Below are 55,809 nucleotides of genomic sequence, written 5' to 3'. Positions count from 1 at the left end.
ATGGCGATGGAGCGGGTCTGCATCGACGCCGAGCCGCCCGGCCACACGCCCGAGATCCTCGGCAAGCTGCTTCACGAGGTCGGCCGTCCGGCCTGATCTTCACGACTGTCTGGAGCCGCGCCCCGACGCGCGGTAGGCTCTGCGAATTCGCCTGAGCGTCTGCGAAGGGCGAGCATCGGTGGGCTCGTCCACGCCCGCTGCCGACGTCCGTGGACGAGACCTTTCACCGTCTCGGGTCCTGCCTGGCTTGAACCGCTAGGCAGGACCATCTCTTCTCCGGGCGCTCGCTCATCGGCGCGTTGCCCGGCCACTGCTTCGGTGCTGCCGGTCCGGTCTCACCGCCCGAGTGCGGGCCGTGGCGATCCGTCCGGCGGTTGATCTGCTCCGAGCGGGACGTGGAGATGGGCACGTCGCACTCGAGACGGCCGGCCATCGGCCGGCGCTGTCCCCGTCGAGCCGGCTCATCCCGCGCCGGTTCGGGGTTTCTGGCTGTCATCCGACTCGATCTCGGCCGGAAAGAGATTCAGGCTTTCGGGTACGTCGGCTCAGGCGAGCAGGTTGTCGAAGTCGCCGTCGCGAACGCCGCCGAGGAAAGCCTCGATCTCGGCCGGGGTGTAGATGAGAGCCGGACCCTCGGGGTCGCGGGAGTTGCGCATGGCCACCTCGCCGTTGGGGAGGACGGCGCACTCGACGCAGTTGCCGCTGGGGTTGCTGCGCCGGCTCTTCTGCCAGGTGACACCTTCCAACTGGCCGGCGGGGATGCCGTTGACCGCGTACGTCATGTTGAAGCTCCCTAGTTTCTCCTCCGGGCGAGGATCGTCCGGAGTCAGTTGCTCTCTCGTGAGCAATCATTGCCTCACACCTTGTGCAAATGCACGTGCATTTGGCCTTGCGTACTCACGTGATTGTGAGCATGATAACGCACGTACACATCTTGCGGGTGTCACTTAGGGTGACATCTTTGAGTGACGGGTCGGTCGCGGAAACGGCGTCGGCGGTCTCGGCGAAGGCTCCTTGGCGGGGGCGTCCTAGCGAGAGGTAACGAGATGGCCGTTCCCAATATCGGTCCCGATCACTTCGACCAGGGCGATGCCGACTCGTCGGACCAGCGCCGGGGCAACCCGGCGCCGCTCTACCGGGATGAGTCGATAACAGACGACGTGAGTGCCGCGACGGCACGAGCGGCGGTGGTATCGCACCGTTTCGGGGGCGTGAGGCATGTGCTGTCCCGGCCCGGCAACCCGCGGCCGGCCGATGAGGAGGGAGACTCCGGTGCCCGTGATTGATCACGGTGATGTCTACCGGGCTTCTCGCCTCTTTGTTGACGCGGCGTCAGCAGTGATCACTGTGGGTGAAAGTCAATATCGCGGTCGCGGAACGCTCATCGCGACGGCTAGCGGGCGCATGGTCACACCGCGTTGCCTCAACGTGAGCGCCGACCACCGGCTCCACGGTCTTCTTCGTATAGCAGAAGTGCCCAACGCTGGAGTTTTCTAAACCTCAGTTGATGAAAACTTTCCCCGGCTCCGGCCGGGTCGTCCGGTTCCCCCGTGCCGGGCGGCCCGGCCGGTTGACTTCCGGCACCGTCGTCGATGGTGCGGCGCTCGCAACCAGGCAAGCCATCGCTCTGCATGGCGCGTCGAGGTGTCTTCGGCGAGGCAATCGAGACCGTGGCGCCCGTACGAGGCGGGGTGGGCCGCGGCGCCCGTCTGAGAGGCGGGGTGGGCCGCGGCGCCCGTCTGCGAGGCGATCGAGACCGTGACGCCGTCTGCGAGGCGGGGTGGGCCGTGGTGTCGTCTGCGAGGCGGGGTGGGCCGCGGTGTCGTCTGCGAGGCGGAGTGGGCCGCGGTGTCGTCCGCGAGGCGGAGTGGGCCGCGGTGTCGTCCGCGCGGCAGGGAAACTGGGCATGTGCCCGATAAGGGTCAGGCTTGCGGCGAAGGGTCAGGGCTTGCGGGCGACGCCGGCCCAGTAGTAGGCGGCCTGGGGGTTGTCGACCTGCTCGTCGGGGCGCCAGTTCGACACCGGCACCAGGCCGGGGTCGAGCAGCTCCCAGTCGCCGAAGAAGCGCCGTACGTCGGCCTCGGGCCGGGCCACCAGGGTCATGCCGGCGCCGGTGGCCGCGGCGACTGCCTCGTTCACCTGGTCGGGGGCGAAGTCGGCCGTCGGGTGCGTGATGGCCAGGAGGCTGCCGGAGGGCATCGCGTCGCGGAGAGCGTCGACGGTGGACCAAGGGTCGTCCTCGTCGGCGATCAGCATCAGGACGGCGATCAGCGTGAGGCCGACCGGCTTGTCGAGATCCAGGGTGTCGCCCAGGACCTTGTCGGTGAGGATCGACTCGGGGGCGCGCAGGTCGGCCGAGATGTACTCGCTGCGGCCCTGCTCTGTGCTGATCATGAGGGCTCGCGCGTGGACCAGCACGATCGGGTCGTTGTCCACATAGACCACCCGGGACTCCGGGGCGATCCGCTGGGCGATCTCGTGCAGGTTGGGCCGGGTCGGGATGCCCGTGCCGACGTCGAGGAACTGGCGGATGCCCTCCTCGGCGACCAGGTCGCGGGCGACACGGTGGACGAACTTGCGGTTTTCGGCGGCCATGTAGCGCATGCCGGGGATCGCCTTGATCATGGCTTCGCCGACCGCGCGGTCGACTGCGAAGTTGTCCTTGCCGCCGAGCCAGTAGTCGTAGATGCGAGCCGAGTGCGGCACGTTGATGTTCACGCCCGCGGGCGCGACCTCCGGCACCGAGGGATCCACGTCCGCCTCCTCGTCCGACCCGCACCGGGCCGACCTTCGTCAGTGCGGTAAAGAGTAGCGGGCGAGAACGATCACCGTAAAATTCGGACGTTGATATTCAGATGCGCTGGTCACGCCGCTGAGGCGCGATCACGGTAGGGGCGGGCGCGGTCGGGGCTGGGGATGCCGCAGACCACCCGGTCGCGTCCGCCGTGCTTGGCGGCGTACAGGTTGCGGTCGGCTGTGGACAGCAGGCCGGGCTGGGTCAGTTTCTCCGATTCGCTCACACAGGCGACGCCGATGCTGATCGTGACCGGTAGGCCGTGCGTGATGCCGGCCCAGTTGTGGGCGCCGACGGCGCGGCGGATGCGGTCGAGCTCACGGCCGGCGCGGGGCGTCGGGCAGCCGGGCAGCACCATGAGGAACTCCTCGCCACCCATCCGGGCGACGAACCCGTCGGGCGAGACGGCCGCGAGCTCGGCCTCGAGCAGTTTCGCCACCTGGACCAGAACCTGGTCGCCGACGTCGTGGGAGAGCTGGTCGTTGATCCGCTTGAAGTGGTCGAGGTCGACCAGGGCGACGGTCAGGTCGGGGTCGGTGCCGATCAGGCGGGGCAGCTGCTCGTCGATGAAGCGACGGTTGCGCAGCCCGGTCAGCGGGTCGCGGCGGGCCTGCTCGCGGAAGCGTTCGGCCTCCTGGCGGGCCTCGGCCGTCTCGAACATCGCCTGCCGGGTGCGGGCCTGAGCCTCGCGCTGGCGGGAGCGGAGGGCGATGTAGGCCGCGAAGAACGCCTTGTGCGCCTCGTACGCCTCGGCGAACTCGCCGCGGGCGGCGTGCAGCTCGGCCTGCTCCTGGTACACCTGGACCATGAAGTGGCCCAGCTCGCGGTCGGCGCAGAGCCGGCGGGACTCGTCGAGGCTGCGCTGCGCTCGTTCGTACGCGCCGAGGCCGCGCTGGGCCCGGGCCAGGTTGAGCAGGTACTCGGGCATCGCGTCGGCGTCGTCGCGCCGGATGAGGCTGTATTTCTCGATGCACTGCAGCATGGTCTGCTCGGCCTCGGCGTAGCGGCCGTTGCCCAGCTCGATGGCGCCGATCGTGTCGAGCACGGTGGCGTCGAGCTCGAAGCTGTGCGTGTCGGCCAGCGCGCGCAGCCGCTGCGCGACCTGCTCGGCATGCTCGTAGTTGCCGGCGGCGTGCTCCGAGTAGGCGTAGTTGTTGAGCACGTACAGCCGGAGAAAGGGCCGGTCGAGGTCGGTCGTCAGCCGCTCGGCCTGGTCGAAACGCTCGCGGGCGGTCTCGAACGAGCCGGCGAAGGCCAGCGCGTCGGCCAGCTTGGCCCGGTGCCAGATCTGCATGTGCGCGGTGGCCGTGTCGTCGAGCAACTCGACGCTGAGCAGGGCGTGCTCGAGACTCTGGGCCGCGTCGCCGAGGTGGCGGTGGATGGCCGACCAGATCAGATGGGTACGGGCGGTGAGCCGCCGGGCGTCGTGGTCGATCGCCCACTGGTGGATCTGCCAGATGCGCTGAGCGGCCTCGGCGACGTCACCGGAGCGCATGCGCATGTTGGCCTGGCTGAGCTGGGCCCGGGCGACGAGCATGTCATCACCGAGCAGGCGGGCCTGACGCTCGTAGCGTTCGGCCAGCTCGAGCATGGGGATGGCGTCCCAGTGGATCTCGTCTTCCAACTCGAGGAGGGCGGCGTCCAGCCGCTCAGCGTCGAGCACTTCCCGGTCCGGATCCACGTGGCCAGCCCCCTTTCTGCTTCTGGGCCACTGATCGACAGCGCCGCCCGGGTGTTGAGGAAAACCGCCATGATCAGCGCTCCGCTTTCGAAGGTTAGCTCTGCGTGAGGCCACCGTTCCATGTTCACTCAGGTGAGCAATCTCGCCCCACCAGCACCGGAAGCGGCGCCCGCCGGGGCGGACGCCGCGTCTCAGGGTCGGTCGATCGGGGTGAGCAGCCGCTCGTCGCGGCCTGGAGTGGATCAGCGGGTGGCCGCGGGAACCTTCGTTTCGGAGCCCGAGCCCGAGCCCGAGCCCGAGCCCGAGCCCGAGCCGGAGGCGGCCGCGGAGGCGGAGGCGGCCGCGGAGGCGGAGGGGGCCGAGGAAGCGGAGGGGGCCGAGGAGGCGGAGTCCGAGGGGGTTGCGGACGGCTCGGCGGGCGACGCCAGGTCGACGGTCGAGCGCAGCGGCGTCGGGCGCAGCAGCGCGGCGGCGATCACCCCGATCACGGCGATGGCCGCGCTGATCAGGAAGATGTGCCCGGTGGCGTCGCCGTAGGCGGCCCGCACGATGTGCTGGATCGAGTCGGGCAGCGCGGCCAGGTTGAGCGTGCTGCTGCCGCCGGTGCTGCCGGCCGGGACCCCGGCGCTGGCCAGGTCGTGGGTGATCTGGTCGTTGACCCGGCGGGCGAGGACCGCGCCGAGGACCGAGACGCCGATCGTGCCGCCGAGCGAGCGGAAGAACGCCACCGTCGAGCTGGCCGCGCCGATGTCCTTCAGCGAGACGGTGTTCTGCACCGAGAGCACCAGGTTCTGCATCGACATGCCGACGCCCACACCGACGAGGGCCATCGCGATGCCGACGTACCAGAGGGGGGTCTCGTGATCGAGCATCGAGAGCCCGGCGAAACCGGCCACCAGCACGATCGTGCCGGCCAGGATGTACGGCTTGATCCGCCCGCTCTTGGTGATCATGCGACCGGTGACGGTCGAGGAGACCAGGATGCCGGCCATCATCGGGATCGTCAGCAGGCCCGCCTCGGTGGGGCTGTAGCCCCGGCCGATCTGGAAATACTGCCCGAGGAAGACGGCGCCACCGAACATCGCCATGCCGACCGCGAGGCTGGCGACGATGGCCAGGGCGGTGTTGCGCTGCTTGACGATGTCGAGCGGCACGACCGGCTCGGCGACCCGGGTCTCGACCAGGATGGCCAGGGCGAGCAGGACCAGTCCGGCGCCGACCATCAGGGCGCTCGGCCAGGAGATCCAGCCGAACGAGCTGTCGACGAACGAGACCCAGACGAGCAGGGTGCTCACTCCGGCCGCGATCAGCCCGGCTCCGAGGTAGTCGATCTTCACGTCGGCCCGGCGGATGACCTCGAGGTTGAGCGTCTTCTGGAGGACGACGAGGGCGATCACGGCGATCGGCGCGCCGATGAAGAAGCACCAGCGCCAGCCGAGCGTGGAGTCGACGATGAGGCCGCCGAGCAGCGGGCCGCCGACCGTGGCCAGGGCCATGACGCCACCGAGGTAGCCGTTGTAGCGACCGCGTTCGCGGGGCGGGATCATCGCGGCGATGGCCACCTGGACCAGCGCCTGCACGCCGCCCATGCCGAGGCCCTGGAACCCGCGGGCGGCGATCAGCTGACCGGCGGTCTGCGAGAAGCCGGCCACGATCGAGCCGAGTACGAACACCACGATCGCGATCTGGACCAGCAGCTTCTTGCTGTAGAGGTCGGCCAGCTTGCCCCAGATCGGGGTCGAGGCGGTCGCGGTCAGCAGGGTCGCGGTGACCACCCAGGTGTACTGCGTCTGGCTGCCGTCGAGAGCGCCAATGATCTTGGGCAGCGCGGTGGAGACGATGGTCGAGCTGGCCATCGCGACGAAGAGCACCAGCAGGAGGCCGGAGAGCGCCTCCATGATCTGGCGGTGGGACATGGCGCCCGGGCGGACGCCGGTGGTGGTCGAGGCGCTCATCGCGCAGCCTCCATCGTGGTGATGCGAGAAGTGGTTGCCTCATGCAACTATCGGCGAACGCTTCTCATTGCGCAAGTTTGCACTTTGAGAAGGGAATCACACGCCGGTACGCTCAACCCATGAGCACCACCGCCGAGCCCGGACTCCGTGAGCGCAAAAAGGCCGCCACCCGGCAGTCCCTGCACGCCGCGGCCATGCGCCTGGCAATCGAGCACGGCCCGGACCGCGTCACCGTCGAGGCCATCGCCGACGAGGCCGGGGTGTCCCGGCGGACGTTCTCGAACTACTTCGGCAGCAAGGAAGAAGCCCTGCTGTACGGGGACTACCAGCGCATCCACCTGCTGATCGAGCAGGTGCGGGCGCGCCCGCCGGGCGAGGCGCCGTGGGCGGCGCTCACCGCGGCCGCCGAGCAGTTCTATCTCAAGCTCGGCGATCTCGACCCGCACTGGGTCGCCCAGAGCCGCCTCGTGCGCACCCAGCCGGGGCTGGTGGCCGCCCAGGTCCAGACGTTCGCCGCGCTCGAGCGCGAGCTCTCGGCCGAGATCGCCGCGCGGTCCGGTGACGACCCGGGCGGCATACGGGTGAAGATGACCTCCGCCGCGTTCCTGGCCTCGCTGCGGGTGGCGCTGCACATCTGGCTCGACAAGCCGCCCGGCACCAACCTGTGGGAGCTGGTGTCCGAGGCGCTGGCCGAGGCCGGCCGGGGTTTCCGGTGATCAGCGCGCTCCGAGGCCGTCCAGCACCAGGCTGAGCTGGCGGCGCCAGGCGTGCGGGTCGGCCGAGCTGCGCAGGACGCCGGCGTTCGCGCGCATCAGCAGGCTGATGTCCCGACGGGTGAAGTCGGGGCGCAACCGGCCGGCCGCCTGCGCCCGCTCGATCACCTCGGTGGCGCCGCGCTGGGCGGTCGCGAGCAACTCGGCGAGCCGGTCGTCGTCGTCGAAGCCGCTGGTCACCAGCAACTCGGAGAGGCCCCGATCGGACGCCTGGATCTCGAAGAGCCGGGTCAGGTACGTCACGAAGGCGGCCCACGGGTTGGGCTCGGCCAGGGCGTTCTCGGCCAGTTCGACGTACCCGGTCATCTGCCCCGCGAAGACCTCGGCGATCAGGTCCCGGCGGGTCGGGAAGCGCCGGTACAGCGTGGCGTTGCCGACCCCGGCCCGGCGTGCGATCTCATCGAGGGAGGCGTCGAGACCGTGCTCGCCGAACACCTCACGGGCGGCGGCGAGAAGCGCGACCCGGTTACGCTGCGCGTCGGCGCGCAGTCGATCTGCCATGGGTGACAGGGTACGACGCGAGCGGGGACGGATCCCCGGTTGGTGCTACGGTCGCCATGATCGACCGATCCCCGGAGGCGAACCATGCAGACGACCACCGTGCAGATCCCGACGACGGACGGGGCGGCGGACGCCTACCTCGTGCGGCCCGACGGTGACGGGCCGTTCCCCGGCGTGCTGATGTTCATGGACGCCTTCGGGCTGCGGCCCCGGATCGCCGAGATGGCCGAGCGGATCGCCGAGCGGGGCTACGCCGTGCTCGCGCCCAACATCCTCTACCGCGGCGGGCCGTCTCCCCTGGTCACGTCCGAGGAGTTGCAGGACGAGGAGAAGCGGGGCGCCGCGTTCGGCCGGCTGATGCCGCTGATCCAGGGGCTGACCGCCGACCGCGTCGCCGCCGACACCGGCAGCTACCTCGACTTCTTCACGGCGCAGGACGGCGTGGCCGACCGGCCGGTGGTGATCGTGGGCTACTGCATGGGCGGCACCAACGCGTTGCGGGCGATCGAGGCGCACCCGGACCGGATCAAGGCGGTCGCCACCTTCCACGCCGGGCGGCTCGCCACCGACCAGCCGGACAGCCCGCACCTCGCGGTCGGCGCGATCACCGGTGAGGCGTACTTCGCGCACGCCGACAACGACTCGTCGATGACCGCCGACCAGATTCGGACGCTCGAGACCGCGCTCGACGACGCCGGCGTGAAATACACGTCCGAGGTCTACTCCGGAGCGCCGCACGGGTTCACCATGTCCGACACGGCCATGTACGACCGCGAGGCCGAGCAGCGGCACTGGGTCAACCTCTTCGCCCTGCTCGACCGCACCGCCGGCTGAGACGCGTTCGCCTCAGTTGGCGTAGAGCCCGGGGAAGAACCGGTCGGTGGCGGTCACGTCGTAGACCTGACGCACCTCGGTGATCCGGCCGTCGGCCACGGTCAGGAACTCCACCATCCGCACCGTGCCGAACGGCGCCTCGAGGTCGTAGATCAGCGCGGCGCCGTCGTCGGCCCGGGTCTCGCCCACGACCGTGACCGCGTCGGCGAAGACGGCGATCCGGTGCAGCACCTGCACCAGCTCCTCGTCGTCGACCGGGGCGTCCAGATTCCACTCGATCTCGGCGTCCGGTGCGAGCAGCTGCCGCACCGCGATCCGGTCGTCGCTGGTCCACGACTTGTTCCAGAAACCGGCGACGTCCATGGCGCTCTCCTTCATCGGGCGACTCCCGCCGTGGGCTTGGCGGGCATCGGGTCGGGGAACTGTCCGTGCCCCAGCAGGGCCGCCGTGGCCTGCGCGACGCGGTAGGCGGCCAGGCCGTCGCCGTACGGGTTCCCGCCGAGCGCCATCGCGTCGCGGCGCACCCGGTGCTCCAGCAGCCCGGCCACCTCACTGGTGATCGCGGCCGGGTCGGGCTCGACCAGCCGGGTGCTGCCGGCGTGCAGGGCTTCGGCGTGCCGGGCGGCGGAGCCGATCATCAGTACGGGGCAGTAGGCCGCGAGCGACTCCTCGACCAGGTCCTCGTCATCGGTGACCACCAGGTAGGCCTGGGCGAGCAGGGTGGCGAACTCGAGACCGGGCGCGAAGTCGGCGGCCCGGACGACCTCGAGATCGGGATAGCGGCCACCGAGATAGCGCAGCGCCGGGCCGATCGCCTCGGCCCGCTCGGCCGGCAGGCCCAGCACGATCGTGCGGCGGCCTCGCGAGGGGGCGGCCAGGACCTTGGCCGCGAGCAACTGGGCGGCGTCCTGGGCGGTGCCCCCGGTCAGCAGCGTGTCGCCGGCGACCACGCGCTCGTCCAGCAGGTTCATCGCGGCGAGCGGGGTGGCGGCCAGGTGCACGGTGGTGACCTGGGCGAGCAGACGTCGCTGGGCCTCCAGGACCGAGGCCGACCCGAGATCGCCCGAACGGCGCCCGGCGTCGATCGTCATCACCGGCACGCGTCGCCAGAACGCCGCGAGCGCCGGGGCGACTCCGTCCCGCACGACCACGGCTCCCGGCGTACGGATGGCCCAGAGCTCGTCGAAGCGGCGCATCGTCGCGGTGTGGTCGTCACCGGAGGGCACCGTGATCCGGGGAGTGATCCCGAACGCCGCGAGGGCCTGGCCGACCGCGTCGGGATCGTCGCCGGTGGCCACCGGGACGGGAACCAGGCGGCCCTGCTCGCGCATGGCGAGCGCGACGGGGGCCAGCCGCACGGCCTCGGCCACCGTTCCGGCGACCAGGTGTACTTCGGGCAGCGACATCGACGACTCCGGGGCGTACGCAGGAGGGTCGCGAAACCGGTCGAGGTTACGCGCCGTAGTGGGGACGCCTTGGAAGCTAATTCAGTTACGCAGCGTGATTCAAGAGCGGGAGCGTGGATCTGGCCGAAAGGCCCATTCCAGACGCCTCAATCGGGCTTTTAGGGCGCAAAGTCTCCGCTGATCGTGCGGAGGTGAACATCACGCAGCGTTCAACTGCGGGGCTGATCAAGCAGCGACGGGTCGTCGCGCAGCAGCGCGGCCAGACGACGGGCCGCGATCTCGGTCTCCTCCGGCCGCTCCACCTGCAGCGGGATCGGGTGGGGCAGCGGCGCCGGCATGCCGCGCTGCTCGGGCACCGGTCCGCGCGCCGAAGCGCCGCGCTCGGCCGCGGACGGCTCGGCCGGCGGACGGTGATGGTCGGGGCGGATGCGACGGGTCGGACCGGCCGAGTCGTCCTGGGGTGGCACCGCCGGGCGCGGCTGCGGCGGCATCGTCTCGGCCGACGACTGCGGCGGGACCGGGGGTGGTGGCGTGGCGGCGAACGGGTGCGGCGGATAGGCCGGCGGCTGTCCGCTCGTGGCCATGCCCAGGTCGCGCAGGCGGGCGCCCAGGTCACGCGAGGACTCGCCGGGATCGGACCGGGGGTAGCCGGAATCGCCGGCCCGGGCCTGGGCCTGGGCGTCCGACCCGCCGTAGCGCCGCTCGGCCGTGTCGGAATCGCCGTAGCGCGGCTGGGTCGTGTCGGGGTCGCCGTAGCGCGGCTGGGTGTCGGAGCTGCCGTAGCGCGGCTGGGTCGACTCCGAGTCGTCGTAGCGCGGCTGAGTTGGGTCGGAGTTGCCGTAGCGCCGCGTTGTGTCGGAGTCGGCGTAGCTCAGCCGGGTTGTCTCGGAGTCGGCGTAGCGCCGCTCGGCCGTGTCCGCATCGGCGTAGTGGGCCGGCTCGGCCGGTGGCGGGGAGTTGTAGCCGAACGAGGCCGGGCCGAACCTGTCCTGATCGTCGTGGCTGAGCCGGCGGGTGTCTCCACCCATCTGGTCGGCGGACGGCGCGGGCGCCGCCGAGTAGGGCACCGCCGAGTGAGGCACCGCTGAGTGAGGCACCGATGAGTGAGGCACCGCCGAGTGGGGCACAGCCGAATAGGGCCGGTCGGCCGGCTCGTCGGCATCGAGGTCGGAATCGGCGTGCCGCGGACCGCTGGGCTCGGGGGCCAGAGCCGCCGCGTTCTCGGCGTTGACCTGCACCTGACCCTCGGCCAGATAGAAGTGCAGCAGGAGCGGGTCGCCCGCGCCCTCGACGCCCACGCTCACCCCCAGCTCGGGATGACGGGCGACGACCGCCGCGACCGCCTCGACCAGTTCGGTCACGGCCGCCGGGGTGGTGCCGGGTGCCTCACCGGTCGCTCGTCGGCGCAGCTCGTCACGGCGCGCGAGCTTGTCGAGAGCGTCATCCAATCCGCCTCGCACGTGACCGTCCTTCCGTAGCGGGTCTCGCCGTTCACCACTCTGCCCGCTCGGAGGCTGATTTGGGAACCTCGATCTCAGCGACCCGCCGCACATCAGCCGCCGGTTGTGCTACGACTTCTGCCGGATTGCCTTGTCGAGAGCTTGATCCAGGACGACCAGAAGCGCGTCCCGGACCGACCCGCGAAAACGGGCATCGAAGGACAGCACGGGCACGTCCTCGCGGACCGCCAGGGCCCAGCGCACCTCGTCGAGGCTGTAGCTCATCTGCCCGTTGAACGTGTTGACGCCGACCACGAACGGCAGCCCGGCCCGCTCGAAGTAGTCCACCGCGGGATAGCAGTCGTCGATCCGGTTGGTGTCGACCACGACCAGGGCGCCCAGCGCACCCTTGATCAGGTCGTCCCACATGAAGGCGAAACGCGACTGCCCGGGCGTGCCGAAGATGTACAGCTTCAGCGTCTGGTCGATCGTGAGCACGCCGAAGTCCATCGCGATGGTCGTCGTCGTCTTGGACGTGGCCTGCCCGGGATCGTCGATGCCGACGGAGGCCGAGGTCATCTCGGCCTCGGTGGTCAGCGGCGAGATCTCCGAGATGGCGCCGACGGTGGTGGTCTTGCCGACGCCGAAGCCACCGGCCACGATGATCTTGACTGGGACCGGTGCCTTCTTCGGACGGCCGCCGGTGCCCACCGCGGCGGTGCCGACGACGCGGTCAGGTGATTGCTCGAAGTCCACGGATCACTCGCATGATGGTTTCGGGGTCAGGGGTCTCGTTGTTCAGCACATGGACGTCCAGTTGGCCGGCGGCCCGTAGATCGCCGACGAGGATGCGCGTGACGCCGAGATGCAGGCGCAGCCGGGCCGAGATCTCGGCCACGGACACGGGTTCCAGGCACAGGCCCACGATGGCCCGCATCTCGGGGGAGAGGCGGACCGGGCCGGCGCCGGGGTGGACGGTCACCTGGGTTTCCATCCCGATGTCGGGATCGGTGCCGTCGGTGCGCCCGGACGTGATGACGAACGGGCGCAGAGCAGCGGTCTGCTCGGTGGCCGGCGGTTCCTCGTCCGTGTGCGCGGGACGGTAGCCGCCGGCCGCAAGCGGGCCGGACTGCAGGAACGGGCGGACACTCGGCCGAGCCGGGTGTGCCGGGTCGTCGGGGTCCGGATAGGTCATTGCTGAACGGCGTTCTTCAACTCGGCGATCAGGCGCGGGCTCAGCGCGCCGCCGGCGCGCGTCGCGAACAGCGTCATCTCGTACGCCAGCGTGCCCAGGTTGGCCGAGCGGTCCGCGATGACACCGAGCACTGATCCCGCGCTGATCGCGGTGACCAGGAGGTATCCGTCGGCCATGTCGATGATGACGCGGTTGAGCGAGCCGAGCCGATACCAGCTCGCCGCGCCGCCGGCCAGGCTGGTCAGGCCCGAGACCACGGCGGCCAGGCGCTCCGCGTTGGGCCGGTCCTTGATCGCCGACATCGCCATGAGCAGACCGTCGGACGACACCGCGATGGCCTCGATCACCCCGGCGGTGCCCGAGGTGAAGGAGTCGAGCAGCCAGTTGAACGTCTTGGCCTCGGCGCTCAGCTGGGACTGGGCGTAATCGCGGCCGTTGCCGGTGTCGGTGCTGTAGGGGGAAGTCATCGCGGTTGTCCCTCGGGTTGTGGCTTCGTTTCGTTCAGCGCGAGTGCGACGCCGTACTCGAACTGTTCCATAAGGGCTCGGGCTTCATCCGGGTCCAGGGGCAGGCTCGGCGAGGCCGGCGGGGGGTAGTTGGGCTCGTCCAGCGGCAGGGTGGCGCCGGGCACCCGGCGAGCGAGCGGCGCGTGCCCGGCTGACGGAGGCGAGGACATCTGGGTCTCGGCGACATCCCACTGCGCCCGGCTGACCCCGGCCTCGAAGTCGTCGAAGGCGGCCCGGGCGGCGACCGCGTCGTCCTGGGACGGGGGCCGGGCCGGCAGCGTCCGGCCACCCTCGGCCGGCAGCTGACTGCCCGGCACCCGGCGACGCAGTGGACCGGTGTTGCCCACGCTGGGCTGCGGGGTCTCGGCCGGTCGCGTCTCGGGCGCGGACGGCTGCTGGTAGGCCTGGGGGGCGTACCGGTAGTCCTCTTCGCTCGAACGCTGCTGCGGGATGGCCGGCCGGGCCGGCGGCGGTTCGACCGCCGGCTGCGACCATTCGACCGGGGCCGGCGCCGGGGTCTCGTCGACCGGCTGGGACCAGGTGGTCTGCGGCGGGGACGGCTGCTGGCGCCACGCGCCCGGGCCGGCCGCCGGAAGCTCCGGCATCGCCGCCGGAACCCGGCCGGCGACCGGGGCGTTCAGGTCGTAGTCGGGGGCGGCCACCGGCTGCTGGAAGGCCACCGGCTCCTGGTAATTCGTCGGCTGCTGGTAACCGGTGGGCTGCTGGTAACTGGTGGGCTGCTGGAGGCCCGTCGGCTGCTGGAAACCCGTCGGCTGCTGGAAACCTGTCGGCTGCTGCCAGGCCGGGCCGGGCGAATAGACCGGCTCCGCGTCGTAGACCGGCTGGTCGGCGTACGTCTCGGCCGGGCCGGCGGTCACCTGGGCGGTGGCCTTGATCGGCGCGAAGGCGTTCCACGACTGCCCGGTCTCGAGGGTCTGGGTGGCCCGGGTGAGCACGTTGGCGTCGAACGGCTGCTGGCTGCCGGGGACCGAGGCCCGGGCCGCCGAGCCGGCGATGACCTGCGCGAACTCGGAGGTGTGATAGCTGGTCTGGGCCGGCGTGACCATCGAGGGGAACGGCGGGACGTCCGGCGCCGTGGTGCTGAGAACCCGGGCGATCAGGTGCGACGGGTTGAGGTCGACCCACGCGGTGATGCCGCCGCCGGGCGTCTCGGTCAGGGTGACCTCGATGCCGTGCCGGCGGGCGAGCCGCCCGACCACGAACAGGCCGAGCACCTCACTGGGGGCCAGGTCGAGTCGCTCGCGGCGGGTGAGCCGGGCGTTCTCCTCGGCCAGGCGCTCGGGCGGCATGCCCAGGCCCTGGTCGACGATCGCCAGCCGGGCGCCGCCCCGCAACTCGTTGGCGGTGATCACGACCCGGGTGTGCGGCGGCGAGAACGCGGTCGCGTTCTCCATCAGCTCGGCGAGCAGCAGCGTGAGGTCGGCCAGCACGGCCGGCACGACCACGATCTCCTCCGGGACGTCCACGTCCACCCGGGTGTAGTCCTCGATCTCACCGAGGGCGAGACGGACGACGTCCTGCAGCGGCAGCGGGGCCATGTGCTCGTCCGCGCCGGCCGCGCCGGAGATGACGACGAGGCTGGACGCGTTCCGGCGCAGACGGCTGGACATGTGGTCGAGGCGGTAGAGCTCCGACAGACGGTCGCTGTCGGTCTCGCGGCGCTCCAGGTTGTCGATCAGGGCCAGCTGACGGCCGACCAGGTTCTGCGTACGCCGGCCGACGTGGGCGAACATCTGGGCCACGTTGCGCCGGCCCAGCACCTGCCGTTCCACCAGCCGCACGGCGGTGGTCTGGACCCGGTCGAACGCGCGGGCCAGGTCGCCGATCTCGTCCTGGGCCTCGACGTCGACCGGGTCGAGGCGGATCGGGCGGACCGACTCGGCGTCGTCGTCGGCCACCCTCTCGAGCTCGGCCTCGGCGGCGCGGGCGATCCGGTCGGCCGAGGTGGTGAGGCGGCGCAGCGGCCGGGCTACCGCGCGGGCCATGAACAGGCTCAGCGCGATCACGATGAGCAGCAGCAGCAGCGAGCCGCCACCGATCAGGAAGGCATCCCGGATGGCGGTGTCGCGGTTGTTGGTCACGATCGCGTCCACGTCGGCGGCGACGCGCTTCTCGACGAAGCCGCCCAGGACGAGCACGGACTGCAGCGAGGGGAACAGGGTCTGGATCTGCAGCTGACCGATGGCCGTGGCCGGGTCGGTGGCGGCCAGCTGGAGGAACTGGCTGCCGACGCGGGACGAGAACGCGTCCTGTGCGCCGAGGTAAAGCTTGTACTGGCTGTCGCTGAAGAACGCCTCCGCGTTGGCGATCACCTGCTGGAGCTGGATCAGCGACTGCGAGAACAGGCCGATGAACCCCGGCTGCTTGGTGACCACGGCCGCGGTCAGATAACCGGAGGCCTGGCTGATCAGGTCGTCACTGCGCAGCGCCTGCTCGAGCGCGAAGAGCTGCCGTCCGACACCGGTCTTGAGGTCGGCGCTCGACGAGAGCGCGAGCCCGTTGATGATCGGCGTGATCCGGGCCGTGAACTCGGTGACCAGGTTGTTCGGCAGGATCGCCCGGTTCAGCACGTTCTGCCGGGTGTTGTCGAGCCGGGCCGCGTTGCGCAGGGCCCGGGCGAGCTCGCGGGAGACGTCGTTGTCGTCGTCCACGCGGGCCACGGCATCGCGGGCGGCGGCGCTCTGCACCACCAGGTCGGCCTGGTCGACCAGGCCGAAGAGGAAGCCGACGGACAGCAGGCGCTCCTCCTGGAGCTCCTGCACGGCGGTGCCGACCCGGCCGGCCAGCGCCACGGTGTTCGACGTGTTCTGGGCGTCCGTCGCGGCCTGGACGCGGTTGACGATGATCGGCACGCTCAGCGCCACGACGCCGAGCAGCGGCACGAGCACCAGCAGGGCGAGCTTGCCCAGGATGCGGAACTTACCGAACAGCACCGGACCGCTCCCGCCGTGTCGGGTCGAGGTCGCCGTAGCCGGGCGCCTGGTCGTACGGGTTGCCGTACGGGCCGACCGGGCCGGGGCCCGCTCGGTGGGGAGCGACGTCGCGGGTGGACTCGCCGACCCCGCTCGGCCGCTCCGGCGCCGGCTCGGCCTCGCGGCGGCGGGTGAACGCCGGCCAGGTCAGCGCGCCCAGCACCAGCAGCAGGGCGAGAGCGCCCATGACGACGGCCTCGATGCGGCGGTAGTCGAGCGAGTCGAGCCGGTCGTCGAGCAGCCGGTCCATCTCGCGCAAGGTGATGCCCGCGAGGTTGCTCAGCGCGGTCTGCAGGGTGGTCTGCGCGGTGGACATGGTCGCGGCGTTCGGGGTGCCGGCCGGGTTGGCGCCGCGGTTCATCGCCTCGACCCCGCGGCGGAACGAGTCGAGCGCGCTGACCAGGCTGCCGCTGAGCGTGTCGCTCTCGGTGTTGTCGACCGCGGCCTGCAGGTTCTCGGTGAGCTGCTTGACCGAGTTCTGCACAGTGAGGACCTCGTACGCGAACTGCGCCTGCACCTGGGCCCGGCTGGCGGCCGGCAGGCCCTGCAGCAGGTTGGCGTAGTCGCCCATCCGGTTCACCCCCATCACCGTGGAGGGCATGTCGACGGCCACGGCCTGCTGGAGGTTCGAGATGTCGCCGTCGGGGTCGCGGTTGAGGTCGGCGTTGCGCCGGACGGCGGCGTACAGCGCCAGGGTGAGGTCGCTGGCCTGCACGTGGGCGTTGAGGATGTTGACCGCGCCGGTCACCTTGGGCAGCTTGCTGATCTTGTCTTTCAGATCGGCCCAGCGTTCCTTGGTGCGCAGCTCGTCGCCCAGCTCGGCGTCGACGGCCGAGACCCGGGTCACCGCCGAGGCCAGGGACTCGGGCGGCTCGCTGACCCCCTGGATGCTCGTCGACTGCGACTCGGCGAGGGCACTCACCAGCGGGGTGAGGGCGGTGATGTATTCGACGCCCTTCTTCTCCAGCTGAGTGCTGTCCCGCTTGTCGGAGTTGTCCGTCCAGACTCTCCCGAACAGGACCGCTGTAGGCACGAGAACTAGGACCGTCAGAATCACCGCGAGTGCGGAGCCTAAACGGGTTCGCCGGCTGTTCATTGCTTTAGTCCTCCGCCATGCACGCATACTGAGCCGCTAAAGTGGCTACGTTCCGTAGCCGTCGGGCGCACGGATCCGGGCCAATCTATCCGAGAAAACCTCAAGGAACCCCTTTCCAAGGGCCAGTTCTGTCTCGGCTGATCGGGGGATACAAGGCGCCGTCGTCGTCGTTGTAACGAGCGTTCAGTTCCGATACCTGGGTCAGAAGCCCCAGCCCAGACTGGTTTCGGAAGACGTGAGAGTTATCGCGGCGATGGTAACGGCAGAGCGGCCGGACGAAAAGCCACAAGATCCATAAACATTGACGATAAGACCGGTATCGATGAAGCGATCAGTAGTCAGCCGATTGCTCACAGCAATGACATGGCTGAAAGTGCTGGACCGGTCACCGCATTTCGGTCCCGCTTCTGCCCGGGTGCGCCATTCCCGCGGCTTTTCCCCGGCGCGAACCGGGGAAAAGCCCGAAACGGATCAGATGCGGGCAAGTGCCTTACGAAGGGGGTCGAGACCCAGCGAACCCAGGTTCAGGGCGTCGCGGTGGAACGTTTTCAAATCGAAATCAGCGCCCTTGCGCCGGCGGGTCTCCTCGCGGGCCTGGAGCCAGATGCGCTCACCGATCTTGTACGACGGGGCCTGACCCGGCCACCCGAGGTAGCGCTTCCACTCGAAGCGCAGCGTCTTCTCCTCCATGCGGGTGTGCGCCCGCAGGAACTCCCAGCCCAGTTCCGGCGTCCAGCGCTCGCCCGGGTGGAAGCCGAACGGGTTGTCGCGCGGGATCTCCAGCTCCAGGTGCATGCCGATGTCCACGATCACCCGGGTCGCCCGCAGCGCCTGGCCGTCGAGCATGCCCAGCCGTTCGCCCGGGTCGGCGAGATAGCCGAGCTCCTCCATCAGTCGCTCGGCGTACAGGGCCCAGCCCTCGCCGTGACCGGAGCACCAGCAGAGCAGGCGCTGCCAGCGGTTGAGCGTGTCGGCCCGCAGCAGCGTCTGGCTGATCTGCAGGTGATGGCCGGGAACGCCCTCGTGATAGACGGTGGTGACCTCGCGCCAGGTGGAGAACTCCGTGACCCCCTCGGGCACGGCCCACCACATGCGGCCGGGCCGGCTGAAGTCCTCGCTCGGGCCGGTGTAGTAGATGCTGCCGTCGCTGGTCGGGGTCAGGCAGCACTCGATCGTGCGGGCCGGCGGCTCGATGTCGAAGTGGGTGCCGTTCAGCTCGGTGATCGCCTTGTCGGCGAGCGCCTGCATCCAGTCGCGGAAAGCCTCCTTGCCCGCGATGTTGCGGGCCGGGTCGGCGTCGAGCTTGGCGACCGCCTCGTCGATCGACGCGCCCGAGCCGGCGATCACGGCCGACGTCGCCCGCATCTCCTGCTCGAGGCGGAACAGCTCGGCGAAGCCCCACTCGTACGTCTCCTGCAGGTCGACCTTGGCCCCCAGGAAGTACTGCGAGGCCAGCTCGTACCGCTCGAGGCCGGCGGCCTCCTTGTCGCGACCGCGGGGCGCCAGATCGCGGCGCAGGAACTCGGCGAAGTCGGCGGTGGCAGCGGTGGCCGCCTCGGCGCCGCGGACCAGTTCGGCGGCGAGGGCGCCGTTCGCCTCGAGCCGGCCGGCCAGCCCGCGATAGAAGTCGTCCCGATCGGGGTCCGTCCACGCGTCGCACTGCTCGGCGACGGCCAGCATCTGCGCGCGGGCGCTGATCCGGCCGGCCTCGGCCTCCTCGAGGAGGGTGCGCCGGTATTGCTCGAGCGCGTGCGGCAGGTCGTTGAGCCGGGCCGAGATGTTGGCGACAGCCTCCTCGCCCTCGGTCGGCATCACGTCGAAGACACCGCGCAGGACGTGCAGCCCGCTGCTGATGACGCTGATCTCGCTGCGGCTGACCCCGGCCTCGTCGCGAGCCAGCTCGAGGCCGACGCGTTCCATCATCGCGTCCTTGGCCACCGCCTCGGACTCGTGCTCCGGGTCGATCAGGTCCAGGTCGTTGAGCGTCCGGCGGGCCAGCTCGGTCTGAGCGTCGAAGCCGTCGGGCGAGAGGTCGTCGGTCTTGCCGTCGTGCCCGGCGATCCCCACATAGGTGGCGCCGAGCGGGCTCAGCTCGGCCCACTCCGTGACATAGCGGTCAGCGAGGTCATCAATTCGTCCCACGGCCCGACCCTACGGCCTTTCCCGAGTGCCCGGCGGCCCACTCCAGCAGCCGCTCCATCGACCACGTGTTGACCACCCGTTCCGGGGGCACGCCGCAGAGGGCTGCTCGCTCACAGCCGTACCGGAGCCAATCGAGCTGGCCCGGGGCGTGCGCGTCGGTGTCGATGCTGAACAGGCAGCCGGCCTCGACCGCGACGGTCAGCATCCGCTTCGGCGGATCGAGCCGGTCGGGCCGGGAGTTGATCTCGATGGCCTTGCCGTGCTCGAGGCAGGCCGCGATCACCTTGTCGAGATCGAAGGTGCTCGGCGGCCGGGTGTGGCCCTTGCGGTGGCCCCGATCGCCCGCGCCCTCGGCGGCCACCTTGCGGCCGGTCAGGTGACCCAGGATGTCCAGATGCGGGTTGGCGATCGCGTTCACCATCCGCCGGGTCATCCGCGGGGACTCGTCACGCAGTTTGCTGTGCACCGAGCCGACCACCACGTCGAGCCGGGCCAGCAGCGCGTCCTCCTGGTCGAGCGAGCCGTCGTCGAGGATGTCGACCTCGATGCCGGTGAGGATGCGGAAGCCCTCGGGCAGCGCGTCGTTCAGCTTGGCCACGTAGTCGAGCTGGCGGCGCAGCCGGGCCGGGGGCAGCCCGCGGGCGACGGTGAGCCGCGGCGAGTGATCGGTGAGAACGAGATATTCGTGGCCCAGCTCGACGGCGGCCAGCGCCATCTCCTCGATCGGTGAGCCGCCGTCCGACCAGTCCGAGTGGGCGTGGCAGTCGCCGCGCAGCGCCTCGCGCAGCTTGCGGGCCGCGCCGTTCAGGTCGGTGCCCTCGGTGCTCTCCAGCCGGCGCAGATAGACCGGCTCCTCACCGGCCAGCGACTCGGCGATGCAACGCGCGGTCACCTCGCCGACACCGGACAGCTCGCCCAGCGTGCCGGCGGCGGCGCGCTCGGCCAGCTCGGTCACCGGCAGCGCGGCGACCGTCGTGGCGGCCGAGCGGAACGATCGGACCCGATAGGTCGACTCGTTCGCGCGCTCCAGCAGGAAGGCGATGCGCCGCAGGTCGGCCACCGGATCACGAGACGGCATGCCGCCAGCTTAGAGACCCTCCACAGCTAGCATCGCGGGCATGCGGACGATCGACTGGGTGGACGGCGCCATTGAGATCATCGATCAGACGGTGCTGCCCGGGGAGCTGAAGATTCTCCGTCTGCACACGGTGGGCGAGCTGGTCGCGGCGATCCAGTCGCTGGCCGTACGCGGGGCTCCGGCCCTGGGGGTGGCGGGCGCCTTCGGGGTGGCGCTGGCCGCCCGGGTGCACGCCGACGATCCGCCGGCGCTGGCGGCCGCCGTGCACCGGGTGGAGAACGCCCGGCCCACCGCGGTCAACCTGGCCCGGGGCGCCCGGCGGGCCGCCGCCCTGCTTCCCCACGGGCCCCGGGCGGTGCTGGAGGAGGCCTGCCGGGTGCGCGACGAGGAGATCGCCGCCTCCGCCGCCATGGCCGCGCGCGGCGCCGATCTGATGGTCCAGCTGTGCGGGGCCCGGCCACGGCTGCTCACCCACTGCAACACCGGCGGGCTCGCGGCGGTGACCGTCGGCACCGCGCTGGGCGTCGTCCACGAGCTGCACCAGCGCGGCCAGCTGGCCGGGGTGATCGCGAGCGAGACCCGGCCGTTGCTGCAGGGTGCCCGGCTCACCTCGTGGGAGCTGTCGCAGTGGGGCATCGAGCACCGGGTGGCCGTCGACTCGGCCGGGCCCTTCCTGATGGCCCGGGGCGAGGTCGACGCGGTCATCCTGGGCGCCGACCGGATCTGCGCCAACGGCGACGTCATCAACAAGATCGGCACGTACGCGCACGCGCTCGGCGCCCGCCGGGCCGGGATCCCGTTCGTCGTGGTGGCGCCCGAGTCGACGATCGACCTCGACACACCCCACGGCGGCGCGGTGCCGATCGAGGACCGCGGCCCGGCCGAGATCACGCCGTGGGCCGCGGCCGTCAACCCGGCCTTCGACGTGACCCCGCACGACCTGGTGACCGCCATCGTGACCGACCAGCGGGTCCTCACCGCGTCACCGGCCGCCATGGCCTGAGCCGGGTTCGGCTACCGCGGCGCCGGTCGCCGCTTGAGCCGGGTTCGGCTACCGCGGCGCCGGTCGCCGCTTGAGCCGAGTTCGATTACCGCGGCGCCGGTCGCCAGGGCTTGAGCCAGTCGGTCTCCGGCCAGCCCTCGGCCGCGGCCATCAGCGGGTACGCCGTGGCGCCGTCCACCGTCTCGCGGACGATGTCGGCGTGGCCGCTGTGCCGCGCGGTCTCCTGGATCAGGTGCAGCAGGATCCAGCGCAGCGTCCAATGGGTCATGTCCTTGCTGTTCCACGGCACCGAGTGGTCGATCTCGACGCGGTGCCCGAGGTCGTTCAGCTCGGTGACCGTCTTGTCGGTCTGCTCGGCGATGCTGTCGTAGCGGGCCAGCACGTCGTCGATGGACTCGCCCTCGGCCAGGCGGAAGTTGTTCGCATACCTCTCGTAGTCGAGCACCTCCTGCTCGCCGCGCACCTGACCCATCCAGCCGGCCTCGGTCGAGGCGCAGTGCTTGATGAGCCCGCCGACGCTCAGCGAGCCGGCCGAAGGGGTCGCACGAAGTTGCTCGTCGGTGAGGCCGTACGCGGTCAGCCGCAGGACGTAGCGCATCTGGGCGAGATAGGCGAGAAGGCCCTGCTGTTCGTTGTCGATGGCGCCGACCTGACCGGGCATTGCGGGCTCCTTGGGTACGCGGTTTCGCTGGCTGCCACCACGCTACGAACGATTGCGGTCAGTTTCCGGCCGCATTGCCGAAACCGTGGTCCGGTCCTCGGCGACGGCGGTGACCCAGCCGCCCGCACGGCCCAGGTCGAGCAGCACGTCGGTCCCGGCCGGCAACTCCGCGGGCACCTGATCGGCGACCGGCCAGGCCCGGCGCAGCTCGACAGCCGGGCGCAGGGCCGTCGTCAGGGCCGCCACCGGGTCGGGAGCGTCCAGCAGCGCGCGCATCCGGTGCAGATCGGCGAGCAGGTGGTCGAGCTCGTCCTTGACCGCGGCGGCGTTGCCCCCGCACATGGCGGCGATCAGCTCGGCGCGGGTCGCGGCCACCCGGGTGCCGTCGCGGAACGAGCCCGCGGCCAACGTGGCCGCCGGTGGATTGTCGCGCAGCTGGCCGGCCAGGGCGGCGGCGAACAGGTGGGGCACGTGGCTCACCTGGGCGACCACGCGGTCGTGCTCGGCTGCGGTGAGCGGGACGACCCGGGCGCCCAGCCGCGTGAGCAGAGCGGCCAGGGTGAGCCAGTCGGGAAGGGCGGTCACCCCGGGCTCCAGGCAGAGGACCCACGCGCAGCCGTCGAACAGGGTGGCGTCGGACGCGGCGAAACCGGAGGTCTCCTTGCCGGCCATCGGATGCCCGCCGACGAAACGGGGTGGGGCCAGATCGCGTACGGGGCCCTTGACGGAGGTCACGTCGGTGATCAGGCCGCGGTAGGCGGTCAGGTGATCGAGGACGGCCGGGAGGGCGGGGAGCGGCACGGCGAGGACGGTGAGGTCGGTGCCGGCGATGGCGTCCGGGACGGAGGCGGCGATCGGGAAGCCCGCGGTGGCGGCCTGCTCGCGGGTGGCCGGGTCGGCGTCGTAGCCGGTCACCCGGTGGCCGGCCGCGGCCAGGGCGCGCAGCAGGGATCCGCCGATGAGCCCGAGTCCGACGACCGCGATATCCATACCGGGAACTTTTCCACATGCCCTGTGGACAACGCGCCTCCGCCGCTCCGCCGCTCCGCCACTCCGCCGCTCGCGTGCCTGGGCGTCTGGGCGACCTTCAAGATCAGCCGTTCGGTCAGCCGCGGCACGACGGGGCGACTGCCAGGTTTGTCCGTTTCGCACAAGGTTGAGTCAGCAAGCCGCGCCTACGGTGATCACGTGACATGCCGGGCGCAAGCTCGGTCTGCTGGCAGGAGCGGTTCACGCGGATTCTTTACTCTCGGCAGCACGGGACCGCACCCATCGGGCGAGGGTGCGGTCCCGTGTGTATACCTAGGGCGCGTTTCAGGCCTTGCAGTTGTGCGAGCGCTTCCAGGCGGCGACCTCGTTGACCGGGCTCTTGGCGCCCTTCTTGCGCCACGAGGCGAGGTACGAGTACGGCCAGACCACGCCGCGGCGGACCTTCCAGTCGCCGACCTTGGCGCACGGCGGCGAGATGCCGAAGTGCAGGTGACAGACGTTGTTGGCGTTGCCCGTCCGGCCGACCTTGCCGAGCTGCTGGCCCGCGGTGACACGGGCGCCCTTCTTGACGCCGGACTGCACCTTGCTCAGATGCGAGCCGTAGTAGCGCACACCGTCGTCGCCGAGCAGCGACACCGACATGCCGCCGTTGTTCGGGCCGTCGGGCGAACCCTTCACGTACTTGTCCGTGAGGCTGACCTCGAGGACCACGCCGCTGGTCGTGGCCACCACCGGCTGCCCGCAGTCGGCGAAGATGTCGGTCGCCTTGTATTTCGAGTGGGTGGTGTGCCAGTCGACGTTCGACGACTTGACCGGGAAGACGTACTTCACCGCCTTGGCCGCCGGCGCCGTGGTGGTGCGCGACGGCGCCGGTCGGGTCGCCGGGGGACGGGTGCTGGCCAGGCCGCCGGCCGGCGACGCGGCCGGTGAGCTGGTCTTGACCGGAGCCTGGGCCGCCGCCCGGGTCGTCGCCGGGGTGGTGGCCGCCGGGCTGGTCGTCGTGGTGGCCGCGGGGTCGACGAACTGCGGGGTCGCGGTGGCGTTGCCGCCACCGGCGTTCCCGCCGCAGCCGGACAGGCAGACCACCAGGACGGTCAGACCGGAGAGGGTACGGAGCAAAGGCACCGGGCCATCGTGGCAGAAGTCGACCGGTCCCGCCGACCCGTGCTGGCTAGCGCCTGCTTCGTGGTGGGGGTCGAGTCGCGGTGCGGTCCAGGTGTCGTCTGGGTGTGCGCCGGAATTGCCCGGATACCGGTGTTGTATCTGGGTGATTGCGGCGTGCGGCCAGACGGCGGCTGGGCCACGCCGGGGCCCGGCTCCCACCACGAAACGGGCGCTAGGCTGGCACGTGGGCGAACGCTCGGTAGAGGCGGAGGTGGGCCGTGGCGGACCGGCAGGACATCTGGCAGACGACCGCGCCGTCGCCCTATCCGGGGCCGCACGGCGAGCAGCCGGTGGCCCCGATGCGGGCGCCCTCGGGGCTCTTCCCGGGCTCGTCGCGGCCGACGTACCGCGAGCCGCACCCGGCCGGCGCCGGTCCGCTGCTCGCCGGCCTGGGCGCCGGCGCGGTCTGGCTGACGCTCTTCGGCGCGCTCGGCCGTGACCTGGCCGGTTATGCCTGGTGGACGATAGGGGCCGCGGTCAGCGCGTGGGCGGTGGCGCTGGTCCTGACCGTGATCGGCGACCGCGGGACGGCCGTCGGCGTGGCGCTGGCCAGTGGTCTCGGTTTGTCCGTCGCCATGGCGTTCGTGGCCGGTCGGTGGATCACGACACAGGACTGGCCGCTGTGGTGATTGTCCGGTCCTGACCGGCTTGTCGGCGACCCGATGTGCCGTCTTCGTCGCGGTGAGCATTCCTGCTGATGTAAAGAACACCGGGGCTTGACTTAAAGACTTGAAAAGGTTCAACCTCGGCTCATGCCCCCCGCATCCCCACGGCTCGATCCCGATCGTCGCCGACGCCGGCTCGAGTTGCTCGCCGCGCTCGCCAGCGCGAAATCGGCCCGGGAGACCAGGCAGCCCCAGCGGCTGCGGCGGGCGCGCCTGCGCGAGCTCATCGCCATGCGTCGTCGCCTGGTCAACTGACTTCCGCCGCTCTCAAGGCGTGGCGCGCCGCACCCGCCGTTCTTGCCGCTACCGTCACTCGCGAGGACATACGTCGCGTGGGGGGAAAGTTGTCGACATTCGCTGCCGCCGTGGGCCGGGGCAAGAACGGGTGGACGGCGTCCGAGGTGGACCTGAACGGACTGGCCGACATCGACGAGGTTGTCGACGCGATGCGGGACGTCGAGCCGGACGCCGACGTCACACTGCTCTTCGTCGAGAGCGATGACCAGTATCTGGCCATTCTGCGTCTGGACGAGGGCGAGGACCTGCGGGTCTTCGGCTCCGACTCGGCGTTCGCGGACGAGTCGCGGATCGGCGCGATGCTGCTGGGCGAGATCGAGGCCCCGGCGCTCGAAATCGACGAGCTGACCGCGGCGGCCGACGACGATGACGAGACCGATCGGCCCGCGGCCGATCCCGATGCCGACCCGGTGGGCGACGCCGACGTGCTCAACGACCTCGGCCTCAACGCCAACCGGCTGCTCGGCCTGTGCGGGCGGGAAGGCATGCTGCCGGCCGACGTGACCGCCGAGATCTGCCAGCGCATCGGCTGCGGCGACGAGGTGGAGGAGTTGCGCGAGGCGTGAGCCTGGTCGCTTCGCCGCGCCACGAAGCCTGGATGCGACGGGCCCTCGACGTGGCTGCCGCCACCGGGGACGACGTACCGGTGGGCGCCGTGCTGCTCGACGCCGGGGGCCGGGAGCTGGCCGCGGCGGGCAACGAGCGCGAAGCCACCGGCGACCCGACCGCTCACGCCGAGATCCTGGTGCTGAGACGGGCCGCCGAACAGGCCGGCACCGGGCGCCTCGACGGCAGCACGCTGGTGGTGACGCTCGAGCCGTGCACGATGTGCGCGGGAGCGCTGGTGCTGGCCCGGGTGTCGGTGCTGGTCTTCGGGGCCTGGGAGCCCAAGACCGGTGCGGTCGGGTCGCTCTGGGACGTGGTGCGGGATCGGCGGCTCAACCACCGGCCCGAGGTCTACTCCGGCGTCCTCGCGGACGAGTGCGCCGAGCTGCTCCGCGGCTTCTTCCGCTGACTTCGGTCGCGGCCTCCCGTACGGAAGGAGGCCGCGACAACGACACGCGGCGCCGGCCGAAGCCGCCCGGCGAACTGCTGAGGACATGCCAGCGTCGGACGCGCCCAGTTCAGGGTGAGTCCGGCTCAGGAAGCGTCCGGGTCAGGACGCGTCCTGCTCAGGACGCGCCGGCGATCGCGGTTTCCAGGCCGATCCGCACCATGTCGCCGAAGCCCTGTTCGCGCTGGACCGCATCCATCTTGGCGCCGGTCTTGATGTGATCGCTGACGGTCAGGATGGTCAGGGCGCGGGCTCCGTAGCGGGCGGCGATCGTGTAGATCGCGGCCGACTCCATCTCGACCGCCAGCACGCCGTAGTCGGCCAGGGAGTCGTACAGGTCGGGGCGGTCGGTGTAGAAGGCGTCGGCGGCGAGGATGGGGCCCACGCGCAGCGCCGTGCCCTGCCGCTCGGCCACCTCGACCGCGGTCCGCAGCAGGCTGAAGTCGGCCACCGGGGCATAGTCGATCAGCCCGTCGAAGCGGGACCGGTTCATGTTCGAGTCGGTCGCCGAGCCGATCGCGGCGATCACGTCGCCCAGCTGGAGGTCGGGCGCCAGTGCCCCGCACGAGCCGATCCGGATGATCGACTTCACGCCGTACTCGTTGATCAGCTCGTGGGTGTAGATGGACGCCGACGGCATGCCCATGCCGGAGCCCTGCACGGACACCGGGACGCCCTGGTAGGTGCCGGTGAAACCGAGCATCCCGCGCACCTGGGTGTAGCACTTGGCGTCCTGCAGGAAGGTCTCGGCGATCCACTTCGCCCGCATCGGGTCGCCCGGGAGCAGGACCCGCTCGGCGATGTCGCCCGGCTGTCCGCCGATGTGCACGCTCATCGTCCTGTGTCTCCTCGCTGGTTCATACCGCTCATACCGCGATCCTGCCAGGTCCGCCCTGGTCGGCCCGGCTGGGAGCGGCAAAGGGGAACCCGGCTGCCGACCCCGCCGGGCGTCCGGTAACCTACTTCGCGGTGGTGTGTCCGAGCGGCCTAAGGAGCACGCCTCGAAAGCGTGTGAGGGTGCAAGCCCTCCAAGGGTTCAAATCCCTTCACCACCGCCACCATGCAGGGCGAACGCCCGGCGACTCTGAGTGAGTCGCCGGGCTGTTTCGTATCTGGTCTCAGTTTTGGTCTCAGTTCGCCTGAATCGGCACCCCGGCTGCCCCGTCGTCCGGGTCGTCAACGTCCCTCGCGGATGGCTGCCACAGCAGCCCGCCAACCTTCTCGGCCACGTCTCGACGCACCTGCTCCGTGATGTGCTGGTAACGCTTCGCCATCGCGGAGTTGGACCACCCCATGATCCCCATCACAGCGCGCTCGGCAATCTCTAGGATCAGCAGCACAGTTGCCGCGGTGTGCCGGGCGTCGTGCAGCCGGGCGTCACGTAGGCCGGCCGTCGCGAGTAGCCGTTTCCACTCGTCGTAGTCTGTCCGGGGATTTAGCGGGTTCCCGGTCGGGCCAGCGAATACCCAACCGCCATCAGACCACAATTGCGCGGCCCTCCGCCGATCGACCTGTTGCGCTATCTGGTGTTGCCGCAGGAGAGATACGAGCTGATCCGGCAGGCCGATTCGACGGCGGCCAGCTCTTGATTTGGTGTCGGCCGTCGCCGCGCGAATAGGTTTCCGGTCAGGACAATGGCCCCCGTATTTACGTCCGCAAGGCTTGGTGCAACCGTGTTCCCAGCGTGGGCGGAGTCGAGACCGTCGGACGAAAAGCGTTCCCACGGCCAGATCCACGTCTTCCCATTGCAACCCGAGCGCTTCGCCCTGCCGTAGGCCGAGTGCAAGCGCGATCGCCCATCGGGCGCCGTTGCGTTCCAGCTCGGCCGCCGCTAAGAGCAACCGCTGCACTTCCTCGACCGAGTACGGCTCGACTTCCGTGTCGTCCAGTCGCGGGGCCTTGGCGAGCCGTGCGGGATTTCGGCTGAGATGCCCCCGGCGCATCGCTTCGTTGAGCGCCGTGCGCAGCGTCCGAAGTGTTTGGTGTGCCGTCGCTGGCTTGCTACCGCTCTCCTGCATCTTGCGGGTTAGCTTCTCGACATGCTCGGGCGTGAGCTTTTCGAGCCGGTGAGCACCGAGTCCGGGAATCAGGTGCACGGTCACGGCGACTCGATAACCGGATGCCGTGTTCTCGCGGACGTTGGGCGTCGCAATGTTCTCCAACCAGTGCGTGAGCCATGTCGCAACCGTCCAGGTCTCGCCGGCCTTGCGCAGGGTCCCTCCGTCCCGTTCACGCTCAATAGCACGGACCTTTGCTTTTACAATCTTTTCGGATTTTCCCGTGACATGTCTGCGATCGGGCTTTCCATCATCTCGGGTGCCGACGGTCACGCGACCGTGCCAACGACCGTCGGCACCCTCGTAGATGGACGATTCGCCGTTGCCGCGGCGTTTCGTCATTCGTGTCTCCCTAATCAAGCGGCGGGCAATTGTGTTTTCTGTTCGCGTAGCCGGTTGATGTATTCAGTAAGGCATTCGGCCGGAATGCGCCGCAGTCGGCCAATGGCGACAGATTCGATTTCGCCGCTGGTGATGAGCGCGTACATGAGGGTCCGGCCGATTCCTAGTCGCTTCGCTGCTTGCTCGATGGTCAATACGAGAGGGGCGGGGTCGGTTGCCATGACGGTCTCCCCGTGGGTGGGTGCGGCAGGGTGATGAGGCGCCACATGAGGTCCGTTCCGGCCATGCGGCAGCTCGGCCGAGGGTTCGAGCCGGATGGGAGTGGAGAGCCTTACGCCGGGCCGCTGAGGGCGCCGTAGAGCCAAGATCCGGGGTGGGTAAGAGTGGTTGGATGCCCGGATGCGGCAGCGTGGCTCTGAGCGGGTCGCGTTCCTCGCTCGGCGGCGAGCCGGTACGGCTCAGTTTTGAGGGGGTAAGCCGTACCAGCCGTACCAGCCGTACCAGTGCAGGTCAGAGGCGGTACGGATCTTGGGGTGGTACGGCTCAAGCCGTACCAGTGGCATCTTCGTCGGGTGGCGGGGGCATCTCGTCGAGGGTGGCTTGGTACGGCTTGAGCCGTACCACGTTGTCAAGCCGTACCGCCTCTGAGCTGGGTTGGTACGGCTGGTACGGCTGGTACGGCTCCCCCTCGGGCACTTGATCGGCGGTTTCGGGGGCGTAGCGGTGCCAGGCGTCGCGGAAGTCGGCGCGGCGGTAGCCCTTGACCTGCCCGGTCGGTGGCGGGAAGCGGATCGTCTCGGGCCGTATGTCGTACTCACGCAGCAACGCGCCGAGCTTGGCACCGGAAAGGCCGGCGCCGCCGTACTCGGCCCACGGCGCTTCCGGGTCGGCCTTGAGCCGTTCCATCAGGGCCGCGGTGGGGATTGCGTCGAACGGGCCGAACGCCGTCCGGCAGTCGATCAGTAGCCGGAGCCGGTCGGAGAACTCGGTGTCGCCCTCGCGGGCGGCGGTGAGGGCTTGCGCGGCTCGCCGGCCGCGGTCGGGCCAGTTCCCGCCGGCGAGGTCGGCGACGGCGATCAGCGGTTCCCAGGTGTCGGCGGCTCGGTCTTCCAGCGGCATCTTCGGCTCGGCCTGTTCCAGCTCCACGAGGTTGGCCCGGAGCCAGGTGGTCAGGTCGGCGGCGAGCTTGCGCAGGGCCGGGCCGTCGCGGCGCTGCCGGTAGGGTGCCACCTTCTCCGTGGTGGTGCGGCGGCGCATTTTGACGACTACGGCGCGGTCTTCGATGGTGTCGGGCATCTGCCCGATCCCGGCTAGGGCGGCCATGGCGAACGTGGCGATTTTCTCGACCTTGTTGGTGGCGTTGTTCCAGCGGATCGTGGGCCGGTTGCGCTGGTGACCGGCGTTCAGCAGACCGCGGAGGTCTTCGTTGGTCTCGCCCGCTTTGGCGCCGAAAATCGTGTCGGCCTCATCGAGCAGGATGGTGGGCGGTTCGCCCTCGCCGATCGAGCGGTACACCGCGGCGGTGGAGGCGTTGACGGTGATTAGCGGGTTGTAGCAGGTGCCCTCGACCACGTCGAGTAGCCGGGACTTCCCGCACCGCTTCTCTGGTGCGCGGATGACCAGCCGGGCGGCGTGCGCCCATGCCGGCTGGGCGTGGGTGGCGGCGATCCACAGCACGACGGCGTCGATGGCTTCGGGCGCGGGCAGGATGACGTATCGGGTGATGATGGCGTGGAGTCGATCGAGGATGGCCGCGCCTTCGTTGGCGCGGTCGGCAGGGTCGGTCATGCGGCGAGCCCTTCTGTGGCAACGGATTCGGCGCGGAATCCGCCGGTGATGGCGGCATGGGTGTCGCGGTCGCTTTGCCCGGCGGCCCGGCCCGCGGCGTAGAGCGCGGTATGGGCGTCGGTGGCGGTGAGTGCTCCGGCGGCGACCATCCGGGCCACGCCGCGGGCGGCGCCGTAGAGCGTGTTGCGGCGGCGGCCTTCGGGTGCCCGGGTGACGGCGTCCAGGTGCGCGGCGAGCAGGGCGGGCGGTGATGAGATGCCCCGCCCGTTGCTCGTCTCGGTTGGGCCGGCTGCCGGCGGCGCGGGCGCCTCGGTCGGGCGGCAGGCGGCGAGCAGCGGCGGGGGCATCTCAATCACTGGCCGGTCACCGACCCACCGGTACGGCTGGCGAGTGCTCGGGTGGATCGAGGGCGGGGCGACGACGTAGCCGCCGTCGGCCTTGAGGTCGATGCCCGGGTGGCCGTGCAGTTTTGCGGCGAGGGTGCCGCCGGGGTGGCGGTAGTACAGGTGCCAGCCGCCGGAGCCGGTGCGCACGCAGCGCGTTGGCGGCATCAGCTCGGGCAGCACCGTCCCGCCGTTGCGCGGGTCGATGTCGACCACTGCCAGACCGGAGGCGGTGCCGGTGCGGATGGCGAGCAGGCCGGCGGGTACGGCGCGGTGCATGGCGGTGATCCGGTCGGGGTCGCGGGTCGCGGCGTAGAACCCGTGGCAGGTCAGGCACTCGCACGTTTCGGGGTCGTGGCTCGGGTCGGCGTCGGCTTTGGGGCAGGCCGGGCAGTTGGCGACGGGGCGTTTCGTGCGGCCGAGCAGGAACACGGGGTAGCCCTCGGCGGCCAGCGCGAGCGCGGCGGCCAGCAGTGGGCCGGTGTCGGGCATGCGCACAGGTCCTTTCAGGGGATGAGGCGGCGGAACGCCGTCCGCTATGGCTTGCAGGCGCCCGGAGGGCGTGCGCCGGGCGGTCAGCGCGGGAACCTCGGTCGGGTATAGCCGGGTGAGCGGCGCCCGTCGGCCGAGACGCTTGAGTAGTTCCGTGTTGTCGCCGGCGGTCATCGGGCAGGCGAACAGGTCATGGATGCGCACCATGGCGAGGCCGTAGGCGGCGTTCAGCGCGGTTCCGGTCATCAGGCACCGCCAGCACTGCCACCGGTCCACCGTGGTGGCTGTGGCGGGTTCGCAGCCGGGGTGCCGGTCGTGCCCGCCGGCCGCCGCCGCGGGATGCAGCGGGACCCCGCAGCCGGCCGCGCATGCGATGGGCAGGGCGGCGGAGCCGCTCATCAGGCTGCCTTGAGCTCGGCCGTGCTGCGGGCGGGCAGGTGGCGGCGTAGCTGCTGGCCGAGGTGCTCGGTGTAGGCCGGTGGGATGGACTCGCGTAGCCCGTCACGGTTCATCCAGGGCAAGCCGAGGTCCCGGCGTACGTACGGCACGTTCGAGAAGTTGCCGACGGCGTGGTACCAGTCGCCGTCGGCCAGCGGGCGGCCCATCTTCACTGTCGGCCCGTCGCGGTAGTCGTGCGGCGGTGCTGTGAGTGCCACGTTGGATTCGAACTGGCGGTGGCGGTAGGTGTGCAGGCCGAACATGGCGCCGCAGAGTTCAATTGGGTCGATCAGCGGGTCGTCATCGTCGCCGTCGGGTGGCACGTTCTCGATCACGTATGGCAGGCCGGTGGCCTGCATCAGGGCGCGGGTGGGGGCGATCAGGGCAGGGTGTTCGCGGCCCCGGATCTTCTGGCAGCGGGTCTTGCGCTGGCAGGGCGGCGAGCCCGTGACCACGGTGTACTCATAGATCTCGCCGGTACGGATGAGCTGGCGCAGGTAGGCCAGGGCGTCGGCCTGGATGAACCGGTACGGGTAACGCGGCTGCGGGTCCTTGTCGACGCCGGTGACGTCGAACCCGGCTGCGGTGTAGCCGGCGGAGGCGCCGCCCTGGCAGCAGTACAGGTCCAGCAGCCGCGGCCGGCTCACCGCAGCCACCACACGGCCGTGCTGAGTACCCCGGCCAGAGCCACGACGGCGGCGGCGATCGCGGTGCGCGGCAGCCCGGCGCGGATCTCCCACCGGTACCGGCGGGCCAGCCACACCGCGGCGGTGAGGGTCAGCGCGATGACGGCGAGGCCGGTGAGTCGAGGCAGCCACCAGCCGGCCGAGCGGATGGCGAACCACACCGCCACAGCCAACGACGCGATGATCAACAGGGTGGGCAGGACGATGCGGAAGAACCATCGGATGATCTCGAAGGCGGCGAACCAGCGCCACAGCCGGCGGCCGATCTCGTAGGCGGCGCCGCGGCGTACGTCACGGATAAACGACATAAGGGACTCCTTACTGTGTGTAGAACTTCACGGACTTCACGGATTTCACGAGGTTTGCGCGCGCGGGCGCGTGCAGGCGCGCGCGTAGATGCGCTTTCAGGCGGGTGCGTGAAGTGCGTGAAGTGCGTGAAGGCGCACCCGCGGTGTGACGCTGCGTATAGCGCGGCAGGGGTGCCGCGGGGCCGCGCGGGACGCGTCAGTGCGCCCCGCGCGGCAGCGCGGTCATCAGGCAGCGCCCGCGTAGGCGGGCACCGGCTCGGGCAGGATGATCTCGTACACGCCCTTGTCATCGGAGCGGCGCAGCAGCGGCTCGGGTCCGCTGCAGAACTCCTTGAGAATCTTCGAGATGGTGGGCGGCTTGAGCCCTTCCTCGCCGACACGGCCGACGATCGGGGCGAAGTTGGACGGTCGGACCGCCCGCACCCCGTTGGCGTGGGCGTGCAGGATCGCGGTCCGGAACATGTCGCGGATCTCGGTCGGGGTGTACTGCCGGCCGTCCTCGGGGTCGAGGTCGAGCGGCACCCGCCGGCGGGCCGGGACGGTGATCGGCTCGTGCGGGTCCTCATCGGGTGGGCAGTCCGGATCGATCGGCGGCGGCACCAGATCGGGGTCGTTGTCGATGTCCGGGTCGTCGCGGTCGTCGGCCGGCTCCGAGGTGCCCCCCGGCTCGGTCGGTGCCGCGGCGGGCACCATGGGCCGGTCGGTGGTGTGTTCGCCGCGGGCAGCGAGCACTTCGAGCAGCTCGCCGATCACCGCGTCACGGTTCGGCCTGAACGTCCGGCCGGGCAGGGACCAGTCGTCGGGGTCGGTGCCGGGCAGCTCGGCGTACAGGGCGCCGGGCTTGCGGTTCTTCCAGCCCGGATCGGCGCCGGCCTCGATGGTCTCTTCCGACAGCACCCGGCCGCCCTCGGCGACGTCCCTGACGCCCATGCAGATCACCCCGCCGACCGTGGTCCGGACCGAGGTCGGCAGCCGGTCACCGGTCGCCCGCTGAATGCCGAGCAGCAGGAACATGCCGACCGAGCGGATCGACTCGGCCAGCTCGACAAGGGTGTCTTCGGCCTCGATGAACTTCGACGCCTCATCGACGATGACGACCTTGAACGGTGGGCACTTGCCGCATCCGGCGGTCCACTGCTCGTGGCCGTGACCGCCGATGACGCCGGCCCGCTTGCCGACCTCGGGGATCAGGCCGTCGAGGTAGCGCTCGCCTTCCTCGGCGTTGTGGATGAACGTGTGCATGGCGTCGCGGAACTCCGCGGGCAGCTGCAAGCCCTTGCGGCCATCGATGTAGGTCACCTCGGCGTCGACGCGCGACCGGGCTTCGGCGGCGAGGGTGAGCTGTAGCTCGGTCTTACCGGAACCGGCTTGGCCGAGCAGGATCAGCACACCGATCGCGTTACGCCCCGCCCGGCTGTCACCGGGCAGGATCAGCGGAATTGGCGCCCCGGTCTGATACACCCCGAACCGGATCGGCGCACCGATCGAGCCGCCCGGGGCGGACAGGCCCGGCCACGCCGGCGGGTTCTCGAGCATGTCCACCGGGGACACCTCCATCCGTCCGGTACGAGGGGTGTTGCGGTCGCGGATCATCCGCACCCCGCCCACCGGCACATCCAGCGCCGACGCGATCGCGGTGCGGACTTCCGGCTTGGCCATCGCGCCGAAGTCGGCGCCCGGCACCATCTCGGCGTGGGTGACGATCCGGCCCTCGATCTCCTTCGGCCGGCCCGTCGCGCCGACGTCTTGCAGCTCGCGCACCCGCTCGCCGAGCTCACCGAACAGGTTCGCGCGGGCGTCGGTGCCGTCACCGCGGAGCAGCTTGGTCACGGCCAGCAGCACCGAGGTGGTGACCATGACCAGCAGGTAGACCATCACGGAGTCGAAGGAGAACCCGCGGAAGGTCAGCACGAACAACCCACCGCACGAGCAGGCCGACATCAGCATCGACGCGGCCCGTAGCTCGATCTTGCGGGCGCGGCCGACGCCCCAGGTGCCCCAGATGATGACCGCGGAGCAGGCCAGGATCAGCCCGGCCCGCCACGCGACCTCCCACACGGTGGGGTCGGCGTAGGCGCCCCACATCCGCGAGAGCACCCCGGCCAGGATCAAATTGGCCAGACCGGCGGCCGGGGGCACGAGATACGGCAGCGGGTTGCCGCGGACTTCATACGAGGCGCCGCGGGCCAAGTCGGCGCCGCGGGTGTTGCGGGTCTGGCGGGCCATCAGGCGGCCTTCCGATCCTTGCGGCCGCGGACGGTGAAGTCCGACGCGCCGGGCTGTTCGTCGTCCAGGGCGATCAGGAACGCCTCGAACCGGTTGCGGCACACCCGCGCATACGCGGCGACCGCGAGCATTTCGTCAGCGGACTTGATCAGCGGGCGGGCGACCTGCCGGCCCCAGAACTTCGCCCGCATCCGGGACAGGCCGTTACGCCGGCCGTAGCGTTCGATCTTCATCCTGACCATGCCGGCCAGCTCATCGATCTCATCGTGACCGGCGATGCCGACCTGCCGGATACCTTCCAGCAGGTTGAGCAGGTCTTCGTCGTCGCGGATCTCCACATCCGGGATCAGGCGGTGTGCCATCACACGTCCTTCCAACAAGAAACGGGGCTACGTAACGGATGCGAGGCGCGGCCCGTGCGTGCGGGGCCGCGCCTCGATGCAGTGCGGGTGGGGTGTGGGCGGGATCAGTAGCGCTCGGCGTAGAGGCGACCGGTCTTGGTGGCCTTGACGACTACGGCGCTGTTCCACAGCTCGCCGCCGCCGGGCAGGACGAGCCTGAAGCTGCCGGCGTACCGGGGCCGGGCGTTGCCGAGATCGATCGGCTCGTCGGCGGTTATGGCCTCGATCAGGCCCGCGCGGTGCAGTTCGGCGAGGTCTTCGAAGGCGACCATGCCGAGCAGGTAGCTCAGGGTCAGGCCGATCCGGGCTTGACCGACCGAGCGCAGCACGCGGTGCGGATCGTCCCAGTACCAGCTCTCGCCGGCCTTGGACAGTCGCACGTGAATCGACCGGCGGTAGGTCTTGATCAGACCCGGCGTGAGATCGAGTTCCTCACCGTTCAGCTTGGCGACAACCAGGCCCCGCTCGACCAGGTCGCACAGCGCCTCGGGGCTGACTTCCTGGCCTTTGATCATGTCGTTCAGGCGTGCCCGTTCGCCGCACAGGTAGATCAGGCGACCCAGGACGCGCCATTGCTCGGGCTGCAACTTTCTCATCAGACGGTGCTCTCCGATCCGTTGATGGTGTTCGGATGTGCGAGGGGGCGAGGGCTTGGTCAGCGAGTGGAGCCGATCGAGCGGCGGTCGCGGCCGGCCGCGGCGGCGGCGCGCTGGCGCTGGGTGTCGGCGGCTCGGGCGTTGTCCTGATCGCGCTGGATGTCCGCGGCGGAGCGCTCGGAGCCGGCGTGGCTCGGGCCGAACTGGTTGCTTGCCATACTGGTGACCTCCTGAAGGTCTGGTGACTGGATGGGGACCAGCGGCACGGCACGGTTTCTCAGGCCTGGTAGCCGTGCCGCTGGGCGAAATCAGTTGCGGTGCATCAGGTGCGCGAGCGCGGCGCCCATGCCGAGCACAGCGACCGGGATGCACGCCACAGCGGCGGTGATCGGCCACGGCGCCGAGGTCCAGCCGGCCGCGGCCATCAGGTGATAGGCGACCTGCCCGAGCCCTCCGAGGCCGAGCGAGGCGAGCGCTGACCACTTGGCGAACTTCCGGGCGTCACCGGCCGCGCGGCCCGACAGCCACGCGTACAGCGCGTATGCGGCGTAGGTCTCGACCCCGATCGGCAGCGTGATCGCGCTGTTCAGCTCGACCCCGTCGGCGATGCCGGGCAGCAGCTTGACCATGCCGAACCCGGTCAGCCGGCCCATCTCGACCCAGCCGCCCCAGATCGCGACGAACGCGGGCAGGCACAGGATCAGCACCGGCCACACGATCGGCTTACGCCGCGGCGCGGCCTCCACCGTGGCGGCGGGCACGTCGTCAAGGTCGGCGGGGACCGGTTCCGCGACCGGGCTGTCCTGCGGCGTTGCCGTCGGCGCGGGCGGGTTGTCGAGCAGGTCGTGGGCGGCGAAAACCTCGGCGAGGTCGATCACCGGACCTGGTTCTGTGGTGGGCTCGCTGTCCGGGACCGGCGGGTCTGCCGGGCGGTCGAGCAGCGGCGCCGGTTCGTCGTGCGCGGTGATGACCGGGGTCAGCGCGGGCGGGGCGGTGAGCGCGGCGAGCACGGCGCGGGCCTTCGGTGTGCCGACCCGCAGGGCCTTCTTCAGCCGGTTCTGCGAGGGGATCTCGCCGAGTTCGGCGGCCAGGTCGCGGGCCTGCGGGATGAGGTCTTGAACGTCGGGCGGGTAGGCGCTGTGGGTCAGGGTCGGTGCGGTCATGCGGCAGCCTCCGAGGGTGCGCAGGAAAGGCACTCGCCGAGCGAGCGCGGGATGACGTAGGGCCGCACACGGCGGCAGGTCGGGCAGGTCCGGCGGGCGCGCATCGCATTGGCGAGCGCGGCGCGCACGGCCGGGGTGGCGGTGCGTTTGGGCCGGGCCAGGTCGAGGCGGTAGAGGTAGGCGGCTCGGGTGCCACCGACGCCCTGCCAGAGGACTTGGGCGGCGATCGGGTGACCGCCGGGGCAAAGACCGCGTTCGCGTAGCTGCCGGCGAGTGGCGTAACCGGTCGGGGCGCCCTGCCACCAGAAGGTGGGGATGCCGTACCGGGCGCCGTCCGGGTCATGGAACGCGGCCCGGATGCGGGCCATCAGGCCGCGCGGCGCGGGCTCGGCATGCGGGTCAGCCGGGCCACGTGCGTGAACGTCTCGCGGATCACCGCGTGCTCGGCCCGCCGTACGCGGCGAGCGTCCAGCTCGCTCACCCGGCCGCGGTCGATCGCAGCCAACAGAGTGATCTCGGCGTCAAGCCAGGTCAGCTCGGCATCGATCAGCGGTTGCTCGGACTCGATCGCGGCCAGGTCGGCAGCGGTCGGCTCGGTGTCAAAGTCGTGATCCCTCACGGGAGGTTCCTCCAAGTGGAGGGTCAGCGCGGCGCCAACACAGCGGCTGATACCGCGCTGACCAGGCGGAAGTAGAAGTGAGTGCATGGATGACCAGCGCCCATGCGCGGCGACCTTTTCGGGGTTCCGACCCGGGGGAGGTGCGACCCACTCGGCTCTGTTGAGTTCTCAACCAACAAGCGCGCGGCGGGCCGGTCACGAACGGAGCCGCCGGAGCCGCTTCGCCGTGCCGGTTGCCATCCGGCTGTGATGGATGCAACCTAACAACTGATAGGTTTACGGGTCAACTGTTATGGCACACAAGCCCGTTGAGCTGCTGGAACAGCGCTCTGAAGTGATCACAACTGTTAGGTGCTGATAGCCTGACCACGTGAGTTACGCCAACCAAGAGATGAGGGTGGGCCGGGATGACTTCCGATGAGCCACGGCTTTCACGCTCGGAAGCGCTGCACGTTCAAGTCGCTCGGCACATCCGCAACGACATTGAGGCCGGCATCCTCCGGGACGGCGAGACTCTCAAGTCAACTCGCGAACTCGCCTCGAAATGGGACGTGAGCGTTTTCACCATTACGGAAGCCATGAAGTTGCTTGCGGCAGAAGGGTTGGTTGAGAATAAATCGCGTTCAAAAAGGGTTGTACGCGCGCCGGAATCACCGCGGCAGCGTGTCGAATTGAGAGTTCGCAACCCGCGAGTTATTTTAATCGGTGGATATGCGGGTAGCGGCAAGACTGAACTAGGTCGAATTCTGGCCCGCCAGACTGGTTGGTCCATGCTCGATAAGGACACGCTCACGAGGCCAGTCCTCGAAGCTGCTCTAGAAATGCTCGGGCTTTCGCCACACGATCGCGAGTCTGACGCCTACGTCACAACCATGCGTCCGCGAGAGTACGAATCCCTGATGGCCGCGGCTAATGAGAATGTATCTTGCGGTAATAGTGTGATTGTCACGGCGCCGTTCATCCGCGAGTTCTCGGAGAAGGCATGGCTTGATCGCACTGAGGCGATGTTCGCAGCGCTGAACGCTGAGGTCTCGGTGGTCTGGGTCTACTGCGACATCAAGTCGATGCACCAGTACATCCGCCACCGCGGCGCGGCGCGGGACGGCTTCAAGCTGAACGACTGGAAGGGCTACGTAAGTTCAATCAACCTCGACTTCCGGCCGCCAGTTCCTCATCACGTCGTGAGCAATTGCACGTCAAGTTCCCCACTCCAGAAGCAGGCGGCCGACCTCATCACTTCGATTCTGGGCGGTGGCGATCCTGCATGAGTGTCGGAATTCTGATGTACGGTCCGCCCGCGTCAGGTAAAGACACCGTCACGAAGGCGCTTACGGAATCTAATCCGCTCTACCGGCATTTCCGTCGACTAAAAGTCGGAGGTGGGCGAACGGACGGATACCGGATAACGAGCCCCGAAAAGATCGCCGACCTGAAGTCCACGGGCGGTATCGTCTGGGAGAACGAGCGTTACGGGGCTAGCTACTACGTCGACCAACCATCGCTCGCGCAGGACTTGTCGGAGGCGTGTCCGGTGTTACATCTCGGCCAGCCGGCCGCCATTCACGCGGTGACGGAAGCATTTCCCGAAACGCGCTGGGTAATCGTCCAACTATGGTGTCCGAGGGACCTTGCCGAGCAGCGTGTCATTCAGCGGGCTACGGGCGATGTAGCTGAACGCATGGCGATTTGGGATGACACCGAGCACGTGCCAGCCACCATCACCATCGATACCGCGACGGTCTCACCGGGTGGAGCCGCCCGCCAGATTGATCAAGCCGTGCAGAGGGAAGATCCGTGGGCAACCTTGTCCTGGGAGGCGCGGCGCAAGGCTGCCGTCAGCCTCCGGCCGCTGTCTGAGCCAGAGTGGCGGCAGGGACGTTGATGCGCCCGTACCGCGGAGCGGAAGTTGAGCCGGAACGGCGACGGGGAGCTGGTCTCAGTTCTGGTCTCGTTCGCTGCCGTCCGCGACTGTGCGGTCGGTACCGCACAGCATCCTCACCCGCTCGTCACGGACGGTGCCGTACTCCTGCGAACGTCGCCTCACAGACCTCGAAAGCGTGTGAGGGTGCAAGCCCTCCAAGGGTTCAAATCCCTTCACCACCGCCACCAGTCCGGCGGCTCCGTAACTACGGAGCCGCCGGACTTGTTTCTGCCGTCGGCTCGGTCGTGTGCCGGTCCCCCTGCGCGGATTTTCCGTGGTCCCTCCGCGTCCCTCCGCGGGTCCTTTGCGGTTCCTCGGGCGGCGGTGACGTTGGGTGACCTTGCGTCGTTCTCCTCCAAGATCACATATCGCCAAGGTAACGGGGCCGTTTCGTCCTTCGGGGGTGGCCATCGCCACCTGGTTTGATGACGCAAAGTAGCGGTGGGAGGACGGCTCAAAGACCTGCGCTGTAGCGCAAGTCACGTAGAGGAAAACCACCGGATCAGACAATGCGCTTTTAACCACCTGGTGAGAAACTTTCACAAGATAGCCCTGCGCCGATGCCTGCTAACTGTCCTAGATTTGACTGGTGAGAGTTGACAGTCACTGGTGGAATGGTGACGTCCGGCTTGCGCGCCGTGACGTCTACGTCCGCACCGACGGCCAGGCCTGGGAAGTGGAAGCTCAGATGGGCGGACCCGAGGGCAAGTCGAAGGTGCAGCAGTGTCCAGGACGGGCCTCGGCCATGATCCTGGCGGACGCGTGGCGTGGACCACGCTGGCGGTGGCGCAAGCTGTAATTGCGCCAGGAGCCCAGGCTGCGCCGCACGCTTGACTTCATCGGCCAGCCGAACTTTTCAACGGGGGCCGGATCCTTTGGGGATCCGGCCCTCGCTGCGTCCGACCTCGTTGCGTCCGCGCCTCGGTGTCCAGCCCTGCTGCGTCCGGCCTCGTCGCGTCTGGCCTCGTCGCCCAGCCTCGGTGCGCCGGCCCCTTGCGCGCGGCCCCGTTGCGTACGTTCCGGCGGACCGATTGTCCGGGAGCAATTGTTGCCGCAGTTCTAGCCTGGGATGCCATCACCATCGCCAGGAAGCGATTCCCATGCAGTCCTCCGTTACTGATCACCGTAGTGACATCGCCGTTCTCCACCTTCGCGGCGAGCTGGACGCGGACACCGCGGGCCAACTCCACGCGACCCTGGCGGAGCTGCTGGAGCGACCGGTGCCACGCATAGTGGTCGACCTGAACGACCTCAAGTTCTGCGACTCGGTGGGTCTGAGCGCCTTCATCACCAGCAAGCAGGTGATCACAGCGCGTGGTGGTTGGCTCAGCTTCGCCGGCGCCAACCCGTTCCTCAGTCAGTTGATGGAGACGGTCGGTCTCAGCCGATATTTCGCCATTTTTCCGGAGGTCGACGACGCCATCGCCGCCGCTCAGCTCTGAGCTTTGCAACTAGAGCAGTGCAAGACCGAAGCCGGGCCTGAAGGGCACGGCTTCTCGTCGTCTCCTAGCTCGTCGTCTCCTAGGAGGAAGTGAAGAAGCGCACTTCCGAGTACTCCCGGGTGGGGCCGGCGAGCAGTGGTTGAGGGCGGTGCCGAGGTACTTCTCCAGGAAAGCAGTGACGTAGGCCCGGGTGATCTGGCCGGCGCGGGCACCGGAGTTGGTGGAAATCGGGGCGCCGGCCTGGTCGGACAGCACCGCGAGATCGGTGAAGGAGTTGTGCACGGTGCCGGTCACCCCGAGCCAGTGCCGGGCACCGCGCAATTGCGTCCAGGTGCCGGTCCAGCTCGGATCGCTGCCCGGGCCATGGTCCTGGTTGCCGACCATCAGGAACGGCCGGCGCAGGGGCCGGGTCGGGGCGGGGTGGAACGAGCCGTCCAGGTTCACCCCGGCGTCCACCCGGTGATCGGTCAGCATCGTGGCGAGCGCGCTCGCCCCACCGATCGAGTGGCCGGCCATCGCGATCCGGGCCGGGTCGATCGCCTCGCCGCCGGACCAGGCCGAATGCCGGGCGAGTAAACGGTCCAGCACGAACGAGACATCGCGGGCCCGGCCGGAGGTGATCTTCGCCGCTACAGGTGCGGGATCTTCGCAGACCGAGCAGGTGGCGACGCGCCCGTCCGCGAAGCTGATCCCGGCGGCCTCGTAGGTGTGATCGATACCGGCGACGACGTACCCCCGGCTGGCCAGCTCCTCGGCCAGCCCGGTGAGAGTCGCTCGCGAGGAACCCAAGCCGGGCGAGAGCACGACCAAGGGAAACCGGTGGCGGCCACGCTGCGGCGCGGCGTCGTCCCGGGCGTGGGTGACAACGGTGGTCAGAGCCTCGGGTGGAAAGGCAGTGCCCTGCAGGGTGAGCCGGGACTCCGCCGCTGTCATGTAGGGGGCGGGCCGTCCGGTGGCCCGCTGGGCCGGATACCAGATCGAGACCATCAGCTCCCGCCGCTCGGCCGGCACCCAGGGGTCGGCCCGATGACGGTCGACCAGGTCGAGGACGACGCGGCCGACCGGGACGGGGCCGGTCGGAGCCGGCAGCGCCAGGGCCGGGACGGTACTGGTGGCCGGGGCACCGGCCCCGGCGGCCGCCCGGACCGGTCCGGCGATCGCGGCCGGGTGCCTGACTCCGGGAGGCGGAGACGGAACCGCCCGGGGAAGCCCTGTGACGGAGAAAGACGTAGGGCCGGACCATCAGGTCCGGCCCTACCACGTTTGCTCAGGGAAGTGTTTGCCCAGGTGAGCGGTGCGGAGGATACGAGATTCGAACTCGTGAGGGGTTTCCCCCAACACGCTTTCCAAGCGTGCGCCCTAGGCCACTAGGCGAATCCTCCGTCAGCCAGGATACAGACGAGTGCGTGTCCGCAGACGCAGGGTCCCTGCCCGCGTCGCCCGGGCGCCGGGTAAGCTTTGGACAGCCTCTCGTGCGGCGTGCATCTCGTGAACCTCCCCAGGGCCGGAAGGCAGCAAGGATAAGCGGGCTCTGACGGGTGCACGGGAGGCCCTTTTTTGCCCTCCCACCACCCCAGCGATACCGGGGTTGGTTCTTGTCGTACCCCCGACGGACAATGGCGCGGTCGTCGAGGAGGGGCTGGAGTGGCACTCGCGCTATACCGCAAGTACCGGCCGCGCACGTTCGCGGAGGTCATCGGCCAGGAGCACGTCACCGAGCCGTTGTCGCAGGCTCTGCGCAGCGGCCGGCTGCACCACGCCTATCTGTTCTCGGGTCCGCGTGGCTGCGGCAAGACATCCAGTGCCCGCATCCTGGCCCGCTCGCTCAACTGCGAGCAGGGCCCGACGCCCGAGCCGTGCGGGGTGTGCGGCTCCTGCCGCTCGCTCGCCAACGACGGCACCGGGTCGATCGACGTCATCGAGATCGACGCGGCCAGCCACGGTGGCGTCGACGACGCCCGTGAGCTGCGGGAAAAGGCGTTCTTCGCGCCGGTCAGCAGCCGCTACAAGATCTACGTGATCGACGAGGCCCACATGGTCTCGCCGGCCGGCTTCAACGCGCTGCTCAAGCTCGTCGAGGAGCCCCCGGATTATGTGAAGTTCATCTTCGCCACCACCGAGCCGGAAAAGGTGCTCGGCACCATCCGGTCGCGCACCCACCACTACCCGTTCCGGCTGATCCCGCCCGCGGTGCTGCGTCCCTACCTGCAGCAGCTCACCGACGCCGAGGGCGTCCAGATCGAGCCGGCCGTCTTCCCGCTCGTGGTGCGGGCCGGCGGCGGCAGCGCGCGCGACACGCTTTCGGTGCTCGATCAGCTGATCGCCGGCGCGGGCCCCGAGGGGGTCAGCTATTCCCGGGCGGTCGCGCTGCTCGGGGTCACCGACGTCACGCTGCTCGACGAGATGTGCGACGCGCTGGCGGCGGGCGACGGCGCGGCGGCCTATTCGACGATCGACCGCGTGGCCGAGGCCGGTCACGACCCGCGCCGGTTCGCGTCCGATCTGCTCGAGCGCTTCCGCGATCTGATCGTGCTGCAGCAGGTGCCCGACGCGGTGTCCAAGGGCCTGATCGACGGCCCGGCCGACCAGCTCGAGACCATGGGCGCCCAGGCAGCGCGGCTCGGTCCGGCGACGCTCTCGCGGTGCGCCGACATCGTGCACAACGGCCTGGTCGAGATGCGCGGCACGACGGCGCCACGCCTGCTGCTCGAGCTGGTCACGGCCCGCATGCTCCTGCCCGGCGCCGAAGACTCGACCGGCGCGCTGCTGCAGCGTCTCGAACGCATGGAACGCCGAATGTCCCTCGGCGGCGAGCCGCTGCCACAATCCGCGGCCGGGGAGCCGATCGCCGCTGCGCCGTCGGGGGCTGCCCTCCCGGCCGACGGCTCCACGCTGTCGGCCGGCGGCCCCGCACTGTCGGGTTCCGCTTCCGCATTGCCGGACGCGGTCGAGGCCGGTGCCGGAACGGCTGACGGCCGTGGCCGCTCGGCGGCGCGGGCGGCTGCCGCGGCTGCTGCGCGGCGGGCTGCGGGCAGCGGCGGGCGGCCGGCTGCGGCGCCCGTGAGCGCGGCCCCGGTCTCTGCCGTGGCTGCGCCGGTCAGCCCTGCGCCGACCGCCTCTGGGCAGGCGGACGGGGCTGAGGCCATCGACTGGAACGACGTAGCGGACGGTTCGGCCGGGTCGGCGACAACTACCACGGCTGCGGGCCACGGCGCGCCGGTCTCCGAGCCTGCGACACACCAGAGCGAGCCGGTCTCCGCGACTGCGGCGGGCCAAGGTGGGTCAGACTCCGTGCCGGCGGCGGACCAGGGTGCGACGGTCTCCATGCGTGCGGCGGACCAGGGTGCGTCAGTCTCCGTGCCTGCGGCTGACCAAGGCGAGCCGATCTCCGAGCCCGATGACGACGAACCGCCGTGGGACGACGAGCCCGAGCCCGCCACCGCGGCTCACCCTCACGGGTCCGAGGCGACCGCAGATGTCTCCGCGTCGACTGCTGCTGACGTGTCCAGCGCACAGACGCCAAGCCGTCCTGCCGACGACGAGGCGCTGACGCCACGTGCCGAGCCGGTTGTCGACGCTCAAACGGCACGCCGGCTCGAACCTGCCGCCGACGCTACCGACGCCGAAGCTGCTCCGGCGCACCCGGACGAGTCTGGTGCTGCGTCTCAGGGCGGCGCTGGTTCTGGTGCCGCTCTTGTGGGCGCCGGGTCTGAGAGCCACGCCGAGTCCGAGAGCCGCGCCGGAGCGGAGAGTCAGGCCGGGCTCGATGCCGCGCCTGCGGGGCGGGGTGGGCCGTCGGGGGCTTCGCCTGGGCGGCGGGGTGAGCCGGCCGGGGTGTTGCCGGATGCGCCTGAGGAGCCGGGCGCCGCGGCGGTCGAGGCTGTTGCGGCTGGGCCGGGGCAGTTGACGGCGCAGGCCATTCGGCAGGTGTGGCCGGAGGTGCTGGCCGAGGTCAGGAAGCAGCCTCGCGGCGTGGTGCTGCGGGCGATGGCTGCCGACGCCACTGTGCGCGAGCTGGACGGCGAGACGGTGGTTCTGACCGTGCCGTCGCCGCGGCACGCGCAGGGGATCACTCAAGGGGCGGCGCTCATCGTCAACGCGCTCTACGAAGTGCTCGGTGGTCAGTGGCAGGTTCGCTGTGAGGTCGCGGGAGCCGCGGGGGCGACGCCTTACGGCTCCGCGCCCGGGGGTGGCGGACGAGGCCGTAATCAGGCCGCGCCCGGCCAGCGGCCCGACTCGGGTGGGCAGCGCCCAGCTTCGGCCCGGGCTGCTACTGCTCCGTCGGGCGTCGATCCTTCCGGTGCGGCGCCCTCCGGCGCGGCGCAGCAGGCGGCTCAACCCGCGGCGGCCGGACGAGCTCCGCACACTCAACGACGTCAGCCTGAGGCTCCGTCCTCCGGCAGCGACGACGAGTGGCCGGAGCCGGTTCGACCGGGCGGCCTTGCCACCGCCTCGCCGGCGGCGGCCGAGGACGACGACGAAGACTGGCCCGAGGTGCGCGCGATCCCGTCGAGCCCGGCCCAGTCTGACCAGTCCGGCTCGCCGGCCGGGTCTGACCAGCTGGGCTCGTCGGCCGGCTCGGACCAGTCCGGCTCGTCAGCCGCGCGAAATCCGTCCGGTTCGCCGGCCGGGCAGAGCCAGTCCGGCTCGTCGGCTGCGCGGAATCCGTCCGGTTCGCCGGCCGGGCAGAGCCAGTCCGGCTTGTCGGCCGAGCGGGATCAGTCCGGCTCGTCGGCTGCGCGGGATCAGTCCGGCTTGTCAGCCGCGCGGGATCAGTCCGGCTCGTCGGCCGCGTCCGGCCAGGCGAGCCCGCAGGCTGGAGCCGACCGTGCGAGCCTGCCTGCTCGGTCGGAGCACCGAGACGGCATGGGCCAAGCCGTTGATGGGTCGGCTCCCGGCGGCAGCGCGGCTCTGAGCGGCGCCGACCCGCAGGCGGACAATGCGGTCAGGGGCGCCGGCGTCTCCGTCGATGCCACCAGCGGTGTCGGCGCGGCCGGTCAACGGCCGGACGATTCCGCGGTGAGTGCCGCACCGAGCCGTGACGTCGGCGGCGAGGGTCAGGTCGGCGGCGCCTCGGGCTGGGAAAGCGGTGTCGAGGGGCGCTCTGCCGCCGCGAGCGGAGGCTCGGCGAACGTTGACGCGGCCGGCGGCTGGAATCAGCAGGGCGGAAGTAGCGGCGCTACCGCCTCCGGCCAGACCCCGACCGTCGACGCCGCGAGAGTTGGGCCTGATGGCTCCGGCTCGGGTGCAGCCGGCGTCGGGATCGGTGCTGTGGGGTCGGCTGGTGCCGGGTCGGGTGGATCCGGAGGCGGGGCCGGCGCTGCGGGATCAGGTGATGCGGGCTCGGGTGGGTCCGGTGCTGTGGGGGCGGGAGCCGCGGCGGCTCGGGCGGGAGTCAACGCTGCCCGGGCGGCCGGTGCGGCGCGGGGAGCCGCTGGATCGGCGGGCGGCGGTGGCCAGGCCGGCGGGGGTATGGCGGGTGCCGGACGCAACGTCGGGCCGGGGAGTGGTCTGGCCGCGGCGCGGGCGGCCGCTGCGGGGGCGCGTGGTCCTTCGGGGGCTCGGCCGGGGGCCAAGCCGGCGAACGAGGCTTGGGCCGATGGTTCGCCCACCGAGGAGGCGCCCTATGACCCGGAGTTCGACGGGCCGCCGTCAGGGGCGAAGTTCGAGGGCTTCGACCCGGGTGACGAGCCGCTGGACGACGTGATCGACGAGAAGACCGCGCGCGAGAGCAGTGAGCAGCTGGCGATGCGGCTGCTGCAGGAGGCCTTCGGCGCCGAGAAGATCGGCGAGAGCTGACGACGGACCCGATCGCAGCCTCCTGATCGGCGCAGTGCACGGCTCACCCAGGGCCCTGTGCGGGGCCGCGCACGGCCTGGCGGGGTTCTGGGTTGGGCCGCGCACGGCTTACCGAGGTTCTGGGCGTGGCCGCGCACGGCCTGCCGGGGTTCTGGGCGTGGCCGCGCACGGCCTGGCGGGGCTTTGGGCGTGGTCGCGCACGGCCTGGCGGGGCTTTGGGTGGGGCCGCACACGGTTTAGCGGGGCTTTGGGCGTGGCCGCGCACGGCCTGACGGGGCTTTGGGCGGGGCGGCGCACGTGTCGAGGCTCTGGGCTGGCCGCGGTTGCCTGTGACGACAGGAAAGCAGGCACCCCTACGCGGTGCGATCAGCCGGCGCGGCGGTTCGGCCGCCACGGCGTCGGGGTCGTCGGTGGCAGGGCTGTGAGCTGAGGGGTGACGCGGCTGCGGGGGTGAGGGTGTCGGGAGTGGCTTGTGGTGTCGTCTGTGCGGGTGGCGGCTACGCTGGGCGGCGGTCGCGTTCGCCCGGTGGTGGTCATCGACGGGCTTCAGCGTTGTTCAGGACTTCGAAGCGGATATGAGGAGCGGTGCCATGCGCCCGGGCGGACAGCCGAACATGCAGGAGATCATGAAGCAGGCGCAGAAGATGCAGCAGCAGGTCGCGGAGGCGCAGGCTGAGCTGGCCGCGGCCGAGCTGACCGGCACCGCGGGCGGTGGGCTGGTGACTGTCGTCGTGACGGGTCTGGGTGAGTACAAGTCGGTGCGGATCGACCCCAAGGCCGTCGACGCCGACGACGTGGAGACGCTGGAAGACCTCGTGCTCGCCGCGATCCACAACGCCGCCGAGGCGCAGCGCGAGCTCACCGAGGAAAAGATGGGGCCGGCCACCGGTGGCCTGAGCCTGCCGGGGTTCTGATCGCGTGTACGAAGGCGCCATCCAGGACCTGATCGACGAGCTGGGGCGGCTGCCGGGCGTCGGCCCGAAAAGCGCCCAGCGGATCGCCTTCTACGTCCTGTCCGCGGACCCGGCGGACGTCAACCGGTTGTCCACCGCGCTGCGCAAGGTGAAGGAGCTGGTGCGGTTCTGCACCACCTGCTTCAACGTGGCCGAGTCGGAGCAGTGCCGGATCTGCCGGGACACCCGCCGCACCAACGAGGTGCTCTGCGTCGTCGAGGAACCCAAGGACGTCGTGGCGATCGAGCGGACCGGGGAGTTCCGGGGCCGCTACCACGTGCTGGGCGGGGCCATCAACCCGCTCGAGGGCATCGGTCCCGACAATCTGCGCATCCGCGAGCTGCTGATGCGGCTCGGCACCGGCGAGGTCAAAGAGTTGATCCTCGCCACAGACCCGAACACCGAGGGTGAGGCCACCGCCACGTACCTCGCCCTGATGATCAAGCCGATGGGCATCGCCGTCACGCGGCTGGCGAGTGGTCTGCCGGTGGGTGGTGACCTTGAGTATGCCGATGAGATCACTCTCGGTCGTGCCTTCGAGGGGCGCCGGGCAGTCTAGGCGCACGCAGGGTGATTGTATGGTCACAAGGCGATAGCATTTTGGCCCGGAATCGCTGCTTGCAGGGGATCTACGCGGTAGTTTCCGTTTGGTCGGAGCCGCAGGTCACGGTCACATCACGGCGGGGACACGGAACCGGACGTGTGCGGTCGGTGAACTTGACCTGAAGCCCCGCATTAGGTGAGTGTTCCTTCCGATGGCGGCACACCCGCCGTCGAGTGCCCTCGTGGCGTGGGTCTGATCTGGCCGTTACGCGACGAGGGTCGGCACTCGAGGCATGCGATAACCGATCGGTTGCCGTTCGCTGCGTGGGCCATCGCCCTCCGGTCTCGCGGGTTCTTCGCCGAACCCTGCACTCCGGTGGCCGTGGACTCATGCACGTCCGGCCCCCGGGAGAGGACCGGCGCGTAGATGTCGCTAGGCCCAGAGGCGTCGATCGCGGATGAGACGACGGCGCCTACTGCCGACGCGGCCGACGATCGTGGCGATAAGGCGATCACAGGTCGATCGCTCAAGCAGATCGCCTGGCGTCGGCTCAAGAGGGACAAGGTGGCGATCGCCGGTGGCATCGTTGTCATCTTCCTGATCGTCGTCGCCATCCTGGCCCCGGTGCTCAGCAAGTGGTTCGGCCACCCGATCGACGAGTACCACATCGATCAGATCGACCCCACTTTCAGCACCCCCATCGGCAAGCTCGGCGGCATCAGCCGCGAGTTCCTGCTGGGCGTGGAGCCGACCTCCGGCCGGGACATCTTCAGCCGGATCCTGTTCGGCGCGCAGACCTCGCTGTCGGTCGCGTTCCTCTCGGCGTTCGTGTCCACGATCATCGGCACGATCTTCGGTCTGGCCGCCGGCTTCCTCGGTGGCTGGGTCGACACGGTGATCAGCCGGATCATGGACTTCCTGCTCGCGTTCCCGCAGCTGCTGTTCGCGATCGCGCTCGTCTCGGTGCTGCCCGACTCGTTCCTGGGTCTCGGTGACCGCTGGTCGCGCGTGTTCGTCCTCGTCGGGGTCATCGGCTTCTTCGGCTGGCCCTACATCGGCCGCATCGTCCGAGGCCAGACACTGTCGCTCCGGGAGCGGGAGTTCGTCGAGGCCTCGCGCAGCATGGGTGCCCGCTCCGGCCGCATCCTGTTCAAGGAACTGCTGCCCAACCTGGCCGCCCCGATCCTCGTCTACGCGACGCTGATCATCCCGACCAACATCCTCACCGAGGCCGCGTTGAGCTTCCTCGGCGTCGGCATCCCGCCGCCGAACCCGTCCTGGGGTGGCATGTTGTCGGACGCGGTGACCTTCTACTCGATCGATCCCATGTACATGATCATTCCGGGCGGAATGATCTTCATTACGGTGCTGGCCTTCAACCTCTTCGGTGATGGCCTGCGCGACGCGCTCGACCCGAAGGCTCGCTGAGCCGGCAGGGCCGTTACCACCGCATTTCCCGCGGACCGGCCGGGTTCGCTGTTCGAGAGGTAGGAGAACAGGTGGCAAGCAAGACAAGGGTGATGGCGGCCGCTGGGCTCGCCGTCGCGCTCGGGCTGACCACTGCCGCGTGCGGTGGGGGCTCGGACAGTGACAACAACAACAATGGCTCCTCCGGGGGCGCGGCTGGTTACGACGCCGCTATCACGAGCGTGGTCAACCCGAGCACCACCAAGGGCGGAACCCTCAACCTCTGGTCGTCGCAGGATGCCGACTCGTGGGACCCGGTTCGCGGTTACTACGCGTTCGTCTGGAACCTCAACCGTCTCTACACCCGCAAGCTGGTCGACTACGCGGCCACCCCGGGCAAGGACGGCCTCAAGCTCGTCCCCGACCTGGCCACGGCCGAGCCGGAGATCAGCGCCGACAAGCTGACCTACACGTTCAAGCTGCGCGACGGCATCAAGTTCGACGACGGCAGCGCGATCACGTCGAAGGACATCAAGTACGGCATCGAGCGGGTGTGGGCCAGCGACGTTCTGTCCGGCGGCCCGGTCTACCTGCCCGGCGTGCTCGACCAGGGCCAGAACTACAAGGGCCCGTACAAGGACACCGACCCCAACAAGCTGGGTCTGAAGTCGGTCCAGACGCCGGACGACAAGACCATCACCTTCAAGCTGGCCAAGCCGAGCGGTGACTTCCTGTACCTGCTGGCCATGCCCGGCTCGGGCCCGGTACCGCAGAAGCGGGACACCGGCGCGCAGTACGGCTCGAAGCCGGCCGCGTCCGGCCCGTACATGTTCAAGGAGATCAAGCCCGGCAAGAGCGCGTCGTGGGTGCGGAACCCGAACTGGGACCCGGCCTCCGACCCGATCCGCAAGGCGCTGCCGGACGCGATCAACCTGACGATCACCACCAACGCCGACGACCTCGACAGCCGCCTGCTGGCCGGCACCGCGGACCTCGACGTCGGTCAGGTCGGCGTGCAGGCCGCGGCCCGCACCAAGCTGCTCAGCGACCCGAACCTGAAGAAGAACGCCGACAACCCGGTGTCCGGCTTCCTGCGGTACGCGGGCATCACGTCCGTCGCGCCGCTGGACAACATCGAGTGCCGCAAGGCCGTGATCTACGCCGCCGACCCGACCGCGCTGCAGGCGGCCTTCGGTGGCCCGCTGGCCGCCGGCGACATCGGCACCAGCATGCTGCCCGGGAACATCGCCGGTTCGGACCCGAACTACGACCCGTTCAACCGCAAGCAGGGCAAGCCGCAGGTCGACAAGGCCAAGGAGGCCCTGACCGCGTGTGGCAAGCCGAACGGCTTCGACCTGACCATCACCGCTCGCAACAACCGGGCGCAGGAGGTCAAGGCGGCCGAGGCGCTGCAGGCTTCGCTGAAGGCTGTCGGCATCAACGCCAAGATCGACCAGTACGACGGTGCGCAGCAGGCGTCGATCACCGGCTCGCCGGACAACGTGAAGAAGAAGGGCTACGGGATCATCATGGCCGCCTGGGCGGCCGACTACCCGACCGGCTCCGGCTACATGCAGCCGCTGGCGGACAGCCGCTTCATCCCGGCCAACGGCAACTACAACCTGCCGGAGATCAAGGACAAGGCCATCGACGACCTGTTCGACCAGGCCAACCTTGAGGCCGACCCGGACAAGGCCGCCGAGCTCTACAAGCAGATCAACACGAAGATCATGGAGGGCGCTTACTACCTCCCCGTGGTCTCCGCCAAGGCGCTCAACTACCGCAACCCGCGGCTGACGAACGTCTACATCCACGACACCTTCGGCCAGGTCGACTTCCAGGCCCTCGGCGTCAACGACGGCAAGTAGTAAGGGCAAGGCCGAACCGTCCACAGGTATTTCGAAGGGTTGGTGAAGGCCGCCCGTGAGGGGCGGGCACCGGATCCGCGTGATCCGGTGCCCGCTCGTCCAAGAGGCCGATCGTCGTGCTGGCATATCTTCTCCGGCGTCTGATCAACGCGATCATCACGCTGCTCGTGGTCACCGCGGTGACCTTCGGCATCTTCTTCCTGGTCCCTAAGGCCACCGGTAGCGACCCGGCGCTTCTCTACATCGGTAAGACGTCCGATGCCGCCTCGGTCGAGGGCATCCGGGTGAAGATGGGTCTCAACGACCCGGTGATCGTCCAGTACGGCAAGTTCCTCAAGGGCCTCGTGGTCGGCCGGGACTATGCCAACGGCCCCGACGTCAACCACTGCCCGGCGCCCTGCCTGGGCTACTCCTTCAAGACCGACCAGGAAGTGACGCCGCTGCTGCTCGGCGACCTCCCGGTCACGCTTTCGCTCGCCCTCGGGGCCGCCGTCCTGTGGTTGATCATGGGTATCTCCACCGGCGTCATCTCGGCCCTCCGAAGAGGCACGATCATCGACCGGACTGTGATGACCGGCGCGCTGGCCGGCGTCTCGCTCCCCATCTACTTCACCGGCCTGCTCAGCTCGGCGATCTTCGTCTACTGGCTCGGCTGGCTTCCCCAGGGGCAGTACGTGCCGTTCACCGAGAATCCCGGCGAGTGGTTCATCCAGTTGCTGCTGCCCTGGATCACGCTGGCGTTCCTGTTCGCGGCGACCTACGCACGGCTCACCCGGGCCAACATGCTGGAGACGCTGGGCGAGGACTACGTGCGCACCGCGCGGGCCAAGGGCCTGCGAGAACGTACGGTCATCGGCAAGCACGCCCTGCGTTCCGGCCTCACCCCGATCGTCACCGTGTTCGGTCTGGACCTCGGCGCGCTGCTCGGCGGCGCCGTTCTGACCGAGACGGTCTTCAACCTCCGCGGCCTCGGCTACCAGGCACTCACCGCCATCCGCGGCAACGACCTGCCGATCATCCTCGGCGTCACGCTGATCGCCGCGGCCTTCATCGTCTTCGCCAACCTGATCGTCGACCTGGTGTACGGCATCATCGACCCGCGCGTCCGGCTGGCCTGAGGGAGAGTCACGTGTCCATCGGCGCCACCAACGCCCGCCCCTTCCTCGAGGTCAAGGACCTCAACGTCCGCTTCGAGACCGACGACGGCATCGTGCAGGCGGTCTCCGACTCGTCGTTCAGCCTGGAACGGGGTCAGACGCTCGGCATCGTCGGCGAGTCCGGCTCCGGCAAGAGCGTCACCTCGCTGGCCGTCCTCGGCCTGCACCGCACCCGGAGCAACGCCAAGGTCTCGGGCGAGATCTGGGTCGACGGCGAGGAGCTCGTCGGCGCCAGCGACGAGCAGGTCCGCCTGCTCCGTGGCGGCAAGATGTCGATGATCTTCCAGGACCCGCTGAGCGCGATGCACCCGTACTTCACGGTCGGGTCGCAGATCGTCGAGGCCTACCGGGTGCACCACCCGAGCGTCAACAAGAAGGTCGCCCGCGAGCGGACGATCGACATGCTCGCCCGGGTCGGCATCCCGCAGCCGGAGCGGCGCTTCAACGACTACGCCCACCAGTTCTCGGGCGGCATGCGGCAGCGCGCGATGATCGCGATGGCCCTGGTCAACGACCCGTCGCTGCTGATCGCCGACGAGCCGACGACGGCTCTCGACGTGACCGTGCAGGCGCAGATCCTCGACCTGATCCGTGACCTGCAGGAGGAGTTCGGCTCCGCGGTCATCATGATCACCCACGACCTGGGCGTGGTGGCCGAGCTGGCCGACGACGTTCTGGTCATGTACGGCGGCAAGGTCATCGAGAAGGGCCCGGCGCTCGAGGTCTTCCAGAACCCGCAGCACCCGTACACCTGGGGTCTGCTCGGTTCGATGCCGCGTCTCGACCGTGACGTCCGCGAGCGGCTCAACCCGGTCAAGGGCTCGCCGCCCAGCCTGATCAACCTGCCGTCCGGGTGTTCGTTCCACCCGCGCTGCCCGTACGCGGGACGCAACGGCAACCGGTCCTTCACCGAGGTTCCCCTGCTGCGCGGCGACGTGCACAAGGTCGCCTGCCACCTGCCGCAGGAGGATCGCACCCGGATCTTCCAGCAGGAAGTACTGCCGAACCTCTGAGCGGAGTTAATTGAGATGAGCGAGAACCTGCTCGAGGTGTCGGGGCTGGAGAAGCACTTCCCGATCACCAAGGGCCTGCTCAAGCGTCAGGTCGGGGCCGTGCGCGCGGTCGACGGCATCGACCTCGAGGTGCGGGCCGGCGAGACCCTGGGTCTGGTCGGCGAGTCCGGCTGCGGCAAGTCGACCGCCGGCCGGCTCTTCACCCGGATCCTCGAACCGACCGGTGGCAAGATCGTCTTCGAGGGCGAGGACATCTCCCACAAGTCGGTCTCCCAGCTGCGCCCGCTCCGGCGCGACGTCCAGATGATCTTCCAGGACCCGTACTCGTCGCTGAACCCGCGGCACACGGTCGGCTCGATCATCGCGGCGCCGCTGCAGATCCAGGGCATCCCCACCCCGCAGGGCCTCAAGAAGGCCGTGCAGGAGCTGCTCGAGCTGGTCGGCCTGAACCCGGAGCACGTCAACCGCTACCCGCACGAGTTCTCGGGCGGTCAGCGGCAGCGCATCGGCATCGCGCGGGCGCTCGCCCTGCGGCCCAAGCTGATCGTCGCCGACGAGCCGGTGTCCGCGCTCGACGTGTCGATCCAGGCCCAGGTCGTCAACCTGCTCGACGATCTGCAGCGCGAGTTCGACCTGACCTACCTGTTCATCGCCCACGACCTCTCGGTGGTGCGGCACATCTCCGACCGGGTCGCGGTGATGTACCTCGGCAAGATCGTGGAGATCGCCGAGCGCAACGACCTCTACAAGAACCCGCGTCACCCGTACACGGTCGCCCTGATGTCGGCCGTGCCGGTGCCCGACCCGGCCCGGCGTGACCGCGCGCAGCGTGACCGCGTGCTGCTCACCGGCGACGTGCCGAGCCCGATCAACCCGCCGTCCGGCTGCCGGTTCCGCACCCGCTGCTGGAAGGCGCAGGACATCTGCGCCACGGAGGAGCCGCCGCTGGTCACCCGGCTCGACGACCCGCAGTCGCACCTCACCGCGTGCCACTTCCCGGTCGTCGACGACGAGGTGGTGGCCGGTCGTCGCCCGGCCGCGACGCCGGCCTGATCCCCGTACGCGAACGGCCGTTCCTCCGGGAGGAGGAACGGCCGTTGTTGCTTGGGGTCAGCGACGCCCGGATTCGCCGGCCCGCCGGGCGTCTGCGCCCGACATCACCGCTGCACCTCGGTGACCAGGCGGCGGAGCCGCTCGAGCCGGTCGAGCTGCTCGGCCCGGGCTGCCCGCGCCGCCTGCACCGCCGGCGCGCCCGAGCCGTACTCGCAGTTGACGACGGTCTCGCCGGACTCGATCGCGTCGGCGCAGAAGTCGTATCCGGCCCCGGCGTCCAGGTTGTCCGTGCCCCCGTCACCCCAGACGGCGTCGTCGCCCGCACCGGCCCGGATCGTGTCGTTGCCCGCGCCGCCGGTCAGGGTCTCGTCTCCGGCGGCCGTGCCGGTCAGCCGGTCGTTGCCGTCGCCGCCCCAGATGTCGGAGATCGACGCCTCGATGGTGTCCTTCTCGCCGGCCGCGCCGTCGTCGCCCTTGACGCCGTCGGCGTCGGCGGTGAGGGCCTTGCCGCGGTTCCAATAGACCACCACGTCCTCGTCGGCGCCGCCGATGAAGGTGTCGGAGTCGGCGCCGACGGGGTCGAGGCCCTGATCGAAGAAGTCGAGGCCGTCGCCGCCGTTCTCGATGTCGTTGCCGGCGTCACCCTTGAGGTGGTCGGTGCCGGGGCCGCCGACGAGCTGGTCGTTCCCGGTGCCGCCGTAGATGTTGTCCTGGCCCGTGAAGCCCTCGAGCCGGTCGTTGCCGGCGTCGCCGTAGATGATGTCCAGGTCGCCGGCCCCGCCCAGCAGCTTGTCGTTGCCGCCGCCGCCGTTCAGCCGGTCGTCCCCGGCGCCGCCGTCCACGGTGTCGGTGCCGTCGTCGCCCTTGAGGACGTCGTTGCCGTCGCCGCCGCGGACGATGTCGTCGCCCGGGCCGCCGTAGAGGAC

General features: G+C 69.9%; 54 protein-coding genes, 2 tRNA genes, 1 other RNA gene and 1 pseudogene (2 of these 58 cut by a window edge). 23 read left to right on the top strand and 35 right to left on the bottom strand.

Features of this window, described 5'->3' with window-relative positions; all coding sequences use genetic code 11:
- Nucleotides 1-96, top strand: the 3' end of a protein-coding gene (locus HJC40_RS08715; RefSeq protein WP_250000064.1) for a helix-turn-helix transcriptional regulator. It extends 798 nt beyond the left edge of the window; 96 of the gene's 894 nt are visible here — the last part of the coding sequence; its start codon lies beyond the left edge, outside the window; its stop codon occupies nucleotides 94-96.
- Nucleotides 97-545: 449 nt separating this feature from the next.
- Here the strand turns inward: HJC40_RS08715 and HJC40_RS08710 are convergent, their stop codons facing one another.
- Nucleotides 546-782: a DUF397 domain-containing protein gene (locus tag HJC40_RS08710; RefSeq protein WP_250000061.1), complete on the bottom strand. Its 237-nt coding sequence runs from the start codon at nucleotides 780-782 to the stop codon at nucleotides 546-548.
- Between the two features lie 264 nt (nucleotides 783-1,046).
- On the opposite strand from HJC40_RS08710, the gene HJC40_RS08705 reads away from it, so the two are divergent.
- Nucleotides 1,047-1,286: a hypothetical protein gene (locus HJC40_RS08705; protein WP_250000058.1), complete on the top strand. Its 240-nt coding sequence runs from the start codon at nucleotides 1,047-1,049 to the stop codon at nucleotides 1,284-1,286.
- A 655-nt stretch (nucleotides 1,287-1,941) separates the two neighbouring features.
- Here the strand turns inward: HJC40_RS08705 and HJC40_RS08700 are convergent.
- From HJC40_RS08700 to HJC40_RS08690, 3 genes are all read right to left on the bottom strand, one after another.
- A complete protein-coding gene (locus tag HJC40_RS08700; protein ID WP_308200874.1) occupies nucleotides 1,942-2,754 on the bottom strand; it encodes an SAM-dependent methyltransferase in 813 nt (270 codons plus the stop codon).
- Between the two features lie 110 nt (nucleotides 2,755-2,864).
- A complete protein-coding gene (locus tag HJC40_RS08695; protein ID WP_250000054.1) occupies nucleotides 2,865-4,475 on the bottom strand; it encodes a GGDEF domain-containing protein in 1,611 nt (536 codons plus the stop codon).
- Between the two features lie 242 nt (nucleotides 4,476-4,717).
- The gene (locus HJC40_RS08690; protein WP_250000051.1) at nucleotides 4,718-6,430 is read right to left on the bottom strand and encodes an MDR family MFS transporter; all 1,713 of its coding nucleotides are present in this window, start codon (nucleotides 6,428-6,430) and stop codon (nucleotides 4,718-4,720) included.
- Between the two features lie 119 nt (nucleotides 6,431-6,549).
- Here HJC40_RS08690 and HJC40_RS08685 point away from each other — a divergent pair, with 119 nt between their 5' ends.
- On the top strand, nucleotides 6,550-7,146 hold the full coding sequence (locus tag HJC40_RS08685) for a TetR/AcrR family transcriptional regulator (RefSeq protein ID WP_250000048.1): 597 nt from the start codon (nucleotides 6,550-6,552) through the stop codon (nucleotides 7,144-7,146).
- On the opposite strand, the gene HJC40_RS08680 is transcribed toward HJC40_RS08685, so the two are convergent.
- Nucleotides 7,147-7,704: a TetR/AcrR family transcriptional regulator gene (locus HJC40_RS08680; protein ID WP_250000045.1), complete on the bottom strand. Its 558-nt coding sequence runs from the start codon at nucleotides 7,702-7,704 to the stop codon at nucleotides 7,147-7,149.
- Nucleotides 7,705-7,788: 84 nt separating this feature from the next.
- Between HJC40_RS08680 and HJC40_RS08675 the strand changes: the two genes are divergently transcribed.
- Nucleotides 7,789-8,538, top strand: a complete 750-nt coding sequence (locus HJC40_RS08675; protein WP_250000042.1) for a dienelactone hydrolase family protein — start codon at nucleotides 7,789-7,791, stop codon at nucleotides 8,536-8,538.
- Nucleotides 8,539-8,550: 12 nt separating this feature from the next.
- On the opposite strand, the gene HJC40_RS08670 is transcribed toward HJC40_RS08675, so the two are convergent.
- The 10 genes from HJC40_RS08670 to HJC40_RS08625 all read right to left on the bottom strand — a co-directional run bounded on the left by HJC40_RS08670 (nucleotide 8,551) and on the right by HJC40_RS08625 (nucleotide 20,393).
- Nucleotides 8,551-8,901: a hypothetical protein gene (locus HJC40_RS08670; RefSeq protein WP_250000040.1), complete on the bottom strand. Its 351-nt coding sequence runs from the start codon at nucleotides 8,899-8,901 to the stop codon at nucleotides 8,551-8,553.
- 11 nt (nucleotides 8,902-8,912) lie between these two features.
- Entirely contained in the window at nucleotides 8,913-9,944 is a 1,032-nt protein-coding gene (locus HJC40_RS08665) for a UDP-N-acetylglucosamine 2-epimerase (protein WP_250000037.1), read from the bottom strand.
- A gap of 209 nt (nucleotides 9,945-10,153) precedes the next feature.
- Nucleotides 10,154-11,404 carry a hypothetical protein gene (locus tag HJC40_RS08660; RefSeq protein ID WP_250000034.1) on the bottom strand — a complete coding sequence of 417 codons (1,251 nt, stop codon included), beginning with the start codon at nucleotides 11,402-11,404 and terminating at the stop codon, nucleotides 10,154-10,156.
- Between the two features lie 108 nt (nucleotides 11,405-11,512).
- On the bottom strand, nucleotides 11,513-12,046 hold the full coding sequence (locus HJC40_RS08655) for an ATP/GTP-binding protein (RefSeq protein WP_374271514.1): 534 nt from the start codon (nucleotides 12,044-12,046) through the stop codon (nucleotides 11,513-11,515).
- Nucleotides 12,047-12,116: 70 nt separating this feature from the next.
- Nucleotides 12,117-12,578, bottom strand: a complete 462-nt coding sequence (locus HJC40_RS08650; RefSeq protein WP_250000028.1) for a DUF742 domain-containing protein — start codon at nucleotides 12,576-12,578, stop codon at nucleotides 12,117-12,119.
- Nucleotides 12,575-13,045: a roadblock/LC7 domain-containing protein gene (locus HJC40_RS08645; RefSeq protein ID WP_127498838.1), complete on the bottom strand. Its 471-nt coding sequence runs from the start codon at nucleotides 13,043-13,045 to the stop codon at nucleotides 12,575-12,577. The genes HJC40_RS08650 and HJC40_RS08645 overlap by 4 nt, the downstream gene beginning before the upstream one ends.
- Nucleotides 13,042-16,038 carry an ATP-binding protein gene (locus HJC40_RS08640; protein WP_250000025.1) on the bottom strand — a complete coding sequence of 999 codons (2,997 nt, stop codon included), beginning with the start codon at nucleotides 16,036-16,038 and terminating at the stop codon, nucleotides 13,042-13,044. The genes HJC40_RS08645 and HJC40_RS08640 overlap by 4 nt, the downstream gene beginning before the upstream one ends.
- Nucleotides 16,025-17,110, bottom strand: coding sequence for a hypothetical protein (locus HJC40_RS08635; protein ID WP_250000022.1), 1,086 nt, complete (start codon nucleotides 17,108-17,110; stop codon nucleotides 16,025-16,027). The genes HJC40_RS08640 and HJC40_RS08635 overlap by 14 nt, the downstream gene beginning before the upstream one ends.
- Before the next feature lie 534 nt (nucleotides 17,111-17,644).
- Nucleotides 17,645-19,315 (bottom strand): DUF885 domain-containing protein, encoded by a 1,671-nt coding sequence (locus HJC40_RS08630; protein ID WP_250000018.1) that lies wholly within the window; start codon nucleotides 19,313-19,315, stop codon nucleotides 17,645-17,647.
- Nucleotides 19,302-20,393, bottom strand: a complete 1,092-nt coding sequence (locus tag HJC40_RS08625; protein WP_250000016.1) for a PHP domain-containing protein — start codon at nucleotides 20,391-20,393, stop codon at nucleotides 19,302-19,304. The genes HJC40_RS08630 and HJC40_RS08625 overlap by 14 nt, the downstream gene beginning before the upstream one ends.
- A 40-nt stretch (nucleotides 20,394-20,433) precedes the next feature.
- On the opposite strand from HJC40_RS08625, the gene mtnA reads away from it, so the two are divergent.
- Nucleotides 20,434-21,396: an S-methyl-5-thioribose-1-phosphate isomerase gene (gene mtnA, locus HJC40_RS08620; protein WP_250000010.1), complete on the top strand. Its 963-nt coding sequence runs from the start codon at nucleotides 20,434-20,436 to the stop codon at nucleotides 21,394-21,396.
- 85 nt (nucleotides 21,397-21,481) lie between these two features.
- Here mtnA and HJC40_RS08615 read toward each other — a convergent pair whose 3' ends face one another.
- From HJC40_RS08615 to HJC40_RS46580, 3 genes are all read right to left on the bottom strand, one after another.
- The gene (locus HJC40_RS08615; protein WP_250000007.1) at nucleotides 21,482-22,057 is read right to left on the bottom strand and encodes a DinB family protein; all 576 of its coding nucleotides are present in this window, start codon (nucleotides 22,055-22,057) and stop codon (nucleotides 21,482-21,484) included.
- 42 nt (nucleotides 22,058-22,099) lie between these two features.
- Nucleotides 22,100-23,209, bottom strand: coding sequence for a prephenate dehydrogenase/arogenate dehydrogenase family protein (locus HJC40_RS08610; RefSeq protein WP_308200873.1), 1,110 nt, complete (start codon nucleotides 23,207-23,209; stop codon nucleotides 22,100-22,102).
- Between the two features lie 162 nt (nucleotides 23,210-23,371).
- Nucleotides 23,372-23,878, bottom strand: coding sequence for a M23 family metallopeptidase (locus HJC40_RS46580; RefSeq protein ID WP_374271512.1), 507 nt, complete (start codon nucleotides 23,876-23,878; stop codon nucleotides 23,372-23,374).
- Nucleotides 23,879-24,510: 632 nt separating this feature from the next.
- Between HJC40_RS46580 and HJC40_RS08600 the strand changes: the two genes are divergently transcribed.
- From HJC40_RS08600 to HJC40_RS08585, 4 genes are all read left to right on the top strand, one after another.
- Nucleotides 24,511-24,840, top strand: a complete 330-nt coding sequence (locus HJC40_RS08600) for a hypothetical protein (protein ID WP_250000738.1) — start codon at nucleotides 24,511-24,513, stop codon at nucleotides 24,838-24,840.
- Between the two features lie 123 nt (nucleotides 24,841-24,963).
- The gene (locus HJC40_RS08595; RefSeq protein ID WP_249999997.1) at nucleotides 24,964-25,131 is read left to right on the top strand and encodes a hypothetical protein; all 168 of its coding nucleotides are present in this window, start codon (nucleotides 24,964-24,966) and stop codon (nucleotides 25,129-25,131) included.
- 89 nt (nucleotides 25,132-25,220) lie between these two features.
- Entirely contained in the window at nucleotides 25,221-25,739 is a 519-nt protein-coding gene (locus HJC40_RS08590; RefSeq protein ID WP_249999995.1) for a tRNA adenosine deaminase-associated protein, read from the top strand.
- A 32-nt stretch (nucleotides 25,740-25,771) separates the two neighbouring features.
- A complete protein-coding gene (locus HJC40_RS08585) occupies nucleotides 25,772-26,188 on the top strand; it encodes a nucleoside deaminase (protein ID WP_250000737.1) in 417 nt (138 codons plus the stop codon).
- 157 nt (nucleotides 26,189-26,345) lie between these two features.
- On the opposite strand, the gene deoD is transcribed toward HJC40_RS08585, so the two are convergent.
- A complete protein-coding gene (gene deoD / locus HJC40_RS08580) occupies nucleotides 26,346-27,062 on the bottom strand; it encodes a purine-nucleoside phosphorylase (RefSeq protein WP_249999992.1) in 717 nt (238 codons plus the stop codon).
- 133 nt (nucleotides 27,063-27,195) lie between these two features.
- On the opposite strand from deoD, the gene HJC40_RS08575 reads away from it, so the two are divergent.
- Nucleotides 27,196-27,285 (top strand) — tRNA-Ser (locus tag HJC40_RS08575).
- Between the two features lie 72 nt (nucleotides 27,286-27,357).
- Here HJC40_RS08575 and HJC40_RS08570 read toward each other — a convergent pair.
- The 13 genes from HJC40_RS08570 to HJC40_RS08510 form a co-directional block, all read right to left on the bottom strand.
- Nucleotides 27,358-28,626: a site-specific integrase gene (locus HJC40_RS08570; RefSeq protein ID WP_249999989.1), complete on the bottom strand. Its 1,269-nt coding sequence runs from the start codon at nucleotides 28,624-28,626 to the stop codon at nucleotides 27,358-27,360.
- Between the two features lie 14 nt (nucleotides 28,627-28,640).
- Nucleotides 28,641-28,847, bottom strand: coding sequence for a helix-turn-helix domain-containing protein (locus HJC40_RS08565; RefSeq protein ID WP_249999987.1), 207 nt, complete (start codon nucleotides 28,845-28,847; stop codon nucleotides 28,641-28,643).
- 322 nt (nucleotides 28,848-29,169) lie between these two features.
- A complete protein-coding gene (locus HJC40_RS08560; protein ID WP_249999983.1) occupies nucleotides 29,170-30,414 on the bottom strand; it encodes a DUF3631 domain-containing protein in 1,245 nt (414 codons plus the stop codon).
- Nucleotides 30,411-31,688, bottom strand: coding sequence for a bifunctional DNA primase/polymerase (locus HJC40_RS08555; RefSeq protein ID WP_308200872.1), 1,278 nt, complete (start codon nucleotides 31,686-31,688; stop codon nucleotides 30,411-30,413). Before HJC40_RS08555 ends, HJC40_RS08560 begins: the two co-directional genes overlap by 4 nt.
- Nucleotides 31,688-32,374 (bottom strand): DNA methylase, encoded by a 687-nt coding sequence (locus HJC40_RS08550; protein ID WP_249999979.1) that lies wholly within the window; start codon nucleotides 32,372-32,374, stop codon nucleotides 31,688-31,690. Before HJC40_RS08550 ends, HJC40_RS08555 begins: the two co-directional genes overlap by 1 nt.
- Nucleotides 32,371-32,721 (bottom strand): hypothetical protein, encoded by a 351-nt coding sequence (locus tag HJC40_RS08545; protein ID WP_249999976.1) that lies wholly within the window; start codon nucleotides 32,719-32,721, stop codon nucleotides 32,371-32,373. The genes HJC40_RS08550 and HJC40_RS08545 overlap by 4 nt, the downstream gene beginning before the upstream one ends.
- Before the next feature lie 225 nt (nucleotides 32,722-32,946).
- Nucleotides 32,947-34,947: a hypothetical protein gene (locus HJC40_RS08540; protein WP_249999974.1), complete on the bottom strand. Its 2,001-nt coding sequence runs from the start codon at nucleotides 34,945-34,947 to the stop codon at nucleotides 32,947-32,949.
- Nucleotides 34,947-35,309, bottom strand: a complete 363-nt coding sequence (locus HJC40_RS08535) for a hypothetical protein (RefSeq protein WP_249999971.1) — start codon at nucleotides 35,307-35,309, stop codon at nucleotides 34,947-34,949. Before HJC40_RS08535 ends, HJC40_RS08540 begins: the two co-directional genes overlap by 1 nt.
- Nucleotides 35,310-35,413: 104 nt before the next feature.
- Nucleotides 35,414-35,944 carry a hypothetical protein gene (locus HJC40_RS08530; RefSeq protein WP_249999969.1) on the bottom strand — a complete coding sequence of 177 codons (531 nt, stop codon included), beginning with the start codon at nucleotides 35,942-35,944 and terminating at the stop codon, nucleotides 35,414-35,416.
- Nucleotides 35,945-36,003: 59 nt separating this feature from the next.
- Nucleotides 36,004-36,162, bottom strand: a complete 159-nt coding sequence (locus HJC40_RS08525; RefSeq protein WP_249999966.1) for a hypothetical protein — start codon at nucleotides 36,160-36,162, stop codon at nucleotides 36,004-36,006.
- 90 nt (nucleotides 36,163-36,252) lie between these two features.
- Complete coding sequence (locus HJC40_RS08520; RefSeq protein ID WP_249999964.1) at nucleotides 36,253-37,107, bottom strand: ABC transporter permease; 855 nt, start codon at nucleotides 37,105-37,107, stop codon at nucleotides 36,253-36,255.
- Complete coding sequence (locus tag HJC40_RS08515; protein ID WP_249999961.1) at nucleotides 37,104-37,475, bottom strand: RRQRL motif-containing zinc-binding protein; 372 nt, start codon at nucleotides 37,473-37,475, stop codon at nucleotides 37,104-37,106. The genes HJC40_RS08520 and HJC40_RS08515 overlap by 4 nt, the downstream gene beginning before the upstream one ends.
- On the bottom strand, nucleotides 37,475-37,726 hold the full coding sequence (locus tag HJC40_RS08510; RefSeq protein WP_249999958.1) for a DUF6284 family protein: 252 nt from the start codon (nucleotides 37,724-37,726) through the stop codon (nucleotides 37,475-37,477). Before HJC40_RS08510 ends, HJC40_RS08515 begins: the two co-directional genes overlap by 1 nt.
- A 407-nt stretch (nucleotides 37,727-38,133) precedes the next feature.
- Between HJC40_RS08510 and HJC40_RS08505 the strand changes: the two genes are divergently transcribed.
- The 4 genes from HJC40_RS08505 to HJC40_RS08490 all read left to right on the top strand — a co-directional run bounded on the left by HJC40_RS08505 (nucleotide 38,134) and on the right by HJC40_RS08490 (nucleotide 41,089).
- Entirely contained in the window at nucleotides 38,134-38,994 is an 861-nt protein-coding gene (locus HJC40_RS08505) for a GntR family transcriptional regulator (RefSeq protein ID WP_249999956.1), read from the top strand.
- Nucleotides 38,991-39,608 (top strand): ATP-binding protein, encoded by a 618-nt coding sequence (locus HJC40_RS08500; protein ID WP_249999953.1) that lies wholly within the window; start codon nucleotides 38,991-38,993, stop codon nucleotides 39,606-39,608. Before HJC40_RS08505 ends, HJC40_RS08500 begins: the two co-directional genes overlap by 4 nt.
- Before the next feature lie 628 nt (nucleotides 39,609-40,236).
- Entirely contained in the window at nucleotides 40,237-40,446 is a 210-nt protein-coding gene (locus HJC40_RS08495) for a hypothetical protein (protein ID WP_249999950.1), read from the top strand.
- A 301-nt stretch (nucleotides 40,447-40,747) separates the two neighbouring features.
- Nucleotides 40,748-41,089, top strand: coding sequence for an STAS domain-containing protein (locus HJC40_RS08490; RefSeq protein ID WP_249999947.1), 342 nt, complete (start codon nucleotides 40,748-40,750; stop codon nucleotides 41,087-41,089).
- A 9-nt stretch (nucleotides 41,090-41,098) separates the two neighbouring features.
- On the opposite strand, the gene HJC40_RS08485 is transcribed toward HJC40_RS08490, so the two are convergent.
- On the bottom strand, nucleotides 41,099-42,100 hold the full coding sequence (locus HJC40_RS08485) for a hydrolase (protein ID WP_249999945.1): 1,002 nt from the start codon (nucleotides 42,098-42,100) through the stop codon (nucleotides 41,099-41,101).
- Nucleotides 42,101-42,386: 286 nt separating this feature from the next.
- Nucleotides 42,387-42,471, bottom strand: a tRNA-Ser gene (locus tag HJC40_RS08480).
- 79 nt (nucleotides 42,472-42,550) lie between these two features.
- Here HJC40_RS08480 and ffs point away from each other — a divergent pair.
- The 9 genes and pseudogenes from ffs (at nucleotide 42,551) to HJC40_RS08435 (ending at nucleotide 54,883) form a co-directional block, all read left to right on the top strand.
- Nucleotides 42,551-42,647, top strand: an RNA gene (gene ffs, locus HJC40_RS08475) — signal recognition particle sRNA small type.
- 86 nt (nucleotides 42,648-42,733) lie between these two features.
- Nucleotides 42,734-44,350, top strand: a pseudogene (locus tag HJC40_RS46575) (DNA polymerase III subunit gamma and tau); the annotation flags it as partial.
- Nucleotides 44,351-47,478: 3,128 nt separating this feature from the next.
- The gene (locus tag HJC40_RS08465) at nucleotides 47,479-47,802 is read left to right on the top strand and encodes a YbaB/EbfC family nucleoid-associated protein (RefSeq protein WP_249999940.1); all 324 of its coding nucleotides are present in this window, start codon (nucleotides 47,479-47,481) and stop codon (nucleotides 47,800-47,802) included.
- Between the two features lie 4 nt (nucleotides 47,803-47,806).
- Nucleotides 47,807-48,400 (top strand): recombination mediator RecR, encoded by a 594-nt coding sequence (recR, locus tag HJC40_RS08460; RefSeq protein ID WP_249999937.1) that lies wholly within the window; start codon nucleotides 47,807-47,809, stop codon nucleotides 48,398-48,400.
- Nucleotides 48,401-48,811: 411 nt separating this feature from the next.
- Complete coding sequence (locus HJC40_RS08455; RefSeq protein ID WP_249999933.1) at nucleotides 48,812-49,813, top strand: ABC transporter permease; 1,002 nt, start codon at nucleotides 48,812-48,814, stop codon at nucleotides 49,811-49,813.
- A gap of 71 nt (nucleotides 49,814-49,884) precedes the next feature.
- The gene (locus HJC40_RS08450; RefSeq protein WP_249999930.1) at nucleotides 49,885-51,660 is read left to right on the top strand and encodes an ABC transporter substrate-binding protein; all 1,776 of its coding nucleotides are present in this window, start codon (nucleotides 49,885-49,887) and stop codon (nucleotides 51,658-51,660) included.
- 116 nt (nucleotides 51,661-51,776) lie between these two features.
- The gene (locus HJC40_RS08445) at nucleotides 51,777-52,778 is read left to right on the top strand and encodes an ABC transporter permease (RefSeq protein ID WP_249999928.1); all 1,002 of its coding nucleotides are present in this window, start codon (nucleotides 51,777-51,779) and stop codon (nucleotides 52,776-52,778) included.
- 11 nt (nucleotides 52,779-52,789) lie between these two features.
- Complete coding sequence (locus HJC40_RS08440) at nucleotides 52,790-53,830, top strand: ABC transporter ATP-binding protein (protein WP_249999925.1); 1,041 nt, start codon at nucleotides 52,790-52,792, stop codon at nucleotides 53,828-53,830.
- Between the two features lie 15 nt (nucleotides 53,831-53,845).
- A complete protein-coding gene (locus HJC40_RS08435) occupies nucleotides 53,846-54,883 on the top strand; it encodes an ABC transporter ATP-binding protein (protein WP_249999923.1) in 1,038 nt (345 codons plus the stop codon).
- A 104-nt stretch (nucleotides 54,884-54,987) separates the two neighbouring features.
- On the opposite strand, the gene HJC40_RS08430 is transcribed toward HJC40_RS08435, so the two are convergent.
- Nucleotides 54,988-55,809, bottom strand: partial view of a calcium-binding protein gene (locus HJC40_RS08430; protein WP_249999920.1) — the 3' portion only. It continues 582 nt past the right edge of the window; 822 of the gene's 1,404 nt are visible here — the last part of the coding sequence; its start codon lies beyond the right edge, outside the window; it ends in the stop codon at nucleotides 54,988-54,990.

Origin of the sequence: Actinoplanes sp. M2I2 (assembly GCF_023544445.1) — a bacterium.
Lineage (GTDB): Bacteria > Actinomycetota > Actinomycetes > Mycobacteriales > Micromonosporaceae > Actinoplanes.
Note: the sequence above shows the minus strand (reverse complement) of the source record. Positions and strands in the feature narration are given on the sequence as shown.

Excerpts from the sequence above, each read along its gene's own strand:
- HJC40_RS08710 (WP_250000061.1), bottom strand. The coding sequence starts at position 782 with ATGACGTACGCGGTCAACGGCATCCCCGCCGGCCAGTTGGAAGGTGTC.
- HJC40_RS08705 (WP_250000058.1), top strand. The coding sequence starts at position 1,047 with ATGGCCGTTCCCAATATCGGTCCCGATCACTTCGACCAGGGCGATGCC.
- HJC40_RS08690 (WP_250000051.1), bottom strand. The coding sequence starts at position 6,430 with ATGAGCGCCTCGACCACCACCGGCGTCCGCCCGGGCGCCATGTCCCAC.
- HJC40_RS08685 (WP_250000048.1), top strand. The coding sequence starts at position 6,550 with ATGAGCACCACCGCCGAGCCCGGACTCCGTGAGCGCAAAAAGGCCGCC.
- HJC40_RS08680 (WP_250000045.1), bottom strand. The coding sequence starts at position 7,704 with ATGGCAGATCGACTGCGCGCCGACGCGCAGCGTAACCGGGTCGCGCTT.
- HJC40_RS08675 (WP_250000042.1), top strand. The coding sequence starts at position 7,789 with ATGCAGACGACCACCGTGCAGATCCCGACGACGGACGGGGCGGCGGAC.
- HJC40_RS08670 (WP_250000040.1), bottom strand. The coding sequence starts at position 8,901 with ATGGACGTCGCCGGTTTCTGGAACAAGTCGTGGACCAGCGACGACCGG.
- HJC40_RS08665 (WP_250000037.1), bottom strand. The coding sequence starts at position 9,944 with ATGTCGCTGCCCGAAGTACACCTGGTCGCCGGAACGGTGGCCGAGGCC.
- HJC40_RS08650 (WP_250000028.1), bottom strand. The coding sequence starts at position 12,578 with ATGACCTATCCGGACCCCGACGACCCGGCACACCCGGCTCGGCCGAGT.
- HJC40_RS08645 (WP_127498838.1), bottom strand. The coding sequence starts at position 13,045 with ATGACTTCCCCCTACAGCACCGACACCGGCAACGGCCGCGATTACGCC.
- HJC40_RS08625 (WP_250000016.1), bottom strand. The coding sequence starts at position 20,393 with ATGCCGTCTCGTGATCCGGTGGCCGACCTGCGGCGCATCGCCTTCCTG.
- mtnA (WP_250000010.1), top strand. The coding sequence starts at position 20,434 with ATGCGGACGATCGACTGGGTGGACGGCGCCATTGAGATCATCGATCAG.
- HJC40_RS08615 (WP_250000007.1), bottom strand. The coding sequence starts at position 22,057 with ATGCCCGGTCAGGTCGGCGCCATCGACAACGAACAGCAGGGCCTTCTC.
- HJC40_RS08600 (WP_250000738.1), top strand. The coding sequence starts at position 24,511 with ATGCGGGCGCCCTCGGGGCTCTTCCCGGGCTCGTCGCGGCCGACGTAC.
- HJC40_RS08595 (WP_249999997.1), top strand. The coding sequence starts at position 24,964 with ATGCCCCCCGCATCCCCACGGCTCGATCCCGATCGTCGCCGACGCCGG.
- HJC40_RS08585 (WP_250000737.1), top strand. The coding sequence starts at position 25,772 with ATGCGACGGGCCCTCGACGTGGCTGCCGCCACCGGGGACGACGTACCG.
- deoD (WP_249999992.1), bottom strand. The coding sequence starts at position 27,062 with ATGAGCGTGCACATCGGCGGACAGCCGGGCGACATCGCCGAGCGGGTC.
- HJC40_RS08570 (WP_249999989.1), bottom strand. The coding sequence starts at position 28,626 with ATGACGAAACGCCGCGGCAACGGCGAATCGTCCATCTACGAGGGTGCC.
- HJC40_RS08565 (WP_249999987.1), bottom strand. The coding sequence starts at position 28,847 with ATGGCAACCGACCCCGCCCCTCTCGTATTGACCATCGAGCAAGCAGCG.
- HJC40_RS08560 (WP_249999983.1), bottom strand. The coding sequence starts at position 30,414 with ATGACCGACCCTGCCGACCGCGCCAACGAAGGCGCGGCCATCCTCGAT.
- HJC40_RS08555 (WP_308200872.1), bottom strand. The coding sequence starts at position 31,688 with ATGAGCGGCTCCGCCGCCCTGCCCATCGCATGCGCGGCCGGCTGCGGG.
- HJC40_RS08545 (WP_249999976.1), bottom strand. The coding sequence starts at position 32,721 with ATGTCGTTTATCCGTGACGTACGCCGCGGCGCCGCCTACGAGATCGGC.
- HJC40_RS08540 (WP_249999974.1), bottom strand. The coding sequence starts at position 34,947 with ATGGCCCGCCAGACCCGCAACACCCGCGGCGCCGACTTGGCCCGCGGC.
- HJC40_RS08535 (WP_249999971.1), bottom strand. The coding sequence starts at position 35,309 with ATGGCACACCGCCTGATCCCGGATGTGGAGATCCGCGACGACGAAGAC.
- HJC40_RS08530 (WP_249999969.1), bottom strand. The coding sequence starts at position 35,944 with ATGAGAAAGTTGCAGCCCGAGCAATGGCGCGTCCTGGGTCGCCTGATC.
- HJC40_RS08525 (WP_249999966.1), bottom strand. The coding sequence starts at position 36,162 with ATGGCAAGCAACCAGTTCGGCCCGAGCCACGCCGGCTCCGAGCGCTCC.
- HJC40_RS08520 (WP_249999964.1), bottom strand. The coding sequence starts at position 37,107 with ATGACCGCACCGACCCTGACCCACAGCGCCTACCCGCCCGACGTTCAA.
- HJC40_RS08515 (WP_249999961.1), bottom strand. The coding sequence starts at position 37,475 with ATGGCCCGCATCCGGGCCGCGTTCCATGACCCGGACGGCGCCCGGTAC.
- HJC40_RS08505 (WP_249999956.1), top strand. The coding sequence starts at position 38,134 with ATGACTTCCGATGAGCCACGGCTTTCACGCTCGGAAGCGCTGCACGTT.
- HJC40_RS08500 (WP_249999953.1), top strand. The coding sequence starts at position 38,991 with ATGAGTGTCGGAATTCTGATGTACGGTCCGCCCGCGTCAGGTAAAGAC.
- HJC40_RS08490 (WP_249999947.1), top strand. The coding sequence starts at position 40,748 with ATGCAGTCCTCCGTTACTGATCACCGTAGTGACATCGCCGTTCTCCAC.
- HJC40_RS08465 (WP_249999940.1), top strand. The coding sequence starts at position 47,479 with ATGCGCCCGGGCGGACAGCCGAACATGCAGGAGATCATGAAGCAGGCG.
- HJC40_RS08455 (WP_249999933.1), top strand. The coding sequence starts at position 48,812 with ATGTCGCTAGGCCCAGAGGCGTCGATCGCGGATGAGACGACGGCGCCT.
- HJC40_RS08435 (WP_249999923.1), top strand. The coding sequence starts at position 53,846 with ATGAGCGAGAACCTGCTCGAGGTGTCGGGGCTGGAGAAGCACTTCCCG.